The organism is Lentzea sp. NPDC051838 (assembly GCF_040681245.1).
In the GTDB taxonomy this organism is placed as follows: domain Bacteria; phylum Actinomycetota; class Actinomycetes; order Mycobacteriales; family Pseudonocardiaceae; genus Lentzea.
In genome coordinates this window covers 460,805-517,674 of record NZ_JBFAYI010000001.1, presented here as the reverse complement: position 1 = coordinate 517,674, position 56,870 = coordinate 460,805, and the positions used below count along the sequence as shown (strand labels likewise).

The following is a 56,870-nucleotide window of genomic DNA, read 5'->3' as shown; positions in this document are numbered from 1 at the left end:
CGGGAGGTTCGGTCACGACGCTCCGTTAGAGGTTGGACAACCACTTTCGTAAGCCGCGTACCGTAACCGAAGCGGCTGTTGGACGGTACCCAACGAGTACCACAACCAACCGCCGCATTCGTCAACTCGGCCATGCCGATCGGCTATGGCCGCGCAGGTGGGATCATCCCCACCCGCAACCGGGGTGAGTCCGAGGGGGACCAACGATGAACGTCAAAGGTGTCGTCACGTTCACGACAGCGTTGCTGATGGCCGCCGGGGTGGGAACCGGGGTCCCCTCGGCAGCCGAGACGGTCTTCCGCGTCAGGCACGCGGTCACGGGCCTTTGCCTGCACGGCACCGACAGCGGCACCGTCTACACCCGCAACTGCGTCACCGGCAACTCGAACCAGCGGTGGGAGATCGTCAGCGGAAGGTTCAAGAACCTGGCGGTCCGTCGCTACCTGGGCAGCGACGGCACGTCGGTGCGGACGTACTCGACCACGTCCGCCCTCACCAGCTGGACGAGCAGCTCCACCGTCAACAAGTACGTCCGGCACACCCAGAGCGGCCTCTGCCTGGACTCCTCCGGGGCGGACAACGAACACGTCAGCCTGGCGGCGTGCCGGGCAGGGCAGGCTGCTCTCTGGAAGTTCGAGGCAGTGGTCTGACTCCGGTCCGCCACAGCGAGATGCCGAGCCCCAGCAGCAGCCCGCCTGCCAGGTAGAGCACGAACGACGCCGGTGCGACGAGAGCCACCGGCCCGACGTCCACAACGGGTTCGCCGCCGCCGGGCAGCACCAGCAGGCTCGTCACGAACTCGGGTGCCTTCTCGGCCAGCGCGGGCAGGACGAACGTCTCGACGAACGTGTAGCAAAGGGTCACACCGAAGAAGAATTCGAGAAGAATGCAACCGATCAGGCCCAGCAGCCCGGTTTCCCCGATCTGACGAAGGTAGAGACCGGCCACCCCGATCGCACCCAGGACGGCCATCAGCATCGTCAGGTGGTGCGTGACAGTCCACAGAGGACCGGTCACCTCGGAGACCACCTCTTCTGGGTGGATGAGCTGGACGAGGATGAACAGCGCACCGGACGCGACGGCCGACACGGCCGCGCCTCTGGTCAGCCTGTCCGGGGTGACCATGGTTCGCTTCCTAGGTGATCACGTGGTAGTCGTCGAGCGCGAGCACCAGGTCCACTTCGGACAGAGCGACACCGTTCACCAGCGCGGCCATCACCTGCTCTGCTGGAAGGTCCAGCGTCGGATCCGCCAGGCGAAGCGATGCGGCGACGTGCGCGAGGAACCGTTCCGGATCGTTGTCGCGCTCGTCCAGCGACACCCACGCGACTCCGGTTTTGTCGGCCAGCCAGGCAGCGAGCAACGTCGTCTTGCCGAAGCCGGCTGGCGCGGACACGAGAGTCAGCGCGCGACCGGCGTCCAGCACCTCGGTCAGCCGAGGCCTTACGACGAGGCCCGGCCGTGGCACCGGAGGACGCAGTTTGGTGACCAGCACCGGGCTCGACGACACAGTCCACCTATAGTTCCTTGAGGTCAGCCAGGACGGTCGCGGCGTCAGCCGTCACCTGCCCGTTGCCAGACGCCACCACGGCTTCCAATGCCTTGATCGCCTCCAACTTTGCCGACACGAGCGCCACCGTATGGATTCGCGGGTCGGATGCCATTTCCCGCTTGACCCACTCCCCTAGCCGGACAGCCGCTACAGCGGATAGCTGCTCGTGTTCGGAACCGACCAGCATGCTGTAGACCGCTATGACGGCAAGCACCTGAGGGATCCGCAGACTGTTGGCCTGGTCCGTCATCCTCTCCGCAGCGGGCTGCACCCTGCTCTCCAGCACCTCGGCGATCTTCAGCGCGGCGGGCGCCCACACGTCGGCGGGCAAGACGGAACCGGTGTACGACAACAGACGCGTGATGGAACCGGCCTCCTGCTGCGCCTCCGCATAAGCACGTTCCAGAAGGACGTGGGGCCGCAAGTCGACCGCCCGCAGCCCGCCATGGACATAACCTCCCCTGACACCAGGCGGTTCCAGTTCGGCGAAGTGCTCGAGCAACAGCCGGTGGGTGAACATGTAGCCGCCACCGACCTTGAGCATGAGCGTGCGGTCCACAGCAAAGTCGAGGAACCGCACCAGGCGGGCGGGCATCACACCTGCACGGGCCAGCAACAGCCTGCTCAACCAGTAGGCGACGACGCCGCGCCCGGAGTGCCCGTATCCGACGCCGAATCCGATGACCACACCGGTGACAAGTCCGATCGGCCCGTAGAAGAAGCCGAGCACCCCCGCCACCGGCACCCCGGCCAGCAGCGCGTACACGGCGCACATCGACACCGCGTCCCTGATTCCCCACCCGGACGGCCGATCGCGCAGGCTGTTGCTGTCCCCGGAGAAGGTACCCTCACTCACCATCGCCACAGCCACCATGAAGCCTGACAACGCACCACCGACCAGGCCGATGAGACCGCCGTAGAACACAGCGCCGAGGAACCTTTGGTCGGCCATCACCAACCGCACCACGCCGAGGACGACCCCACCCACCAGGCCCAACACGCCGCAGGCCACGCCGAGCAGTCCGATCATCAGCGGGCCCAAGACCTGCACGTCCTCCAGCTCATTGGCCAGCTGGCCGCGGCGGGTCCTGAACCGGGAGTACTTCAACTCGACCTCGTCCACGGTCAGCAGCCCATAACCCACGACGCCCCAGCCAAGCACGCCGAACCCGAGCCCGATCGGCCAGCCGAAGAACAGTCCCATCGGCAGCCCGATCGAGCCACCAGCGAGGAGAGCTGCAGGCAGGGCCGTCACCGCCACCACCAACCGGCGCGACCACTTGGCGAGCCAGTTCGTGCTGACGGACTCGATGAAGTAGTACGTCTCCAGTTGGTGCCCCAACGCTCGGGCCACGTAGGCGAGCATCCGCACGGCGTCCGGCGTCTCGATCTTCGGACCGGTCTTGCGCCGGGTGACGGCTCGGTCGACGAAGGCCGTGATCAGCTCGGCCTGACGTTGCTCCAGCGTGCCTTCCGTCGCCACGTCGCCCGCCGGCAACCCGTGGTACGCCCGCACCGCCACGCTGAGCAGGAACGGCGTTCGCAACAGCTCCCACAAAGACGGCTCACCGCGCAACGCCTCCCGCAGCCCGGCGAGCGGTTCGCCGAACCGGTCGAGGTAGTCCTCGGTCTGCGGACGCGTCAGCGGCTGGATGAGCAGTGCGGTGTCGAGGGACAGCCGCAGGCCGAGCGCGTCGTAGTCGGCGATCCGGCTGGACACGATCAGCGGCAGGATCTGGTGCCCGCGGTGGAAGTCGTCGACGGCTCGCGCGCACGCAAGCCGGTGGCTGAGCGCCACTTCGTCGAGGCCGTCGAGCAACGGCAGCACGCGGTCGTTGCGAATCCAGTCCTCGGCCAAGTCTTCTGGCACCCCGTAAAGGGGTCCGGTGAGCTCCTGCACGAACCACTCCGCGAGGGGTTTGCCGCTCGCGGGCCAGGACGACAGCTGGAAGACCACGGGGATGGGCGCGACGTCGTCCCGGCTCGCCTCGTCGAGCAGGTCTTCGAGGAACGTGAGCAGCATCGTCGTCTTGCCCGCGCCGGGAGCACCGAGCACGAGCAGTCCGCGGTGGCGGTCGACGACGTCCACCAGCGCGGTGTCCCTGTCGAGCTGCCGGGCGGCCTCGGTGCCGTGCTCGACGAGGACGTCCCACGACCGCTTGAGCAGGTCCGGGCGCTCGGCCAGGTCGAGGTCGATCAGCGTGCGCCGGTAGAGCGACCTGTCGAGCACGCCTTCGATCCACACGGTTCGCAGGCGGGCGAGCATGGCCCGCCTGCTGAACGCGGCCCGCTCCCCTGTCACCGGCTGCTGGGGGCCGTTGCCACCGTAGAGCTTGATCGCCAACGGAATGCCGCCCACCACCAGCACGCCGAGAACCGGCCACGCGATCCACAGGTGGGGACGCCACGACTCGGGCACGACCTCGGTGGCGAGGTTCGTCATGACGGCGACGACCGCCGTGAGCACGTTGGCGATGATCACCACCCACAGCACCCGGTTGTTGCCGCGCATGCACCACCCCCTGCCGGCCAACACTCTAAGGGAGCAGATCAACGGCTCCCTCGGAAAGAGCTGCCCGCGTGGGCAGTCTTGCGGGCAGGACTGGGCCAAAAGGATGGCGGGGCGACCCGCGGGCTTCCTAGCGTCGGTCAGGTGCACGATCATCAGGCGGCGCGGGACACGTCGCGGCGCAAGCCGTCCACAAAGGAACAGCCGGAACCGTCGCTGTTGAAGATGCAACGCGCGGCGGGCAACCAGGCCGTGCAGCGCGCGATCACGATCCAGCGCCTGTGGACCGCGGACCAGCGGCGACAGGCGTTGCGGACGGCGGGCTCGGCGATTCGGGTGCTGACGCCACCGTTGACCATGCTCGGGTGGTCGATCACCGGTGTCGCTGTCGGCCTGCGCGGGTCGTTCGACGCCGGGGCGGGAGTGGGCGCCGGCGCCGGGGTCGACCAGATGGTCTTCGTGAACCTGGTCAGCGGTGAGCTGACCGGCGACGTGATCTCGTTCGCCGAGGTGGGTGTCGGCGTCACCGCGGGCGGTAGCGCCGGGATCGTCGTCGGCATCCGGCTCGGGCCGTCGGGGCGGGCAGGCAACATGTCGGGCGCGTACGCGGGCGGGAGTGTCGGGGCGAGCGCGAAACTGCTCGCCGGCGTCGGGTTCTCCATCGGCACCGGCATCTTGTCCGGCGAGGAGAGCTGGGCCACGGCGGCGTTCAGTCTCGGCGCCGAGGCCGGAATGCGCGGTTCGTACAGCTATGGCGTCAGCACCGAGCAGACGGTCGCGCCTGCCGTGGCCGCGTGGGTTCAGGGCGTGGCGCAGGGGCTCGCCGGTGGTCTGCAGACGGCGTCGGCGGTCGGTCGCGGCATCAGCGACCTGGTGGCGCGGACGTTCGGCAGCGTGGTGAGCATCTACGACCCGGACACGTGGAACCTCGCCGGGTACCTGCCCGCCGAGCAGCAGGCGTGGCGCGAGCTCGGCGGGTACATGAAGCGCGTGATCACCACCTCCACGCTGGACGTGTTCCTCGCGGGAGAGTCGCGGGGCGTGCCGGTGTCGCGGCGGATCGCGGGGCTCGGGGACGTCGGGGTGTTCATCCGGGTGTCGGAGGCGATCAACGCCCGCTACCGCCGCGAGAACGGCCTGACCTCGCGCGACGAGCTCTGGCCCGCGAACGCCTTCACCAACCGGACGTACCTGCAGTTCCTGGCTTTTCTGCGCGATCAGCGTCTGCTGTGAGCAAACTCAATTGACGGAGTGAGCGCTCACTCCGCACCATGGACGCATGACACCAGAAGTTCGGCGACGAGCGCCGAGCATGAGCGCCGAGGACCGGCGCGCGATGATCGTGCACGCGGTGCTGCCGCTGCTGATGGAGCACGGCGCGAACGTGACCAGCAGCCAGATCGCCCGCGCGGCCGGCATCGGTGAGGGCACGATCTTCCGCGCGTTCAAGGACAAGGACGAGTTGTTCGACGCCTGCACCGCCGAGGCGCTCAGGCCCGATCACGTGCTGGACGCGATCGCCGAGATTCCCGTGGACCAGCCGTTGGAGGACCGGCTCGTCGAGGCCGCCGAAGCGCTCGGGGCGCACCTCGAGCGGATGGGCGCGTTGATGGGGGCGTTGCACGCGTCCGGCCGGGTCAAGCACCGCGACCCCGAACAGCGCGGCAAGGGCAAGAGCCGGCGCCGCGAGTCGACGGCCGCCATCCGAGCGGCGATGGTCGAGCTGTTCACGCCGGAGAAGGATCGGCTGCGGCTGCCACCCGAGCAGCTGGCCACGATCTTCCTGACCCTGTTGTTCGGCGGGCGCCGGATGGCCCAGGACGACGCGCCCAGCACGCGCCAGGTCGTCGACTTCTTCCTGCACGGCGCTGTGGAGGCCGAATGATCCCGGGCGGCGGCGTGGAGTTCATGCTGGGGCGGCGCAACCGCCGGCGGCGCGCCTCGACGGTGGCGGAGAGCGGGCTCACCGGCCCGGTCGACATCCCCGAGGCGAAGCCGGAAGACGGACCCAAGGACCTGCGTTCACGGCTGAAGCGCGCGAAGACGTCGGTGGCGGGCACTGTCCGCGGTCTGCCGAAGGTCGCGAGGCTGACGTGGCAGGCCAGTCCGACCCTGACCATCCTGCTGGCGTTGATCACGCTGTTGTCGGGGCTGCTGCCGACCGCGACCGCGTACATCGCGAAGCTGCTGCTGGACTCCGTCGTCGCGGCGATCCAGCACACCGGCACCACCGGCGACATCGCGAAGATCGCGCTCCTGCAGTTCGGCGTGCTCGCCGGAACCGCGGTCAGCAGCGCGCTGACGTCGATCGCACAGTCGTTGCTGCAGGAACGCATGACGCTGACCATCCGCCACCGGGTGATGGGGCACGCCAGCGACCTGCACCTCGCGTACTTCGAGGGCTCGGCGTCGTACGACATGCTGCGGCAGGCCGCGCAGGAGGCGCCGACCCGGCCGTTGTCGATGATGAACTCCGCGCTCGGGCTGCTGCGGACGCTGATCACGTTCGCCAGCATGATCGCGCTGCTCGTCTCGATCAGCCCGCTGCTGGCGCTCGTCGCGCTGCTGGCGCCGATCCCCGCGTTCATCTCGCAGTCGAAGTACGGCTCGCGCGCGTTCTGGCTGACGTTCATGATGTCGCCGATCAAGCGCCGGATGGACTACCTGTCCTCTTTGGTCACCACGGACACGTACGCCAAGGAGACCAAGCTGTTCGGGCTCGGCCCGTACTTCGTCGACCGGTTCCTGCGGCTCGGCACCGTTTCCTATGAGCGCCAACGGAAGCTGACGGTCAACCGCAACGTCAGCTCCACGTCCTGGGGCCTGCTGAGCACGCTCGCGGGGTCGGCGATCACGTTGTACATCGCACTGGAAGCGGTCGGCGGACGCCTCACGCTCGGCGACCTGGCGCTGTACACGGCCGCGGCGGCCTCCGTGCAGACGTCGGTGTCCGGGCTGTTCACGGCGTTCTCGGGGATGTACGAGAACAACCTCTACCTCGACACGCTGTACAAGTTCCTGGACACGAAGCCGGAGATCACGGCGCCGGCGTCACCGCGCCCGATGCCGTCCACAGTGGAGGGTCACATCGAGTTCGACCGGGTGACCTTCAGCTACCCCGGCGCCGAGGAACCCGCGCTGGACGACGTCAGCTTCGAGATCCTGCCCGGCGAGACGGTGGCGGTGGTGGGCCGCAACGGCGCGGGCAAGTCGACGTTGTTCAAGCTGCTCTGCCGCCTCTACGACCCGACCGGCGGCCGCATCCTGCTCGACGGCGTCGACATCCGCGAGTACGACCCCGTCGACCTGCGCACCAAGATCAGCGCGATGTTCCAGGACTACGTGACGTACCAGGGCACGGCCGCGGAGAACATCGGTCTGGGTGACCTGACACGGCTGGAGGACCGGCCGCACATCGAGGACTCGGCCCGCCGCGCCGGTGCGGACGAACGGATCGAACGACTGCCGCAGGGCTACGACAGCCCGCTCGGACGCTGGTTCGACCAGGGTGTGAGTCTCTCAGGCGGCGAGTGGCAGAAGATCGCGCTGGCCAGGGCGTTCCAGCGGGAGGCGCCGATCCTCGTGCTCGACGAGCCGACGTCGGCACTGGACGCGCAGGCCGAGCACGACCTGTTCGCGCGGCTGCGGGAGCTGTCGGAAGGCCGGACGACGCTGTACATCTCGCACCGGTTCTCGACCGTGCGGCAGGCGGAGCGGATTCTCCTGCTGGAGCACGGGAAGGTGGCCGAGTACGGGACGCACGAGGAACTGATGGCGGCCAAGGCCGGGTACGCCGAGCTGTTCACGTTGCAGGCGCAGGCATACCTGGACGAGGTGCCGGGCTGAGTCGCCCGGTCGGCGCTTGTTCGGCGATCACGGGATCAGTCACGATCACCCCCGGAGTGCTCGACTCGAGGGGGACCGTTGACGAACCGCTGGAAACGCCTGTGGGACGAACTCGGCTGCTTCCTGATCCCTTTGGTGCTCATCGCCGTGATCGCGTTCGCGGTGTGGGCGTGGTTCCAGCCGGGCGGGGACTCGCCCAGCTACTGGCACTAGTGCCGCGCCCGGCAGCCTCCGCCACGCCTTCGTCGCTCAGCAGGGCGCCTCGCGGCACCGGCCCCAGGCCCGCAGCCAACCAGGATGAGGACCTGGGGCCGGCACCACGATGCACCCGTCTGAACGACGAAAACGGGGCAAAGGCTGCCGGGCGCGGCACTAGACGATCGTGTCGTCCACGAAGCACCAGCGCCAGGTCTCCCCCGGCTCGAACGACCGGATCACCGGGTGACCTTCGTCCGCGAAGTGCTTGGAGGCGTGCTTGGCGGGCGAGGAGTCGCAGCAGCCGACCTTGCCGCAGCCGAGGCACAGGCGCAGGTGCACCCACCTGCCGCCGACCGCCAGGCAGTCCTCGCAGCCCTCGAGCGTGCTGGGAGCGGGGTCGGGGCCCAGCTCGGCGACGTGTTCGCAAGTAGTTGCCACGGCGCGACAGTACCTCGATTGGTGTCATCGACAAGTTCTGGTGTTTGACTGGTCGCATGACGACTGCCGACCGCGTCGCGCGGCCCTCGATTCTCACGGTGGACGACGACCCGGCCGTGTCCCGGTCCGTGGCGCGCGACCTGCGGCGGATGTACGGCGAGCACTACCGGGTCGTGCGGGCGGAGTCCGGAGCGCAGGCGCTCGAGGCCCTGCACGAGATCAAGCTGCGCGGTGAGGAGGTCGCGGCGCTGCTCGCGGACTACCGGATGCCGCAGATGAGCGGGATCCAGTTCCTCGAACAGGCGATGGACGTGTTCCCGCAGGCGCGCCGGATTCTGCTCACGGCGTACGCGGACACCGACGCCGCGATCCAGGCGATCAACGTCGTGGACCTCGACCACTACCTGCTCAAGCCGTGGGACCCGCCGGAGGAGAACCTCTACCCGGTGCTCGACGAGCAGCTGCGGGCGTGGGCGGTGAGCGACCGGCAGCCCTCACAGCAGGTGCGGGTGGTCGGGCACCGCTGGTCGCCGCGCTCGTACGAGGTGCGGGACTTCCTGGCGCGCAACAGCGTTCCGTTCCGCTGGCACGCGCTCGACGAACCGGAGGCGCGCTGTCTGCTCACCGCGGCGCACCAGGACGGGACGACGCTGCCGGTCGTGGTGACGGCGCAGGGCAAGGCGCTGGTCGACCCGACCGACGCGGAGCTCGCCGCCGAGGTGGGTCTGAGCACGACGCCGTCGGCCGACTTCTACGACCTGATCGTCGTGGGTGGCGGGCCGGCGGGGCTCGGCGCCGCGGTGTACGGCGGGTCGGAAGGACTGCGGACCGTCCTCGTCGAACGGATCGCGACCGGTGGCCAGGCCGGTACGAGCAGCCGGATCGAGAACTACCTGGGCTTCCCCGACGGGGTGTCCGGCGGGCAGCTCACCGAACGGGCCCGCAGACAGGCGGTGAAGTTCAACGTCGAGCTGCTCACCACCCGTGACGTCGTCAGCCTCGAACGCCGGGGAGCCGCGCGCGTCGTGCGGTTCGGCGACGGCACCGAGCTCGCCGCCCACACGGTCATCCTCGCGACCGGTGTGTCGTACCGGTTGCTCGACGCGCCCGGACTCGGCCCGTTGACCGGGCGGGGCGTGTACTACGGCGCCTCGACCACCGAAGGCCCGAACTGCGCCGGCCAGGACGTCTACCTGGTCGGTGGCGCGAACTCCGCGGGCCAGGCGGCGGTGTACTTCTCGGGCCACGCGCGCAAGGTCGTGATCCTGGTGCGGGGCGACTCGCTGGAGCAGTCGATGTCGCGGTACCTGATCGACCAGCTCGAGGCGATCGGGAACGTCGAGGTGCGCACGCACACCGAGGTCTGCGGTGGCACGGGTGACGATCACCTGGAAACGTTGACGCTGCTGCACAACAAGACCGGGGAGACGACGACCGTGCAGGCGAGCTGGTTGTTCGCGTTCATCGGCGCCGCCCCGCGCACCGACTGGCTGGACGGCACGCTGGAACGCGACGCCCACGGGTTCCTGCTCGCCGGGCCGGACCTCGGCGGCACTCCCCCCGGCTGGGACCTGGAGCGGGCGCCGTACCACCTGGAGACGAACGTGCCCGGCGTGTTCGTGGCGGGCGACGTCCGGGCGGACTCGGTGAAGCGGGTCGCGTCCGCGGTCGGCGAGGGCGCCATGGCGGTCACGCTGGTCCACCGTTACCTGGAGAGGTCGTGATGGAGAGGCTCACCCCGGCCGAGCTGCGCGAACTGTTCCTGTTCGAGAAGCTCGACGACGACCAGCTCGACTGGCTGGCCGACCACGGCCACATCGAGACCCGCGAGGCCGGCACACCCGTGCTCACCGAGGGCGAGCCGGCGACGTGCTTCTTCGTGCTGCTCGAAGGCACGGTCGCGCTGTGCCGCAACATCGGCGGCCAACGGGTCGAGGTGAGCCGCAGCAGCCTGCGCGGCTCGTACTTCGGCGCCACCCAGGCCTACCTGGAGCTCGACCAGCCGACCTACCAGATGACCGTCGAGTCGATCACCGCCACGTCGATGCTGCAGTTCGACGCGGACGAGATCGGGCCGACGATCCGCGCGTGGTTCCCGATGGCGATGCACCTGCTGGAGGGCCTGTTCTGGGGCATGCGCAACACCCAGGCGACGGTGGGCCAGCACGAACGGCTCACCGCGCTCGGCGCTCTGGCGGCAGGCCTCACCCACGAGCTCAACAACCCGGCGGCGGCCGCGGTGCGCGCGACGGCGGCGTTGCGGGAGCGGGTCGCGGGCATGCGACACAAGCTGGCCCTGCTCGCCCAGGGAGCGATCGACCCCGCGGACATGCCCGCGCTGGTCAAGCTGCAGGAGAAGGCGGTCGAACGGGTCGCCAAGGCCCCGAAGCTCAGCCCGCTGGAGGCGAGCGACGCCGAGGACGAGGTCGCGGACTGGCTCGACGAGCACGACATCAGCGGCGGCTGGGACGTCGCGCCCGTGCTGGTCGCGGCCGGGCTGGACGTCGAGTGGCTGGAGAGCTCGCTCGCCGCGTGTCCCGTCGGCGTCACCGGATCCGCCGTGTACTGGCTCAGGTACACGGTCGAGACCGAGATGTTGATGAACGAGATCGAGGACGCCACCACGCGAGTGTCCACCTTGGTCGGTGCGGCCAAGCAGTACTCGCAGATGGACCGCGCGCCGTTCCAGGTCGTAGATGTGCACGAGCTGCTCGACTCGACGCTGGTCATGTTCGGCGGCAAGCTCAAGGACGTTTCCCTGGTCAAGGACTACGACCGGACGCTGCCCGCCATCCCCGCGTACGCCGGTGAGCTCAACCAGGTGTGGACGAACATGTTCGACAACGCACTGAGCGCGATGGGCGGCTCGGGCACGCTGACGGTGCGCACTTTCAAACGCGACAACGACCTCGTCGTGGAGATCGGTGACACCGGTCCCGGCATCCCGGCGGAGGTGAAGAGCCGGATCTTCGAGCCCTTCTTCACGACCAAGCCGGTCGGCGAGGGCACCGGGCTCGGGCTGGAGATCTCGTGGCGGATCGTGGTCAACAAGCACCACGGCGACATCCGGGTCGAGTCGGTGCCGGGCGACACGCGGTTCCAGGTCGTGCTGCCGCTGGAGGCTAGGTCAGCAGCTTCCGGATGATCTCGGTGGCGGTGTCGATGTCCGGCGGCGCGCCGGTGATGACGTCGGAGTAGCAGAACGACTCGGCGAGCCGGACCACGGCGTAGGCCAGCTTGGTCGCCGGAATCTCGTCGTCGTCGCGTTCGGCGCGGATGAGGTCGGCCAGTCCGGTCACCAGGCGGTGCTGGACCACGCCCTGCTGGGAGGTCAGGACCCGCAGCGCGGTCTCGGGGTCGCGTTCGAGGAGAGCGCGCAGAGCCGGTGAGGCGACGGTGTCGCGCATGGCCTGGTCCAGCACGGCGATCACTCTGTGGATCCCCCGTGTCGAGCTGGCCTGCCACAGGCGTGCCCACGCCGCGTGCGTGACGGCCCACAGCACCTCGCCCAGGACGCGGTCGCGGTCGCCGTAGCGGCGGTAGAGGGTGGCCCGGCCGATGCCGGCCGCGGTGGCGAGGTCGCCCATGTCGATGCGGCTCTCGCGGAGGAACTGCCTGCGGGCGAGCGCGATGACCGGATCCACCTCGGGCTCGATGGTGAGGTTCACGTTGGTCGCCGCGTGAGACAACATGTATAAAGTGTCTCACGCGAGACATCTGGACGGAATGTCTCACCGCTGCGAGGAGGACTGCATGCAACGGGTGTGGGGCGTGCTGCCCTTCGTTCTGGTCGGGGTGGCGCTGCTGCTCGACCCGGCCACCTCGGGGCCCGCGCTGTGGAACCTCGTGACGCAGGTGGTGCTGTTCACCGTCGTGGCCGCCATCCCGGGGTATCTCACCCGGCATGTGTCTTATGTGGACGTGGCGTGGCCGTGGGGTCTGGTCGGCATCGGCGTGGTCACCCTGCTCACCGGCAGCGGACTCACCGCGGTGCTGGTCGCGGCCGCCTACCTCGCCATGGGGCTGCGGATGGGCCTCTGGGGACTGCTGATGGCGCTGAAGCACCGCTGGTGGACGCCCGGCGCGCCCAAGGTCGAACTGCCTCGCTACCGGTACCAGCGGCGGCGTTGGGAGCGGCAGGGGTTCCGCAACGAGACCTTGTCCGTCCAGTACGAGATCTGGTTGCAGGGCCTGGCTAACGCCTCGGTGCTGGCCGTTCCCGCGTTCGTCGTCGCCGCTGATCCGTCGCGGCCGATGTCCGTCTGGTTCGTTGCCGCCCTGGTGTTGTGGGCTGGTTCGTTCATGCTGGAGTCGGTGGCCGACCGGCAGAAACAGCGGTTCGCGGCAAGCGGCTCGCGGGGTACCTGCGACACGGGGTTGTGGCGGTACAGCAGGCACCCCAACTACTTCTTCCAGTGGATGCAGTGGAACGCCTTGGTGCTGCTGGCTTTGCCGTCACTGCTCAAGCGGTTCGAGTCCTCGGTGGTGGTGGCAGTGGTGCTGACGCTGGGCCTGTTGCTGGTGTCGTGGACGCTCTACGTCACGCTGACCAAGCACACCGGTGCGCGTCCGGCCGAGTTCTACAGCGTGCAGAAACGTCCCGACTACGCGGACTACCAGGCCAGGACCAACATGTTCTTCCCAGGTCCGGTCAAGACCGTTCCCGCCGGAACCTCGCCGGAGTAGTGCCGACGGCGGCCCGGAACGCCCGGGAGAACGCCGACTCGGACTGGTAGCCGACCTGGGCGGCGACCGTCGCGACCTTCGCGTCGGTCGACCCGAGCAGGTCCGCCGCCGCCATCAGCCGGGCCTGGGTGAGGAACGCGCCGACCGTCGTCCCGGTGTGCTGGGTGAAGCGGCGCAGGAACGTCGCGCGGGACATGCTCGCCGTCCCGCTCAGGCGCTCGATCGTCCAGGCCTCGCCCGGCTCGCGCAGCATCGCTTCCACCGCAGCGGCGATGCGTTCGTCGGCCGCCGCGGTCCAGAGGGTGGCTTTCGTCGCGTCGCCGCGCGAGGTGCGCAGGACCATCGCCAGGAGCACAGTGGACAGTGCGGCCAGGATCGCCGCCGTGCCTTCACCCTCTCGTTCGGCCTCGCCACGCATGAGAGCGCTCACCATGCGCAGCACCTCGTCGCTTTCGGCCGACTGCCCGAACGAGACGTGGACCGGATCCGGCAGGCTGCGGAACAACAACCGGCCCGCACCCGTGTCGAACGTGAAGTGCCCGCAGAACAGGTCGATCACCGGCGGGCCGGAGTACCCCTGGCTCCGGGTGCCGATGAGCACAGGTCCCGGCGTCGACTCGACAAGGCGCTCACGGCCCAGTCCTGGTGTCGTCACCCGGTGCGGTGCTCCGCTGGGGACGATCACGACGTCTCCCGCGCGCAGGTCCAGCGACGTGCTGCCCACCTGGAACCCGCACTCGCCTTCGAGCAGCACGTGGAACGGCGCTTCGCGCTGCATCGGCGCGACGTCCATGCGCGTGGATCCGCCCAGCAGGCATCGGCGGTCGAGCACCGCACCCACTCTCGCCATGTGCAGCAGACGGCTGATCGCGTCCATGGTGCAACTCTAGGGCAGGAAATCGAGTCTTACAGGCCTGGTTGCCTCACCGGCGCGACGGCAGCATCGTCTTCATGGAAACCACGAACCTCACCGCGGACGTTCTCGTCATCGGTTTCGGCAAAGGCGGCAAGACGGCCGCCCACGTGCTCGCGGACGCCGGCCAACGGGTCGTGATGATCGAGCAGTCCGAGAACATGTACGGCGGCACCTGCCCCAACATCGGCTGCGTGCCGACGAAGATGCTCGTCCACTACTCGAACGCGAAACGGCTCGGCGACCACGCCCAGGAGTACTTCGCACAGTCGATCGAGGGCGTCAGGGCGCTCACGACCGCGTTCCGCGCCGGCAACCTCGAATCGTTGCAGCGCAAGGGAACCGCGACCGTGATCACCGGCACAGCGAGCTTCGTCGACGCGCACACGGTCGCCGTCGGCGAGGGCGACGACCGGATCACCGTCACCGCGCCGACGATCCTCGTCAACACCGGGTCCGAGCCGATCCTCCCGGCGATCCCCGGCCTCGCGGAGAGCTCGCACCTGGTCACCAGCACCGAGCTCACCAAGACCTCGAACCTGCCCGAGCGTCTCGTCGTCCTCGGCGGTGGCTACCAGGGCCTGGAGTTCGCGTCGATCTACCGGCACTTCGGCACGGACGTCACGATCCTCGAAGCGGCCGACCGCCTCCTCCCCCGTGAAGACGAGGACATCGCCGAGACCGTGGCGGAGATCCTGCGCGGTGACGGCGTCACGATCATCACGGGCGCGCACGTCACCGGCGTACGCGACAACGGGGCGACTTCGACGATCACGTACGAGAAGAACGGCCAGACACACACCGTCGAAGCCAGCGCGCTGCTGCCCGCGACCGGACGCCGCCCGGTGACCGCAGGACTCAGGCTCGACGCGGCAGACGTCCGGACCACGCCGCGCGGCGCCATCGAGGTCGACGAGCACCTCCGCACCAGCCAGCCCCACATCTACGCGCTCGGTGACGTCAACGGCGGCGAGCAGTTCACCTACATCTCCCTCGACGACGCCCGGATCGTCCTCGACCAGCTGACGGGCCAGGGCAAGCGCTCCACCTCGGACCGCCGGGCGGTGCCGCACACCCTGTTCATCACGCCGCCGCTCGCCACCGTCGGCCTGACCGAGACCCAGGCGAGGGCACAGGGCCTGAACATCAAGGTGGCCAAGGAGAAGGTCGCGGACATCATCGCCATGCCCCGCGCCTACACCGTCGAGGAGACGCGCGGCGTCATGAAGTTCGTCGTCGACGCGGACACCGACCTCATCCTCGGCGCGGCACTGCTTAGCATCGACGCGCAGGAGGTCGTCAACACCGTCGCGCTGGCGATGCGGCACAACATCACGGCGACCGAGCTGCGCGACTCGATCTACACCCACCCGAGCACCACCGAGGCCTTCAACGAAGTTTTCGACAAAGTCGTCTCGTGATGTCGACGTGGCGCGGCCGGCTCCGACGTCTCAGGTGAGGATGTCCACGACGCCGATCAGGGAGCCCGACCGTGAAGTACGTGATCATGATTCACTCCAACCCGCAGCCGTGGGGACACCCGACCCCCGACTACCTGCCCGAGTACGAGGGCATGGCCCCGGAGCAGCGGGAACAGCTCAACGCCGAGTTCGAGAAGATGCTCGGCGAGCTGCACGGGAACGGCGAGCTGCTCACCGGCGAGGCGCTGGGAGCGCCCGAGTCGTCGCGGCTCTACCGCTGGGGCGACGGGAAGCCGCTGGTGACCGACGGGCCGTACTCGGAGGCCAAGGAGCACCTGGCCGGGTTCTTCCTGATCGACGTGGAGAGCCACGCGCGGGCAGAGGAGATCGCGGCGAAGTTCGCCGGTCCCGGCGAGACGGTCGAGCTGCGGCCGACCATGTGGCCGGGCGGGAACGACTGATGGACGCACGGGTGGTGGAGGACGTGTGGCGGCGGGAGTCTCCGCACGTCCTCGCCGCCCTGCTGCGTCGCTACGGCGATCTTGGTGACTGCGAGGACGCCGCGCAGGAGGCGGCCGAGGCGGCGGCGCGGCAGTGGGCGCGGGACGGGGTTCCCGACGACGCGCGCGGCTGGCTCATCCGGGTCGCTTCCCGGCGGCTGATCGACCGGGTCCGGGCCGACAGCGCGCGGAACGGGCGTGAGGAGAAGGTCGGCGTGGCCCAGCCCGCCGACGCCTACCTCGTGCCACCGGCCGATCAGACGCCGCAAGACGACTCCTTGCGGTTGTTCCTGCTGTGCTGTCATCCCTGTTTGAGCCGCTCGTCGCAGGTCGCGCTGACGTTGCACGCCGTCGCCGGGCTGAGCACGGCCCAGATCGCCGCCGCGTACCTGGTGCCGGAGCGCACGATGACGCAGCGCCTGACCAGGGCGCGGTCGGCGTTGCGGGCGGCCGGTGCGACGTTCGACCTGCCGACCGAGGCGGAGGTGCCCGACCGCATCGCCGCGGTGCTCGACGCCTGCCACGTCATGTTCACGGAGGGGCACACGCGATCCGGCGGTGACGCGGTGGTGGACTCGTTGCTCGCCGAGGAAGCCATTCGCCTCACCCGTCAGCTGCACGCGGCGATCCCCGACCACGACGAGGTTTCCGGCGCGCTGGCGCTGATGTTGCTCACACACGCGCGGTCCGCCGCACGAGCCGACGGCGGCAACCTGGTGCCGTTGGCCGAGCAGGACCGTTCGCGTTGGGACCAGGACCGGATCGCGGAAGGCGTGCGGATCCTGGAGCGCGTGCTGCCGCGCGGGCACGTCGGCAGGTTTCAGCTCCAGGCCGCGGTCGCCGCCGTGCACGCGGAGGCCGCGACGTACGAGGACACCGACTGGCGGCAGATCAGCCTGCTCTACGCGATGCTCGCGCGGGTGGCACCCAGCCCGGTCGTCACGCTCAACCAGGCCGTCGCGGTCGGGATGGCGTTCGGTCCGGAGCACGGCCTGGGCCTCGTCGAGCCGTTGCTCGGCGATCCTGCGATGCTGCGGCACCACCGCACCCACGCCGTCCGCGCACACCTGCTGGAGATGTCCAGTGACCTTGCGAGCGCCCTGGACAGCTACCGGCAGGCCGCCCTGCTCACCACGAGCCTGCCGGAGCAGCGCTATCTCAACGCCCGGATCCGGCAGCTCGACTCACCCTGAACGTGCGATGCCGAGATCGCCCTGTCCCGCCAGAATGGTCTCCGTGCCGCTCATCGACCCGTCCGATCCCCGCCGCACCACCGTCGAGTTCAACCCGGTGTTCACCCGCGAACCGGGCCGCATCCCCCGCAACCGGATGCCGGAGCAGGAGCTCGACGCCGACACCGCGTACCAGGTGGTGCACGACGAGCTGATGCTCGACGGCAACGCCCGGCTCAACCTGGCCACCTTCGTGACCACGTGGATGGAGCCGCAGGCCGCGACGCTGATGGCCGAGTGCGTCGACAAGAACATGATCGACAAGGACGAGTACCCGCGCACCGCCGAGCTGGAGCAGCGGTGTGTGCGGATGCTCGCGGCGCTGTGGAACGCCCCGGACACGCCGACGGGCTGTTCCACCACCGGTTCCAGCGAGGCGTGCATGCTCGCGGGCCTCGCGCTGAAACGCCGCTGGCAGCACCGGCGCCGGGCCGCGTCCCTGCCGGTCGACCGGCCGAACCTGGTGATGGGCGTCAACGTCCAGGTGTGCTGGGAGAAGTTCGCCAACTACTGGGACGTCGAGTGCCGGCTGGTGCCGATGGAGGGCGACCGCTTCCACCTCACCGCCGACCAGGTCGCCGAGCACTGCGACGAGAACACGATCGGCGTGGTCGCCGTGCTCGGCTCCACGTTCGACGGCAGCTACGAGCCGGTCGCCGAGATCTGCGCGGTGCTGGACCAGGTGCAGGCCGAGCACGGCTGGGACATCCCCGTGCACGTCGACGGCGCGTCCGGGGCGATGATCGCGCCGTTCTGCGACCCGGACCTGGTCTGGGACTTCCGGTTGCCGCGCGTCGCCTCGATCAACACCTCCGGCCACAAGTACGGCCTGGTCTACCCCGGCGTCGGCTGGGTGCTGTGGCGCGACGCCGCCGCGCTGCCCGAGGACCTGGTGTTCCACGTCAACTACCTGGGCGGCGACATGCCCACGTTCGCGCTCAACTTCTCCCGGCCCGGCGCGCAGGTCGCGGCCCAGTACTACACGTTCCTGCGCCTGGGCGTGGAGGGCTACCGGCGCGTCCAGAACTACAGCCGCGACGTCGCGACCAGCCTCGCCGCGCGCATCGAGGAGCTCGGGTTCAGGCTGCTCACCCGCGGCGACCAGCTGCCTGTGTTCGCCTTCACGGTCACTGACACCCGGTTCTCGGTGTTCGACGTGTCCGCCGCGCTGCGCGAACGGGGCTGGCTGGTGCCCGCCTACACCTTCCCAGCCCACCGCGAGGACCTCGCCGTACTGCGCATCGTGGTGCGCAACGGGTTCACGCACGATCTCGCCGATCTGCTCGTCGACGACCTCACCCGGTGCCTGGAGACCTTGAAGACCCAGGAACAGCCACGGCACTCCGCGGAGTCGGCGGCCTTCTCACACGGCGCCTGACCACGCCCTAAACCGACTGTGCGAACCGGAACGCACCTGTCGGGTCGTAGGCCCGCTTGACCTCGCGCAACCGGCTGAGATTGGTGCCGTAGTAAGCATGCCGCCAGCGGGTGAGGTCCGGGTCGGGGTAGTTCGGGTAGACGTGGCCGGTGCCGTGCGGGTGCGCCAGAGCCCAGCTCGACGTGGCCCAGCGGGTTGCGGCACGGCGTTGCTCGTCGGTGGCGCGGCGGCCGGTCAGCACCCCGTGCCTGATCATGAACCGGGCGTCGCGGTGCACGAACGCGCTGGCGTGCTTGGGGATTCGGCCGATCGCGCCGCGCCACGGCACGAACTCCAGCTCCCGGTGCTGGCCTTCGACGCGGGCGTGCACGAGGCCTGCCACGAGTGCGGCGATGGTGTCGCCGGGCAGCGGGCGGTCGAAGAACTCGGACTTGGTCACGCGCAGGCCAGGCCGTTCCCCGAGTGGTGGTGGGGCGAACGGTTCCTCGGTGGCGGGTTCACCGGCGTAGGTGTGGTGGCAGGCGGCGGCTCGGCCCGTCAGCCAGGTCAGGGAGGTTTCCGAACCGGCGAGCCGATCGGTGAAACCCGCCAGCTCTGCCAGGGCTTCGTCTCCTGCCGCGACGCCGAAGAGCGTCACCGTGGGCGCTTCGTCGAGCGAGTCCGGGACTGTCAAAACGATCTCCGCGTTGATCTCGTCCGCGGCGTCGGGTGCCCAGTGCTGCCACGCCTCGATCACCTCTGCCGCCCGGTGGTACGGCCAGCGGGCCCAGAACGACACCAGCGCGGGAGCCGGCCGGGTGCGCAGGACGAGCGAGGTGACCGCTCCGAAGTTGCCGCCGCCCGCGCCGCGCAACGCCCAGAACAGGTTCGGTTCGTGGTCGGCGTCCACTCGCACGGTTCTGCCGTCGGCCAGCACGACGTCGGCGGCCAGCAGGTGGTCGGCGCCGAGGCCGAAGAGCCTGCTGAGCGGGCCGTAGCCGCCGCCGAGCACCGCGCCGGTCACGCCGACCGTGGGGCACCAGCCCGTCGGCACGACCCTGTCGTGGTCGGCCAGGCGGCGGGCCAGGCCGCCGACCAGGACGCCGGGTCCGATCGTCACGGTGTCGGCACCCACTTCGATCTCGGTGAGATCCCCCAGATCGATCAGCAGGCCACGCGTCGACGAGTGGCCGGCGAAGCTGTGGCCGCCGCCGCGCAACGCGAAAGGCAGCGCGCGGGACCGTGCGAACGCGATCGCCTCGGCCACGTCGGCTGGTTCGGCGCAGCGGACGACGGCCGCGGGCAGCACCTCGTCGAGGCCGCGGACGAACGTCGTGCGAGCCGCCGAGTATGCCGGATCTCCTGGCAGCACAAGGCTCTTCAACGCCGTCACGTCGTCGCACCCGTGTACATCTCGACCTGCAGCCCGTACAGCTGGGTGTAGCGGCCGCCCGCGGCGAGCAGTTCGGCGTGCGTGCCCTGTTCGACCAGACTGCCTTCGTGCAGCAGGTAGATCTGGTCGGCGTTGCGCACGCTGGCCAGGCGGTGGGTGATCAGCACGACCGTGCGGCTGCCCGCCAGCTGCCGCAACGACTCGTACACCGCGTATTCGGCTTTGGCGTCCAGTGGCGCGGTCGGCTCGTCCCAGATGACCAGCGGCGCGTCCCGGAACAGTCCACGGGCGACGGCCAGCCGCTGCCACTGGCCGCCGGACAGTTCGTGGCCGTCTCGGAAGTACTTGGACAGCAACGTTTCCCAGCCGTGCGGCAGGCCCTCGACCACCTCGGTGGCACGCGCCGCGCCGGCCGCTTCGAGCAACGCGACGTCGCCGGGATCCGCGCGGTCGTGGCGGCCCACCCGGACGTTGGTCCTGGCGTCGTGCGGCCACCTGATCGGGTCCTGCAGCACCATGACCACCTGGTCGGCGACGTCGAACTCGGCGATGTCCCGTCCGTCCCAGCACACCTGCCCGCCGCTCGGCCGGTACAGCCCGGCGATGATCTTCGCCAGCGTGGTCTTGCCGGAGCCGTTCTCGCCCACCAACGCGATCGTCTGTCCCTTGTGGAGCGTCAAGTTGATTCCTCGGACGGCCTCAGAAGCAGCACCCGGATAACGGAACCCGACGTCGTGCAACGTGATCCGGTCAGGAGGCGACGCGACGGTGGACGCCGAGCGTCGACGTTCCTGTGCCGTGCTGAGGAACGACTGGTAGTCGCTGACGTAGAGGCTCTGCTCGAACAGCTCGTTGGTCGCGCGCACCAACTGGGCTAGCGCCGCCGAGGACGTCCGGATCGCGATCACCGCCGTGCCCGCGACGGCCAGCGGAATCCACCCGGCGTACAACAAGAATCCGAGCGCCACGAACGTCCCGGCGGTGGCCACCCCGGCGCACGCCCTGCCGGCGATTCCGGTCCTGGCCTGAGCGAGCCCGACCGCGACCTCGTGATCCCGCAGCACGTTCGCGACCTGGCGGTACTCGTCGAGCACGAACGGTTCGGCCTGACAGGCCCTGATCTCGGCCGCAGGTTCGCGGTCGGTGGCCAGGTCCGAGATCATCCGCAGCCTGCGGTTCAACGTCACCAGGCGGGTCATGCCCTCGTAGCCGAGCCGCGCGGAGCGGAAGACCGCCCAGCCCTCCGGCAGCAGGCTGATCAGCAGCACGGGCAGCAGCACCGGGTGCAGCACACCGATGATGCCGGCGGCTCCCGCCACGGCGAAGATCGCGCCGAGCAACGCGATCACGTTGGTGGTGGCCTGTTCGAGGTAGAAGAGGCCGCGATCCCGTGCCCGGTGCATCCGGTCGTAGAACTGGTCGTCGTCGAACGCCAGGAGCTCGGCGTGCAGGCCGGCGTCGAACAACCGCTCCTCGGCGACCCTGCGCACCCCGGGCACCACCCGCGCCGTGGCCAGCGAGACGCCCGCGTCCATCGCACCGCGAGCCACGTAGGCCGCGATCACGAGCACCAGCGCCGGAATCGCCGCGGTCACCCGTTGCCCGGTGGGGCCCGCGGTCAGCAGTTCCTCGAGCACACCGGTCGTCGCCAGCAAGCCGAACGCCCCGGTCACGCCGGACGCCACCTGAAGCACGGCGATCATCACGGCGGACCTTGGTGCCGCCTGCCAGATCACGTCGACAACCGGCCTGCCCGCCGCGGGGAACCGCCGGATCAGCTGCCAGAACGAGAGCGGACGGCCGGTGTCGTCGAGTCGCCAGTACGGGGACGCCAGGTCGGTCATCGCCGGATCGGTCCGGGGTCGGGCAGCAGGACACTCGGCAGCGTGCAGTCCGGATGCATCCTCAGCAGCTGGTACGCCACCCCGCCGAGGCCGGGCAGCAGACCGGGCGAGAACGCCTCCCTGGCCATGCCGCTCACCGGGCCGTACTCCTCCAGGCTGCTCAGCACGTGGCCGTCCAGCGTCGTTCTGTCCACAGGACCGATGCCCGCGGTGATCGCGGCGTCGATGACCTCCCACGCGCCGAGATCGCCGTGGCAGAGCGTGTGGTTCCAGCCCATGCCGTCTTCCCAGCAGGCCACCGCGGCACGCCGCAACACCTCGTGCTGCCCGAGGCTGACAGCGGCGAGGCCGATTCCTGCCGCGCCGTGACACCAGGCCGACGCGGCCACACCCGGCGAACGCAGGTCCCGCCACCCTCGCAGGCTCGGGTCGAAGAGGGATTCCTCGTAGGCGAACGCGGACTCCGCGCCGCGACGGTGTTCCTCGTTGCCGGTGACAGCGGCGAGGCGGGCGAGCGCCCAGCCGATTCCCGTTGCCCCGTGGGCGAATCCGCCGATGCCTTCGGGGAACGAGGCGGTCGGCCAGCACCCGTCGGCGGTGGCCGCGTCGAGCAGCCGGTCGCCGATCTGGGCCGCGAGCTCCGTCCAGTCGTCGCCGGTCGCCTCGGCGAGCCGCAGCAGGGGCACCACCGCGCCCGCCATCCCGTGCAGCAGGTCCAGCGACTCGTCGACCCGCACTCCGTCAGCGACCTGCCTTGCCAACGCGCTGGCCCGTTCGAGTCCATCGGTCACCCCGAACCGGTACAGCAGCAGCCATCCCCAGATCTGCGAGCCGAGCCCGACATAGCCGCCGGGCGGCTCCGGGCGCATCGCCGTCGTCGTGGCGCGCTCGCGTGCCAGCTGGTCCTCGCCCAACCGCATGGTGTGCACCACTGCCTGGAGCAGGGAGTCGAGGCCGTCGACCTCGTCGGCCCGGCCGTCGTTCATCTCGATCCGGTACCCGGCGAGGAGAACCGCGATGCCCGCGAGACCGCCGTACAGGTCGGGGCCGAGCGGGGTGACCGCCCATCCCGTCGGGTTGAGCACCGGCGCGATCCAGGTGGCGGTCCCGTCGTCAGCCCTCAACGCGTGGTCCCGCACCGCTTTCACGATGCTCGCGGCTTGGGCGCGTCGCCGCCGGTCGAGATCGATTTTGTCCACTGTGGACGCTCGAAGTCTGCGGTCGTCCGGCAGCCAGCCCTCGTTCAGATAGGCGCTCACCAGCGCGGCCTCGGCGACCTGCCGGTCGAGCGTGAAGTCGTTGCCACGCCACCGGTGCAGCGCGTCGGCGACGAGACCCAGCGGCGTGCCCCAGGTGGTGCCGCCGGGGCCGGTCAGCACGCCGTCTCGCGGTGTCGTGGTGAAGAACGGCACGTCGCCGTCGAGCAGGTCCGTGATCTCCGCGTCGATCACCTGTGGGTCACCGGGTGCGCCCGGTGCCGTTTCCGCCTGCTTGGCCAGCACAGTGGCCGCCCGCAGCCGTGCGGCCTGCTCGTCGTGCAACGAGGTGGGGTGCCAGAGCATCCGGCCCAGCTCGGCGTACGCCTCGGTCGCACGGGTCACGACCCTCACCGGACAGTCCGCGAACCCCGCCAGCAACGGTTCCAGCTCGCCGTCGCGGTCGATCTTCAGCAACCGCTCGGTGAGGTCGGTGAAGCCGTCGTAGATCCGTTGCCAGTGCTTGCCGAGCATCGGGTCCGCGCTGGGATGGTTGGCCGCCAAGGCGATCGGTGCCTGCACCAGCTCGACCCTGGCGAGGTCGGTGCCGCCGTCGACGACCATCGGGACGGGTGCCGACGGTTGCTGGCCGGGCAGCGAGCCGATCGCGGACGAGTCCACGCCACGCCAGCCGAGCGCCAGACCCCGGCCGGGGAGCAGACCGGTCCGCAGCACCGTGCCGCCGACGAGACTGACAGCGCGGTCGACCGCGAGCCCGTAACCGGACGGCTTCCCGAGCTCATATGCCGGTGTGAACAGGGTTTCGCAGTCCACGACGACCGGAACCGGGCCCACCGCGATCAGGTTCTCGGCGTGCAGGTCGCTGCCACCGAGCAGGCGCATGATCGCGAGCCAGTGGCCCATTCCACGGTAGAACGCACGCAGTTCGTCGTCGTCTTCGCAGTAGCGGTGTTCGACGTGCGCGGCCCACCCGTAACCGTCTCGCTCCAGCACTTCAGGAACGCGGATCCTGGTGTCCTCGTCAGGCAGCAGTGCGTCGAGGAGCCTGCCGAGCACCGCGTCCACCGCGACCGAGCGCGGCTTGTAGACGACGCTTTTGTTCGTACAGCGCAGGATGGCGACCGTCTGCCCGCCGCGGTGGCTGTCGCCGGCGCCGAACTCGACTCCGGTGAGCACACCGGCGTCGAGCGCGGCCCTGTCCGCGCCGAACCGGTGTGCCAGCCGGACGGCCGCGGTGCAGCGGTTGCCGATCACCGTCGACAACCGCTGCCGCAACCGCGGGTAGTGCTCGTCCAACGCTTCCCAGTACCGGCTGTCGGTGGTGTCAGCCAGCCACTCGGCGAAGCGCGCCGCCGGATCCGCCGATGTGAGGGCACCGGTGATCCTGGCGGCGTTCAGCTCGAGCACGAGCACGCGGCAAACCTTGCGGTACACCGTCTCCCGCAAAGTCGTCGCGGTCGCCCGGTGCACGGCCTCCCGCTCCTGATCGTCCAGACCTCGCACCATCTCGAGCTCGGCGGCCAGTCCGGCCAGCGCGGGCTCGACGAGAGGTGTGAGCGCGGGGCCGAACTCGCCGGCCAGATCGTTGTGCAGCATGGAAGCCGTGCTCCTTTGTGGACTACCGGATCAGCAACACTGCCGGCCCTGCGAGTACGTGCAGACCGTGCCGCACTTGCCCGAGTGGCCGGTCATGGTGAGCTCGTGCTCGGCGTACTCGCCGCTGGGGAACAGCGGTCCGGCCGGGCCGTCCTCCCCCGCACGCCAGCCGGCGACGATGTCCTGGGCACGTTCCTTCATGAGCGTGGTCATCCCTGCACTCCTTCGTTGTTCGGTTGACGCCGAATGCCGGTCAGCATCCGTACGGCCGTTGCAGTTCGGTTGCAGAACTTCCGCGGAGGATCGCGAGGTGCAGTGCGCGGGTCGACTCGGCCGGATCGATCCCCAGCTCGTCGGTCAGCTCGGCGCGCAACCGCTGGTAGGCGAGCACCGCCCGGGCAGGCTCACCCGCCGCCACGTACGCCTCCATGAGCGCCCGGTAAGCCGCCTCGTCCAACGGATCCGCCGCGATCGCGATCTCCGCCACCGCCCGCGCTCGCTCGGGATCACCAGTGCCGAGCGCCCCCTCCGCCGCCACGTGCCACGCACGCCGCAGCAGCTCGGCATGCCACCGCCGAGCCCGCTCAACCCACTCCCCCGCGGGTTGATCCGTCAGCACTCCGGCCCCGCTGATGAGTTCGAGGGCCTCTTCCGCTTTCCGGCGCCCGTTGCTCGCCTCGCTCGATCGCAATGCCCGCTCGGCCTCGGCGATCAACGCCTCCGCGTGGTGAACGTCGACCTCGACCGCCTCACCCAGCCGGTAGCCCGACCCGGCGCCGACGATCACCTCCTGCCCGAACCCCGCCCGCAGCCTGCTGACCAGCGTCGCGACCCCCGCGACCGGCCGACGTGGCGGCCGATCACCCCACAACGCGTCGGCGACGACGTTCACCGTCACCCACTGCCCGCACCGCAGCCCGAGCACCGCCAGCAACGTGCGCGCTTTCTTGCTGCCGATCGCGGCCGCGACCCGCGTCTCGCCCGCCCGGCACATGCCCGTCTCCCCGATCAGGCGCAGACACCAGCCAGGCGATCTCCGCCGGGTCAGGTGGCCCGCTGTACCAGATGCATGCACGACCCCCGCCTTCCACGACCTTTCGGGTCAGGGTGGCGGGCGGCGGTTCGGAGATTGTTCGGGATCCATTGCATCCGCAGGTCAGCCCGCGGACAGGATCCGTTCGTTCCACCAGAGGTCGAGGCTGTCGAGGGTGTTGATGTCGCCCGGCCGTTTGAGCGCGCCGATGGTGAGGGTGCGGGTGTCGACCCACCAGACCTGGGCGTTGCCGTCGGCCAGGAAGCACGTCGTGAACTCGCCGGGCAGCGGGCCGGACGTGTCGCGGTAGTAGAGCGCGTAGTGGATGGGGTCGTCCTTGGGACGGCAGCCGCCCCGCTCGTCCATGCGCGGGATGCCGCGGCTGGTCACGAGGGCTTGGAAGTAGGCGTCCTGGGTGGCGCGGTCGGCGAACAGGCGGAACTCGGCCTCGTCCGGGGGCGGCCAGCGGGGGTCGAAGGAGTTCGTCTTGGTGCAGCGGACCGCGGCTACGGCGCCGTTGTCGGCGGTGGCGGGTGTGCACGAGTCGGCGGCGGTTCGGTAGACGGCAGGGAGGGCTGCGAGCAGGGCGGCTACCTGCGGTGGTGTTGTCGTGGTGGGCACGGTGGTGGTGGTTGTGGTGGTGGGCGTGCTCGACGGGGTGCTGGTCGTGCCCGAGCCTCGGGTCTTGTCGCCGCTGGTGAAGATCACCGAGATCACGACCAGGCCGATTACTACCGCTAGTGCGCCGCCGACGAGGGCCACCTGCTTGAAACGCGACTCGGGTTCAGGTTGGGGACGCGTGGGTGGCAGAGGTTGTGGGTGCAGGCGGTCGGTGGGATGGAAGGCGGTCGTGTTGCCGTACTGGGGTGCCGTGGGAGTGGCGTGTGGGGGCAAGGGCTGGGCGGAGGCCGGCAGGGTCGGGGCGGAGCCGGGCGGGAGCTGGGCGCCTACGGGCGGGGTCGGCGCGGGGGCGGGCGGCATCTGGGCGGGCGCAACCGGTGCCAGCGCCTGCAAAGCGGCCTGCGCGAACGCCCCAGCGGTCGCATGGCGGTCAGCAGGGTTCTTGGCCATGCCCCGCGCGATCACGTCATCCAACGCCACGGGAACCACCGGGTTCAGCAGCGATGCCCGAGGCGGCACGTCGTTCAGGTGCGCCCAGATCTGGGCGGCAGTGCTGTCCGCGGTGAACGGCCGCCGACCCGTCACACAGGCGAACAAAACACAGGCCAAGGCGTAGATGTCCGCGCGACCGTCCACCGAGTCGCCGGAGAAGCGCTCGGGCGCCATGTAGTCGAGGGTGCCGACGACCGCCCCAGACGCGGTCAGACCTGTGGCGGTCGGTGAGGCGCTGCGGGCGATGCCGAAGTCCACGAGGTACACGAAGTCGCCGGAGGTCACGAGCACGTTGGATGGCTTCACGTCGCGGTGCACGAGGCCGTCGGCGTGCGCGGCGTCCAGGGCGCTCGCCACCTGGGAGACGATTCCCACGGCGCGGGCCGGGTCGAGAAAAGTCGACCGGATCAGGTCGGAGAGGTCGGCGCCTTCCACCAGGCGCATGTCCAGGTAGAGGCGGTCGTCGATCTCCCCGTAGGCGTGGATCGGGATGACGTGCGGCTCGCGCAGCCGGGCCACGATCTGGGCTTCGCGGCGGAAGCGGGCGCGGTACTCCTGGTCGTCGTGGTAGGCGGGCGAGAGCCTCTTCAAAGCCACGTAGCGGTCGTGCGCCGTGTCGTAGGCGCGGTGGACCTCGCCCATCCCGCCTCGGCCGAGCAGCTGCTCGATCCGGTACGGCCCGAACGTCTCTTCCGTCATCGTCCCCAAGTCCAAGATTGCGGCGGCCGAAGCAGCCTACGTCGCCGGCGACTGCGCGGAGTTACCCTTCGCGGGTGGAGCTTGGTGATCGCGACGCCGGGATCGACCTGGCCGAGTTGCTGGCGGCGTTCTCGCTGGCGACCGATCTCGGGCTGGGTCAGCCGATGGAGCACGTGCTGCGGTCGTGGCGGATCGCGGACCGGCTGGCCGAACGGATGAGCTTGCCCGAGGACCAGCGGCAGCAGCTGTTCTACGTCTCGATGCTCGCCTGGGTCGGTTGTGTCGCCGACGCGCCGGAGGTGGCCGCGTCCTTCGGGGACGACATCGCCTTCCGCGCGGACAGCTACGAGACCGATCTCGCCGGACTGGCCGGGGTCGGCTTCTTCCTGCGCCGCGCCGGTCGGGGCGGGCCCGCGTGGCACCGGCTGCGGGTGGCGACGACGATCCTGGCGAGCGGCGGGCAGCAGGTCGTGCAGGGCATGCAGTCGCACTGCGTCACGACCTCGACACTCGCGGAACGGCTCGGGCTCGGCCAGGACGTGGTGACGGCGCTCAGGCAGTTCTTCACCCGCTGGGACGGCAAAGGGGTGCCGCAGGGTGTGGGCGGCACCGACATCGCGCCGACCGTCCTGCTCGTGCACCTGGCCGACGTCGTCGAGGTCCGGCATCGAACCGGCGGCATCGACGGTGCGATCGAGGTCGCCAACGCACGGCGTGGCACGCAGTTCGCCCCGCACGTGGTCGACGCGTTCGTCGCGCACGCACCAGAAGTGTTGTCGGACCTCGCGGCTCAGCCACCGATGCGCCGCCCGCTGACGGAATGCCAGCTCGACACCGCGCTGGAAGCGTTGGCCGACTTCACCGACCTGCGCAGCGTCTCCAGGGCCGGACATTCGCGTGGCGTCGCGGACCTGGCCGGTGCGGCGGCACGCTCGATGGGACTGCCCATCACAGACGTGACAGCTACGAGGCGCGCGGGACTGCTGCACGACATCGGGCTGCACGGGGTGCCGGTGACGATCCTGGACCAGCCGGGACCGCTGTCGACCACCGAGTGGGAACGGGTGCGGCTCAGCTCGTACTACACCGAACGGGTCCTCGCCAGGCCGGCCGCGCTGGCCAAACCGGGCGCGATCGCGGCGACGGCCCACGAGCGCATGGACGGCAGCGGCTACCACCGCAGCCTGTCCGGCGCGGCGGTGCCGATGACGGGACGGCTGCTGGCCGCGGCATGCGCGTACCGGGCGATGCTCGAGCCGCGCGCACACCGGGATGCGTTGACGGACAAGCAAGCCGTCGGCGCGGTGCGGGACGCGATCCGGGCGGGCGCGCTCGACGGCGACGCGGCCGAGGCCGTCCTCGCCGCCGCGGGCAACGGCGCGCGGCGGCGGGTGTCGGGCCCGGCTGGGCTCACGCCGCGCGAGGTCGAGGTGCTGGTGCTGATCTCGCGCGGCGCGCAGACCGGCGAGGTCGCCGACCAGCTGGGCATCTCGCGCAAGACGGCGGGCACGCACATCGAGCGGATCTACACCAAGACCGGGGCGTCGTCCCGCGCGACGGCGACGTTGTTCGCGTTGCGCAACGGCCTGCTCGACCCGCTCGATCTGTAGGGAGAACGCCCGACGACACGGGTCGTTCCCGCTCCTAACGTCGTGCACACAGACGACGAAGGAGCAGATCATGTCGAACAAAGCCGTTGTCAGCCTCGCGACCGGACTCGAGGACTCCGAGAAGGTCACCGTCGCGTTCCTCATGGCGATCGGCGCCGCCGAGACCGGTCGCGAGACGATGATGTTCCTGTCCAAGGAGGCCGTCCGCCTCGCACTGAGAGGCACCGCCGCGGGTGTGGCGTGCGACGGCTGCCCCTCGCTGGCTGATCTGTTCCAGCGCTACGAGGCAGCCGGCGGCCGCTACTACGTGTGCCCGCTTTGCTTCAACGCCAAGCAGCTCGACGCGGACAACCTCATCCCCGGCGCCGAGGTGAACGGCACCATCCCGCTGTGGAAGTGGATCGGCGACGAACCCGCGACCACGTTCAGCTTCTGATCAGAGATACCCGAACACGGGCGGGAAGAGCAGCACCACGACCCACGCCCACACGGCGACCACCGGGAGATAGGCGGTCTGCCACCTTTCCAGCGCCGCGAAGGCTGTTCGGCCGCGCGCGAGGCCGAACAGCAGCCACGCCGACCAGGCGAGGTTCGCCAGCAGCAGGACGTTCTCGCCCAGTGCCGCCGCCTTGTTCGGCGTGGTGCCGAACTCGCTGATGCGACCGGTGATCTCCAGCAGCACCAGCACGTCGATCGCGAGCGCGCTGACGACGAGCCCGAGTTGCAGCTTGTCGAAGAGACCGGCCGGCGCCAACGGGTCGCGGGCCGAGATCGTGTAGAGCAGCAACGCGAGCACCACGACCAGCAGGAGGTCGAACAGGATCAACGCCTCCCGCTCGACGTCGATGCCGGCCCCCATCACGCCGTACGCGATGAGGAAAGCCAGCAGCACCACGGTGAACAGCGGCGTGAACAGCCGGGTGAGCACCGGGGCGATGTTCTCGACCACGCTCTGCTTGGCCTCGACGAGCCAGCCCGCCACGACCACCGCCGCCATCGCGCCGCACGGGATCAGCCAGTGCGCCACGAAGTTCTGCGGGGAGATCCCGATGGCCTCGAACGTGCCGAACGTGAACGCCGTCAGCACACCTCCGCCGAGCGCGATGAGCACGTAGTAGACGAACCACTCGCCGGTGAAGCGCACGAAGTCCATGCGGCGCCGGGAAGATCGCACGTCGTCCGACACGTACGCCACACCGACGACGAACCACAGCGCGATGACGAGGTGGATCGTCGTGAGCACGATCGACTGGGACTGCTCGCCGAGCGGATAGACGTTGGCTCCCAAGGCGCCCAGGGTGAACAACGCCACCAGCGCGCCGATCACCTTGGCCGACGCCTGCCTGCGCCACGCCAGGAATCCGGCCAGCCACGGCAGTGCGAACAGCGCGATGTTGGGCGCGTAGAAGGCGCCGTCCTCCTCGAACCGCTGACCGAACAGCTCCGGCACCTTGATCGACACGGCCGCACCGGCGGCGCACCCGATCATGATCAGCAGGTCGCGGCGGGACTTCGGGGTCGCCGGGCTGTCGTCGGTCAGCACCAGCTGCTTCCACAGCCGTTCCGAGTGCTCCCTGGCGAACTCGCGGGACAGGTCGTCCAGGCTGCCCATGCGTTTGACCGCCACGAGGAACGCCTCGTCGCTGTGCAGCCCGGCGGCGATCAGCTCGTCGACGGAGCCGCGCAGGTGGTCCTCGAGCTCGTCGGCGTCGGCCTGACGCAGCTCCGGGCGGCTGCGCACATACCGCCGCCACTCGGCGAACTGGGCTTCCAGATCCTCGGTCACCGGGCCTCCAACGGGATCACGACGAACGGGTTGGAGTCACGCCAAAGGCCTTTGAGCGTGTCGACGACGGTCTCCCACTGGCGGCGTTGCTCCGCGAGCTCGGCCATCCCACCGGACGTGACGCGGTAGTACTTGCGCCGCCGCTCCCCCGCGACCGCCTGCCAGTAGGACTCGACGTGCCCGAGCCGCTCCAGCCTGTGCAGCAACGGGTACAGCAGCCCCTCTGTCCAGTCCAGCTCGCCCCCGGACAGCTCGTTGATCCGTTTCAGGATGGCGTAGCCGTAGCTGTCCTCCTCCGCCAGGATCCCCAGCACCATCGGGGTGGCGGAGGCGGCGACGAGGTCTTTCGCGACCTTCATGCGACCACCTAACTGCTCAATGCATAGCGCTGTTAGGTATCGTACCCCGGAGACGGTCACGGCGGCACGTCACCCGCGTTCCGCCGAACAGCCCACTATGATCAGTCCCACCATGGCTGACGACCCCACGGGCGACGACATGACCATCAACGACGACCCGATGCTCACTCCCCAGGCCGACAACGGTCCCGGCAACCTCGCCTGGCACTCGTTGCGGACGTGCGGGCGCGAGTCGCCGTCAGCGACCTTCCGCCTGATGGTCATCGAGTCCGACGAGTGAGAGACCGGTCGTGAGCAAGAAGTCCGAGGAGGCCTTGCGCTACACCGTGCTGTCACCGAGGGCCATCTGGTCGGCAGCCGCGCTGATCGTGGTGCTGGGCATCGCCATGGCGATCTGGTTGCTGGTGGCGTACGGCAAGGGTGACACCCAGCAGCGCAACCAGCTGGAGGCCATCAAGACCGCCGGCACCATCGTCGTCGGCACGGGTGGTGCGGCGGCGCTGCTGCTCGCGGCCCGGCGGCAGCGCAGCGCGGAGATCGCGTTGAAGCAGAAGGATCTCGACCAGGAAGCCGTCGCCAGGACGCACGCCCTGCAGGAGCGGGTGGCTCTGGAGAACCAGCAGGACGCGACCGAACGCCGGGTCGCGGAGCTGTACAGCAAGGCGGTCGAGCAGCTCGGCTCCGACAAGCCGCCGGTGCAGATGGGCGGCCTGTACGCGTTGGAACGGCTGGGGCAGGCCAACGCCGACCAGCGCCAGACCATCGTGAACGTGCTGTGCGCATACCTGCGGATGTTCACCGACGCCACGCGCGACCTGGCCGCCGACCGGGTCAAGACGCAGGAACACCGGGTCCGGCAGACCGCGCAGACGATCCTCACGGCCCACCTGCGGCCGCACGGGCTCGGCGAGGCGTTTTGGCAGGACTGCGACATCGACCTGTCCGGTGCCGTGCTGCTGGAACTCGACCTGCGCGACTGCGAGGTCCGCTCGGCGGCGTTCACGTCGGCCACGTTCATCGGTGGCGCGGAGTTCGGCGGTACGACCTTCGTCGGCGACGCGCTGTTCGGGTCCGCGGCCTTCACCGCCGCGGCCGACTTCTCGGGCGTCACCTTCACCAGGGCCGCGGTGTTCGAGTCCGTCGTGTTCACCGGCGACGCGGTGTTCACCTCGGCCACGTTCGCCGAACGCGTTCAGTTCGAGTCCGCCATGTTCTCGGCGCAGGCGCGCTTCGACTCCGCGACGTTCGGCGGAGTGCCGTTCGCCGACCTGCCGCCGGACGTCGCCGACCAGTTCCGGTCACTGCCCCTGATGGTGCCGTACGAGGACATCACCGAGTCCGAAAAGGACAGTGGCAGGCGGCTCGTGCCGGTGGGCATCGGTGCGACCACGTTCGAGCCGGTGCACCTCGACTTCGCCGCGGACTCCCATTTCACGGCCTTCCTGGGGCCGGAGTCGGGCAAGACGAACCTGCTGCGGACCGTCGTGCGCGGGATCGAGCAGCGCTACCCGCCGGAAGAAGCGCTGATCATCCTCGTCGACTACCGGCGCACCATGCTCGAGTTCGTCAAAGCGGATCACCTGCTCGCCTACGCCGTGTCCGCGCCTCAGCTGAAGCAGATGATGATCGACGTGGAGGCCTCGCTGCGCAAACGGCTGCCCGGCACCGAGGTGACGCAGGAACAGCTCCGCAACCGCAGCTGGTGGACAGGCCCAGAGCTGTTCGTCGTGGTCGACGACTACGACCTCGTGCACACACCCGGTGCCAACCCGCTGGAACCGTTGCGGGAGTTCCTCGGCCAGGCCAAGGACGTCGGACTCCACCTGGTCGTCGCCGGGCGGACGAGGGGCGCCGGTCCGGAAGCCGGCGACCCGGTGGTCGACCGGTTGCGGGCCATCAGCGCGCCGGGCCTCGTCGGGAACGGCGACCCCGCCGACGGGCCGCTGGTGGGCACGGTCGCGCCCGCGTTGCTGTCCCCTGGCCGGGCGACCATGGTGACGCGTCGGCACGGCCGGCGTCCGATCCAGATCGCGTGGCTCGACGAGGACTGATCACACCAGGCCGTTGGACTGCGCGTAGACGGCGGCCTGGGTGCGGTCGCGCAGCCCGAGCCGCGCGAGGATGCGGGAGATGTGGTTCTTCACCGTGCCCTCCGACAGGTAGAGGCGTTCGGCGATCTCCCGGTTGGTGGCACCGGACGCGACCAGCCGCAGCACCTCGACTTCGCGCACTGTCAACGGATCGCGGTGATCGGAGGACCGGGACAACGCCTCGGCCAGGCGCGCAGCGGCGGCGGGATCGAACTGCGCCACGCCCGCCGCGGCGAGTTTCACCGCTGCGGCGAGCTCCTCGGACGGCAGATCCTTGAGCAGGTAGCCGGTCGCGCCCGCACGCAACGAGCGCACGACGTAGTCCTCGTCGTCGAACGTCGTCAGCATGACCACCCGGCACGTGGGGGCGTGCCTGCGCAGCAACGCCACGGCTTCGACGCCGTCGGTTCCCGGCATCCGCACGTCCATCAGCACCACGTCCGGTGTCAGCGCGACCGCCTGCTCGACGGCTTCCCGTCCGTCGGCGGCGGTGCCGACCACCTCGATGCCGGGCTGCAGGCCCAGCAACGACGCGATGCCCTCGCGGATCAGCCGCTGGTCGTCGACGACCAGCACGCGCGTCACGAGGTCCCCACGGGAATGGTCACGGTCAGCATCGTGCCAGCCGACGTGCTGGCGAGGTCGACGCGGCCACCGGCCAGCGCTATCCGCTCCCGCATGCCCAGCAAGCCGAACCCCTCCGGTGCGGAACCCGTTCCGCGGCCGTCGTCGGCCACGGTCAGCCGGGCTCGTTCCGCGTCCAGGGAAACGGCGACGGTGATGCGCGTGGCGGCGGCGTGCCGGCGTGAGTTCGTGATGCCTTCCTGCGCGGCCCGGTACAGCGCGTGCAGGGCTCCTGTGGAGTGGCCGGCCGGAGTTCCGCTGACCTCGAGGGTGACGTCCGTCTGGCCCGCCACGAGTTCGTCGAGCGCCGAGAGCAGGTGGAACGACCGCAGCGACCGCACCGACTCCCGCACGTCGCCGAGTGCCCGCCGCGCGGAGCGTTCGGCGTCGAGGACGGCGGCCTTCGCGGTGCCGGGCTCGTGGTCGTGGAACGCGGACGCCTTCTGCAGCTGCACCACGATCGCGGTCAGGTGGTGGCCGAGGTCGTCGTGCAGGTCTCGGGCCACTCTCGCCCGTTCCGCCGCCGCCGACAGCTCGGCCACCGTGCGATGCGACTCCTGCAACCGGATCCGCCCGTCGCGCTCGCGCACCGCCACAGCGGCCATCGCGACGGCGATCACCAGGCCGACCGTGAACATCACCAGGTCCGACACCTGTTCCACGTGGGCGTACCAGTCCGGAACGCTCACCAGGGCAACTGCCAGACACGCCACGGCCAGCGCGATCGCGGTGGCCTGCCCGAACGCGAAGTACGCGGTGAACGGCACGAGCAGCAGCAGGAGCCGCGCCAGCCCAGATCCGTCCACGTAGGACAGTCCGACGTACAAGGCTGAACGCAGCACCAGAAGCGCTGCCGCCACCGGTTTCGGTGTGCGCACCGGATAGCGGCGGAACTCGGCGAGGTCCACCGCCACCAGTGCCACCAGTCCACCGATGAGCAACGGCAGCTTGGTGGTGCCGAGCCCGGACAGCGCCGCGTACACCCCGGCGACCAGCACCGCGGCGCACAGCACGGGCGAGACCCAGGGCGCCGGTCGCGAGGTGTGCATGCCGCTCAGGCTAATGCCGATCGTGCCCGCCACACCGCCGAGGACAGCCAGATCAGCACGGCTGCGCAGGCGACGTGCACGAGCGCGGACCACGGTGTGTCCGGCAGAGCCGCGAACACCGCCAGCACCACGAAGCCGATCCCGTAGCCCCACGCCGGCACCGCGGGGAACACCTTGGCCCGCACCATCGAGGCGCTGAACAGCACGGTGCCGACCACGAAGATCAGCGATGCCACCTTCAGCACCGCCGCCGTCAGCGGCGGCACCTGGGGCTGGAAGAACAGCACCAGGTTCAACGCGAACGCCACGCCCGTGAACAGGCCGAGTCCGAGCATGTTCGCGGCGTAGGCGAACGCGCCGAACCGGCCCGACGCGTGCGCCTGATGCCCGTGCAACGCCACCACAGCGGGCGCCCCGAACGCGGTCCCGAGCCCGATCACCAGGCTGGTCGCCGCCGTCTCCCCGGTGAAGGCCTCGATCGCGCCCGGCACCCCGATCGACAGGGCGAGGACGACCCCGCACACCGCACCGAACCTCGGCAGGAAGATCTTGTCGTTGGTCACGGCGTCGACGTTAGGAACGCGACCGCCGTGCCCAGAAGTCCTGACCGGCCAGAGGTGGGTGCCGACCGGCACGTGCCGGTCGGCACCCGCACTCACCTCAGCAGGAACGCGTCGATGATCGTCTCCGTGACGGAGTTGCCCGCGCTGTCCCGAGCCGATGCCTTGAGCGACACCGAGGTCGCGCCCTTGGGGTGGCTCAGCACGGCGAACCACTTGCCGTCACGGCACACCAGCGGAACCGTCCGCCAGGTCGTGCCCTTGTCGTGCGACACCTGGACGTTCGTCGGCCGGGAGTCGACGCCGGTGTTGTGGTTGACCGACACCGGCACGATCGACGACGTCCTGCTCGCCCGGTTGTGCCCGTCCACGTCGGGCGCGAACTTCACGGCCATCAACGGCAACGGCTTGGCAGGGCCCTCCGCGACTGTGCCGGACGCGAAGGTCCAGTCCGCGACGATCTTGCTGGACAGCGGGCGGTCCCTGGTCGCCTCCGTGTGCAGGCGGTAGGTGGCCGCGCCGGAGCCGGCCTCGAACAGCCCGCTGGTGCTGTTGATCTTCCCGATCTCCACGCCGTCCCGGTACAGCGTGGAACTTCCGGTGTGCGCGGAGAAGCCTTCCCGGTCGTCGCGGGAGTCGGCGAACAGCGGGATCTGGAAGACCATCGTGTCGGCGGACCGGCCCGCGTACCGCGACGGCCTGTCCGGGTTCTTCGGCAGGTCTGGGCCGAAGACCGCCAGGTTGAACGAGTCCGCGGCCGTGCGGGTCCGCGGGAAGCTCTTCGGACCGCTGGAGAACAGCCGCGACTTGTACTCGCCTGCGCTCGTCACCTCCGAGAAGTCGCTGTACCACGGCGTTTCCGGCGAGTAGAGCTCGTCGAGGGTGAACGGCAGCGGTTTGGTCATCATGCCTTCGCGGGTGCCGACGGTACCGGGAACCGTGGCGCCGTGCGTGGTGCGAACCTTCACCAGGTCCTTGTCCCGCACGCGAAGCACGGGATCGGCCGGCATGCGTCCGTTGACGTCACCCCGCACGTTGTAGAGGTACGGGCTGGCGTCGAAGCTCCCGGCGCTGTCCTGCTGAGCGAACCTGCCGCCGACCGAGTACCGGAACTGGCCGGAGGTCTTCGACGGGCTGACGAGGACGTCGCCGAACTCGGACGGGCTGATCCTGGTGCGCAGGAAGTCCTTGCCGCCGTAGGAGGTCGTCCTGGCGAATTCCACGAACTTCTGGCCCGCCCTGGCACCGGCCCGATCCAGGACCAGCCCGGCCGGCTTGCTCTGGCGCGCGTCCGCCGTGATCGTGGTGTTCGCGCCGAGGTTCACGGACGGCTCGATCGCGACCGACACCCGACCGTCCGATGTGTACACCTGAGACTCGAAGTAGTACTGCCCCTTCGGCACCCGGACGGTCAACGAGCCGGAGGCGTCGTACGGAACCCGCTGTTCCGGCTTGCTCAGGTCGACCAGCCGGAACGCGTAGTCGGGCGTGGGCTTGCCGTCCGCACCCAGCACGTTGACCCTGAGGTCGTAGCTCTCGACCTCACGGGTGACGGTGATGGGCGTGCGAATGTCCCCGGCGGTGACCACGCCGCTGTAGATCCCGTCGGCGCCGTTGACCTTCGTGTTCGTGGTGACGGTGGCCTGGGCGTCCGCGCCGGGTGCGATCGTCAGGCTCGACGGAGAGACCGTGAACATCCCGGCTGGAGCAGCCTTTCCGTTGGGGTCCTTGACTTCTGCGGCCAAGTTCACCGTCACTGGCGACGTACCGGAGTTGTGGTAGGTCACCGCGGTGGGGATCGGTGCGTCATCGGTGTGCGGCCACTGCACGATGCCGTGGTTGATGCTTCCGACGGAGGCCTGCACCGTCGTCGTCACCGCCTTGCCGACGTCGACCCGCCCTGCGCCCTGCTCGAACACGGACAGCGCCGGGTTCGGCTTCGCGCTGCCCATCAGCGCCGCCTTGAGCTGCGGCGCCTTCCAGTCCGGGTGCTGACCGGCCAGAATCGCGGCCGCGCCGGCCACGTGCGGGGTGGCCATGGACGTCCCGGAGAGCGCGACGTGGTCCTCCCCCACCGGCGGGAGCCGGCGGCTGATCATGCTGTCCTTCGCCAGCGCGGCGACGATCTCCACCCCCGGCGCGGTGATCTCCGGTTTGACGGCGTTGTCGCGCAGACGGGGGCCACGGCTGGAGAAATCGGCCAGCGCGTCGGCCTGGTCGACCGCGCCCACGGTGAGCGCGGCATCCGCGGCCGCCGGTGACCCCGGCGTCTTCCCGCTGTTGCCCGCGGCGATCACGAACAGGGCACCGGTCCGGGCCGTGAGCGCGTTCACCGCCTGCGACAACGGGTCAGTGCCGTCGCTGGGAGCGTCGCTGCCCAGCGACATGTTGATCACCTGGGCGCCGTTCGACGCCGCCCACTCCATGCCGGCGATGATCCCGGACTCCGTGCCGCTGCCCGCGTCGCTGAGCACCTTGCCGACGAGCAGCTTCGTGTCCGGTGCCACGCCTTGGTAGGTGGTGTGGTCGCCCGTCACGATGGACGCCACGTGGGTGCCGTGACCGTGTTTGTCGACGGTTCCGCTGGCGCTGCCGGTGAAGTCCTTGGCCTCGATCACCGCGTCGGTCAGGTCCGGGTGGCTGGGCTCGATCCCGGTGTCCAGCACCGCGACCTTCGTGTTCTTCCCGGTGAGGCCCGCCTGCCAGGCCGCCGGAGCACCGATCTGCGGCACGCTCTTGTCCAGCACCGCGTGCACCGGGCCGTCGAGCCAGATCCTGGTGGCGTTGCGGGAGTTCCAGAACGCCGTGTCCTTGGCCGCGACCACGGCCGCGCCACCGATGCTCGGCAGTGCGCGCACAGACCGTGCGTGGAGACCGCCGGCCTGCGTGACGATCAGCGGGATGTCACCGCGTTCCGCGTCGCCGTAGCCACCGGCGAGCAACTGCGTGACGTTGAACAGCCTCGGGTCGAGCTGCCCGGATCGGAGCATGCCGAGCGCGTCGAACGGGGTGACGCTGACATCGCCGTTCACGTCGGTCTGCGTCAGGAAGCCGACCTTCTCCCGGCCCTTCGCGGCACGCACCTCGGCGTGCCCGGAGTCGGCGAGCACGACCTGATCACCCGTGATCAGGGTGATGGTGCGGTTCTGACCGGCCGGCGTCGGGGGTGCGGCGCTCGCTCGTGTCCCCGGCCCGGCGAGGCCTGTCGGCGCGGCGTTCGCTCCCGCTCCTGCCCCCGCGACACCGGCTGCCGCGATCACGGCGACCGCGACCGACCGTCTCCACCTGTCGTGCATACGACCCCTCCAGAGATCTCCGGCGCCCACCTAGAGATCTACCGACTCCGAAGGGGTTTTCCACCACTTGCCAGTTGCCAGTCAGGCTCTGGCCAGCTCGGCTGCTTTCCGGTGCGCGAGCGCACACATCTGCGCCTCGGTTCCGCGGGTGTGCTCGACGAGCTCGTCGTCGCCCAGCCACACCAGGAGGGCGACGACCGCCGCGCCGACCGGGGTGAGCCCGAGCCTCCACTTGCGACCATCACGCTCGATCACGCGTTCGGCGGTGAGCCAGCGGCCGTACTCGGTGCCGTGCTGCACGGTCCACTCGGTCGAGGTGGCCACCAACTCGGCCACCGTCCGCGGCTCGGTCCAGATCATTCCGCCAAGGTAGCGCCGACTTGACCTCCAGCGAACTGGAGGTTGTCCCCTGGGCTCATGGAGATCACCGGGTTGGGGTGGCTGGGCACGAAGACCCCGCACGCGAAGGAACTGGCGGACTTCTACCAGCAGGTGCTCGGGCTGCCGCTGACACACCACGAGCAGGGCTTCTGGATCTTCGAGCTGCCCGACGGGCGCAACGTCGAGGTGTTCGCGGACGACTACCGGGGCAAGGAGCACTTCGACACCGGGCCGGTCACGGGGTTCGCCGTCGACGACCTTCCGGCGGCCGTCGCCGAACTGGAGGCGGCGGGCGTGGAGATGCTCGGCGAGCCGGGGCCGACCTGGCAGCACTTCCGCGGCCCCGACGGCAACGTGTACGAGCTCGTCACGCGCCCCTGAAGAGAAGCTCGCCCCGCGGGAGTGTCCCCGCGGGGCGAGCGGCCAGTCACTCCTGCTCGGCGTCCACCGTCGCAGGCTGGCTGGTGGGCTGACGACGGTCCTCCAGCTTGATCTCGCACTTGCCCACAAGTGCGACTCCGGCGCCGATCGTCGTGGCCACCGGCGCCGCGAAGGCCGCGACCAGGCCGAGAGCCACCGGCACCTCCAGGACCACGTCGTCCTTGCTGTCCCGCACCACCACGTGGCGGTTGATGCCCTCGCTGACCAGCCCGCGCACGGCGTTGACCACCGAGTCCACGGCGGTGCGGGCGGATTCGGGCTTGGACTCGCTCATGACTCTCCTCGAACTGTGGATCTCTCCCCTGACGACTCCAGAGTGCCCGTGATCGGGAACCCTGGCATCAGGGTTTCCCCCTGACCTCCGCCTGATCCGACCCCGAACGGGAGCTACCTCCCACGCGTGGAGGTGATCAGGGTCGAGGAGATGTGCGCGAGCGAGGGGTCGGCCGGGATGAAGAGCGTGTCGATGCCGCTGAGGTGCCGGTTCATGTGCGCCATCGGCAGCTCGTGGCCCAGGTCGCGGGTGGTGCGCGCGCCGCGCACGATCACGCCGACGCCCGCGTCGCGGCAGTAGTCGACGAGGAGCCGGCCGGTGCTGGAGTCGACCGTGACGTTCGGCAGGTCGCTGGTCATCTCGGACAGCAGAGCCAGCCGTTCGGACAGCGGGAGTCTGCCGGCCTTCTTCGGGTTCGTCAGGACGCACATGACGACCTCGTCGAACAGGCCCGCCGCTCTGCGCACCACGTCGAGGTGTCCCTGCGTGGCCGGGTCGAAGGAGCCGGGAAAGACCGCGCGCACGGTTCTCGATGCTAACGATCACCAGCCGAAACGCGGGCGGCCAGTGACCGGAGTCTCCTCCGGACCACTGGCCGCCCTGAAAAACGCGTCAGCGAGCCGCGCGCACGCCGTTCTCGAAGAACGCGAGCCGCACCTCGCGGTTCACCGCCCGTTCCGGGTGGTCCATCAGGCCGAACGACAGACCGTCGAGGCTCGTGATGCCCGCGATGTTGTCGAACGACCCGTCCGGGTTGGACTCCTTCTCGTACCGCAGCGCCACGCGGTACGCGGCGCCGTCGGTGTCAGGGTGGAAGCGACCCTCACCGTGCGCGCACGGGAACTCGAGGGTCTGACCGGCCAGACCCGTGAGCCACGGGCTGTCGTTGTCCTCCTCGACGACGTGGCGCACGTGCTCGTCGTTGCGGAAGGTGCCGGAGCTGTTGACCTTCAGCCCCACCTTGCCGAAGCAGCCTCCGCGCACGGCGATCTGGAAGCCGTTGCAGATGCCGATCAGCGGGCGCGTGCGGCACGCCTCGAACTGGTCCGCGAGGTGGCTGCGCAACAACGCACCCGCCACCGCGCCCGCGCCGAGGTGGTCGCCGAACGAGAAGCCGCCGGGGATGCAGAGGATGTCCGCGTCGTCCAGCCGCTCGTCGCCGGACAGCAGGTCGGCCGCGAACCTCAGCCGCGGCGTGGCACCCGCCGCGGCGAACGCCTTGACGGTCTCCTCCTGGCAGTTCGTGCCGGGCAGGTACAGGACGTTGACGGTCGGCTTCATGCGATCCTCGCCGTGAACGAGTTGAGCCAGCCTTCACGGGCGGCGGGGGTGAACAGGTCAGTGCCGTCGAGCTGAATACCGGCGCCGGGCACGAGGGTGCCGAGCACGACCGGGTTGAGCTCGGCGGGCAGAGCGGCGACGTCGGACTGGGCGACCTCGACGACCGCGCCGATCCGGTGCTCGGCGAAGAGCTCCGACGCGGTCGCGGACTCCAGCCGGACACCGATGCCGCTCGCCAGCACGCCCTGGGCGAGCGTGGCCGCGACGCCACCGGCACCGATCCGGGCACCGCTGCGGAACAGGTTCCTGCTCGCGGCCAGCGCGGTCAGGTAGCTGTCCACATCGGACAGCTCCAGCTCGTCCAACGCGCCGATGGGCAGGCCGAGCTTGCGCGCGGCGACCGTGCCGACGGGAGACGACGTCGACAGGCCGATCCGGACGAGGACGTTGTCCGCGGCCGTCCACTGCTCGCGCAGCAACGAGTCGTGGTGCGGCACCTTGCCGAGCGCGGTCAGGAACACCGCGGGCGGCACGCTGACCAGGCCCTCGTCGGTGTGCACCGAGCCGGCCGAGGAGTCCTTGCCGGAGATCAGCGGCACGCCGAAGTGGCGCACCAGCACCGCGAGCTCGTCGACCATGCCGACCAGCCACTCGCGCCAGTTCTCGGACAGGTGCGGGGTGTAGAAGTTGTCGCACATGCAGATGTCGTGCACGGCGACGCCCGCGAGCACCTGGCCCGCGATCGCCGAGCAGAACATCTGCCGCGTCGCCAGCACCGGGTCGGCGTCGAACATCCACGGGTTGAACGCGGTGTTCAGCACGGCGGCGGCGGGCGAACCGGCGACCGGCGTGCCCGCCCAGTACGAGGTGCGAACCGGCTGCGCGGTGCCGTAGTGCGGGCCGTAGAACGTGTTTCCCTGAACCGTCGAGTCGTACTGCGAGTCGGCGTGGTGCTGCGACGCCACCTCCGCGTCGGCGACGACCTGCTCCAGCAGCCCGGCGAGCTCCTCGGGAGCCAGCGACGGCCACTCGGGCACACCGGTCGGACGCGGCGGCGCGCCGACCTCGACCCGTTCGACCTCGATGTCCAGCAGCTCGTACGACACGTCGAAGCCGGTCTCGCCCTGGTGCGCCGGCGCGGCGTCCGGCGCGGAGGCGATCAGCGCTTCCTCGGTCAGGTCCGGCGCGTGGAACACGTGGTAGCGACCCGTGTCCGCGAACCGGCCGATGACCGTCGACCGGACCATGTGCCGGTCGAGGATCTTCTTCGCGCGCTCCTGGTGCTCCGGCGGCACGGCGAGCAGCATGCGTTCCTGCGACTCCGACAGCAGGATCCGCCACATCGGCAGGGCAGCGGTCTTCAACGGCACCAGCGCGGTGTTGATCCACACGCCGCAGGCCTCGCCGATCTCGCCGACCGCGCTGTTCAGGCCCGCGCCACCGACGTCGGTGAGCGCGCTCATGCAGCCCTCTTCGCGCAGCTCGATCAGCGCCTTGCGGAACTTGACCTGCTCCAGCGGCGCGCCGATCTGCACGGCGGTGGTGTCCATCGTGGCGCCGGCCGAGCTCGCGGACGCGCCGTGGATGCCCTCGTTGCCGGTGAGCCCTCCGATCAGCACGACGAAGTCGCCGGGACGCGGGGTGCCGCGCTCGGCCGCCGACACCGGCAGCAGGCCGATGCTGCCGCCCAGCGCGAACGGCTTGGCGCGGTACGCCGGGTGGAACGTCATGCGCGACGACATCATCGGCACGCCGAACGTGTTGCCGTACTCCTTGATCGCCCGGATCGTCTCGCCCGCGAGCCGGCGCGCGTCCGGCCTGCCCTTGATCGGCGCCGGTGCCTCGGGCTCGCCGATCGCGGTGTACTCGAAGCTGCCGATCGGGTCGGCCGAGAGGCCCGTGCCGAGGATGTCGCGCAGCACGCCGCCGAGCTTCGTGAGCTGACCGAAGTAGCCGGAGATCGCCGACGGGCCGTTGTGCGTCTCGGCCTTGATCGCGATCGCGTGGCCGTCGTAGAAGTCCCAGACGCCCGCGTTGTCGTGGAACATGCTGAGCACGTTCTTGTTGTCGACGTCCTTCGCGGCCTGGATGAGCCGGCCGAGCAGGCTGCCCAGCGACTTCCACGTGGTGTGCGCGCAGTGGTCGCTCCAGCGCGCGTCCAGCGCCTCCAGCAGGACGTCGGTGACGAACTCGTCCCCGAGCGTCACCTGCACGTGCTGGACGTGCTTCATCTGCGCGAGCGAGAGGTTGCGGCCGTCCGCCTTGCCCAGCTCGGCCAGCGCGGCGTCGTCGAGCCCGCGCAGGTCGTACTGCTGCGCCGACTGGTAGCCGCCCTGGGGCACGAGGGTGTCGTACTGCGGTTCCGCGTCGTGCAGCTCTTCGATCGTCGCGTTGAACCGCGTCGTCACGATCAGGTCGCGCAGCCGCGGCGACTCCGAGCTGTACGTGGTCGCGACCTTGCCCGCGCGCACCTTCACGCCGAGCAGACCGCACACGGTGATGATCGAGTCGCTTTCGTTGTCGACCACGCCGCGCTTGTAGGCGACCTGGACGGCGCCCTGCGGAAGCGGCTGGTCCACGGTGACCTCGACGTCCAGCTGGTCGCCGAGCACGGCGGCGACGTCGTTCAGCGCGGACGGCTCTGGGTCACCCTCGAACTCGACGTAGTAGTCGCGCCAGACCTCGAGATCGTCGAGCTCCCACGACCGTCCGAGTTCACGGATGTCGGGCTCCGCGACCCCCGCGGAGCGAACCGAGAACTTGTGGATCAACAATCCTCCTGGAGCTGGACCGGGCCGTCGGGGACATTTTCCCTGATGGCGATCCGGCTCGTGGAACGACCCCGGCAACACCTGCGCCGAGGGGAGGCGCACGTTCACCCGGTCGGCTGCTACTTCTTGCGCGCCCCGTGGATCGTCAGGGCCAGTCCGGCGCCGGCGCACAGCAGTCCGATCGTGGTCGACAGCTGTTCGCCGGTCATGAAGCTGCCCTTGAGGTAGCCGAGGCCCTGTGCGGTCCACACCGCGCCGACGAGCATCAGCAGGACACCGAGGCCGATCGACCATCCCTTGCGCATGACCCCGACACTACTGCCGTGGAGAACCTGTGGATCACCAACGGCGACGAGCTGGTCGAGTGGGTCGCCGACCTCGGCGCGGCTGATCCGCACCGCTTGATGGAATGGCTGCACCGGGTGCTCACGGCGGGTGAGCGGCACGAGGTGTACTCCGTGCGGGAGGCTCCGCTCGCCGGTCTGCACTCCGGTTCTCTCCTGCCGTTGCTGCGGCAGCGGTTCGAGCAGGAAGGGGTGCTCGACCTGGGTCACTTCGCGTCGTCGGGGATGCGCCTGATCGACGGCCGCACCCTGCGCGTGGCGGCGAGGATGGCCTACGTCGACGCGCGCGGCGAGGTCGTCGAGGACGAGGTGGAAAACCTCGGCTCGCTGCTCCGCGCGCTGCGGCCGGCCGACGTCCCGATCTCGGCCGGGCTGATGGTCGACTGCCCGCCGCTCGACGTCTCTGGGCCGTTGATCGACTTCAGGCACCCGGAGCGGTCGATCTGGCGCGGCACGGCCGGGCGCGTGCGGGTGCGCTTCTCGCTGCGCACCGACATCTGGTTCCCGCTGGTGATCGGCTTCCTGGCGGACACGACCGACGTGACGCCCGTGCACGACAACCGCCCGCAGGCCTCCCGGCACACACCGCGGCTCAACGCGTTCCTCGCCGAGGTCCGTGCCGCCACCCTCGACCTGGGTGGCTCGTGGGACCTCGACGAGGAGATCCGCTACACCCGGCGCGACCTGGTCAGCGCGGCGGGTGTCGTGCTGTTGGAGTAGTCGCTTACGCGGCGGGGGTCGTTGTCCGCTCCACCCCGAGGCCAGATACTGGAATCGGTTCGTGTGGGGACATGACACCGATCGGCATCTGGGGATTCCATGACACGCCGCATTCTTGGAAAACACCGCGCATTGTCCGCAATTGTTCTCGTAACCGCGTTCTCCGTGACGTCACCGGCCGAAGCCGCGGCCCGGCCCAATCCCGTGATCACCTGGAACGTCCACGCGCAGACGGCGATCTTCGAGGTTGCCAAGCAGTCGCCCAGCGCCGCCACCCGCAGCTTCGCGATCACGCAGGGCGCGGTGTACGACGCGGTCAACGCGATCGCGGGGAGCCCGTACAAGCCGTACCTGGTCGCGCCGCCCGCCCGTCGCGGCGACTCGACGCCGGCAGCCGTCGCGACCGCTGCCTACCGCACGCTCGTGTGGCTCTTCCCGGCCCAGGCCTCGTCCCTGCGCGCGCAGTACGACGAGGCGCTCGCCGCGATCCCGGACGGCCCCTCCGAACAGGGCGGCATCGCGGTCGGCGAGGCCACCGCGGCGGCCATGATCAACGCCCGCCGCGACGACGGTGCGTTCTCCGACGCGAAGTGGCCGGTCGGCACCGAGCCCGGCCAGTACCGGCTGACCCCGCCGGGCTTCCTCCAGGTCGGCGCCTGGTTCGCGACGCTCAAGCCGTTCGTGATCACCCCCAGCGCGTACCGGACTCCCGGCCCTCCGCCTCTGACCAGCGCCGCCTACGCCCGTGACTTCAACGAGGTCAAGACGCTCGGCTCGGCGACCAGCACGGTCCGCACCGCCGAGCAGACCGAGGCGGCGACCTGGTGGGACGACCCGCGTCTGGTGGAGTGGTCGATCAAACGGCAGCTCGCCACGACCCACCGGCTCGGCGCGCTCCAGACGGCGCGCATGTTCGCGATGGTCGACCTGGCCGCCGCCGACTCGTTGATCGCCTGCTACCAGGAGAAGAAGCGCTGGGCGTTCTGGCGTCCCGTCACGGCGGTCCCGCTCGCGGACACCGACGGCAACCCGGCGACCGGTGCCGATCCGGCCTGGACCCCGCTGCGCACCACGGCGCCGTCCGCGGAGTACCCGTCAGGCCACGCCTGCTTCACCACGGCGACCACGGTGGCTCTGCGCACGTACTTCGGGCGCGACGACGTGTCGTTCAGCGCCTACAGCGCCGATTCGGGCACGACCCGCCACTACCGCAGCCTGTCCCGGGCCGCGGCGGAACTGGACCAGGCCCGGATCTGGGCCGGGGTGCACTACCGCTTCGCCACGACGGACGGGCATCGGCTCGGTAACAGCGTCGCCCGCGACGTCCTCCACCGCGCTTTCGGCTAGAGACCCACCGACGCTTTCGCTTGTGCGGCAACGACAGTTCGCTGATCCGCGCCGCACACGCGCAAGCACGCCTCGGCGACGGAACGGCAGTCGGCGAGGCTGGGCACGCGGGCCCGCCGTTGGTGGATCACGACCTCGACGAGCTGGATCAGCATCTCGCCCAGCCGCACCCCTTCCGGTGAGGCCGGGTCGTCGCCCGCGATCCGCGAGCCGAGCAGGGCGTAGACGTCCTGCAGCTCCTGGCGTTCCTCGCGGAACACGTCGTAGCGCGCGAGCTGCACCTCGGGCAGGAGGTACAGCACGCCGATGTTGTGCGGTGCCGTCGCGAGGGTGTGCGTGTCGGCCAGGACGAGGGCGTAGAGGGCCGCCGCGGGCGTGGTGTCCGCTGTGGACAGTGCCCGCGCCTTCTCCAGGCTGGGGCGCACCGACGTGCGCAACAGCTCCAGCAGGATGTCGTCCTTGCCCGCGAAGTGGTAGTAGAGCGACGCCTGCCTGATGCCCACCCGGTCGGCGATCGCGCGGGTGGACGTGGCGGCGAACCCCTGCTCGACGAACAGCGCGGCGGCCGCTTCGAGGATCTGCTCGCGCGGCGACCGGTCGCCACCGTCGTCGGGCGCGTGGCGCGGGCGGCCGGGGCGGGGTCGGGTCACCGGATCATTGTGGCCCGTCACGGGCGTGCCGCCAGGTAGGCCCGCCAGCCCCCGAACTCCGTGATGTCCTCGGCGCCGTCGAGCGCCCACGGTTCGACGAGGAAACCAGAGACCACCTCGCCGCCCTCGATCTCGACCTTGCCGATGACCATGGGCGCCGGAACGCCGGCGATGAACGTGCCGAACCCAGCCGCCGGGAGACGCCACAGCTCGCCCTCCACACCAGCGCCACCGTCGGAAACCCTCACCAGGCCTGGTTTGGGTGGTGTGGTGTCCAGTGCCCGCAGCCGGTATGCCGGTGCCGTGCGCGCCGGACGCACCAGGCTGCCACCCGCTCTGACCAGCTCCTTGTTCAACGGCTGACCGCTGAGGTGGGCCCCGGCGACGAACAGGTCGAGCGACGGAGCGAGCAGCTTCTCCGCGAGTTGGGCCAAAGCGCGGTCGCTGAACGCGGGGCCGGTGAACATCACCCCGAACGGCAGGCCGCCCGCGAACCCCGCCGGAACCGCGAGCGAGGCCATGTCGAGCAGGTTGGCGAAGTTGGTGAAACGGCCCAGCCGGCTGTTGACACCGATCGGGTCGGCGGCCACCTCCTCCAGCGTGGGGTGGCAGGTGGTGGTCGGGGTCAGCAGCGCGTCACAGCCGTCGAGCAGGGCCCGGCCCGCGGCTCCCAGCCGGGCGAGCGCCGCGGTGTCGGAGGCCCATTGAGCGGCCGTCGGCGCCGCTCCGGCCAGGATGATCGCGGCGACGGTCGGGTCGAGATCGGAGCCGATCAGGTCGCGGTGGGACTCGATGTGCGCACCGACGGCGGAGTAGCGCTCGGCGACGAAAGCACCGCCGTAGAGCATGCGCGCGGCTTCGAGCAGCGGTGCGATGTCGACCTCGACGATCTCCACTCCCGCGGCGCGCAACGTCGCGACGGCGGCCGCGAACGCCTCGACCCAGCCGGGCGCCATCTCCGTCAGGTGCTCAGCCGTGGGCACGGCAACGCGCGGCCGCTGCGAGAGCGCCACGTCGGCGCCGGACCGCGACAGCGGATCGGTGGCGTCGGGTCCGGACATGATCTCCGCGGCCAGCCGGGCGAGGCCGAGGTCGCGCGCGAAGACCGTGACGCAGTCCAGCGAGTAGCACGCGGGTACGACACCGGTGACGGGGACGAGTCCCTTCGTCGGCTTCACCCCCACGACGCCGTTCAGAGCGGCGGGCACCCGTCCCGAACCTGCGGTGTCGGTGCCCAACGCAAGATCGACGACGCCCAGCGCGACGGCCACACCGGAGCCCGCCGACGACCCGCCGGAGATCCTGGCCGGGTCCCAGGCGTTGCGAACCGCGCCGTACGGGCTGCGGGTGCCCACCAGGCCGGTCGCGAACTGGTCGAGGTTGGTCTTCCCGATCACCACCGCGCCGGCGGCCCGCAGCCGTGCGACGGCGGTGGCGTCCGAATCCGGCCGGTAGAGGTACGACGGTGCTCCGGCCGTGGTCGGCAGTCCGGCCACGTCGATGTTGTCCTTGACCGCGACCACCCGGCCCGCCAGCGGGAGGTACTCCCCCGCGTCCAGCCGCGCGGCGACGTCCTTCGCCTCGGCCAGCGCCTGCTCGCGGAAGCGCCGGGTCACCCAGATCTCCGGGCGGCCGATCGCGTCGATCCGGTCGTAGGCCGTTTCCACCGCGGCGATCGGATCCGGCGTCATGGCAGCACCGCCGCGAGCACCTGTCCGGGGTCGACCTGGTCGCCCGGCTTCACGTACAGCTCGACCACTCTGCCGGTGACGGGTGTGGTCACGTCGGCCTCCATCTTCATCGCCTCGACCGAGAGGACGGCGTCGCCCTCGGTGACCTCGGAACCGGGTTGTGCCGTGAGCCGCCAGACCGTCGCGGTGAACGACGCCGTCACCGCGACCGCGCCGGCGGGCAGCACCACTTCGGGCGCGGGAACGGGTTCGGGTTCGTCGTGCCGGTCGAACTCGCCTGCCAGCCGCCAGCGCGTCTTCTCCTCCTCGAACGCCGCCGCCTGACGGGTCCGGAAGGATGCGATCTCGTCCGCGTTGTCGTTCAGGAAACGGGTGTGCTCGGCGATCGAGAACGTGCCGTCGACGGTCTCGAAGTCGCCGCGCCCGGCATCGGTCTCGGCCCGCAGCTCCAGCAGCTCGTCCGCGGAGACCGGGTACCACTCGATCCGGTCGAAGAAGCGCAACGCCCAGGGCTGCTCGGCGAACAGCCCGCCCCGGCGGTAGCGGCTCCACACCTGGACCGTGCGGCCGACGAACTGGTACCCGCCGGGTCCTTCCATGCCGTAGATGCACAGGTAGGCACCACCGATGCCGACCGAGTTCTCAGCCGTCCACGTTCGTGCGGGGTTGTACTTCGTCGTCACCAGCCGGTGCCGGGGGTCGAGCGGTGTCGCCACCGGAGCACCGAGGTAGACGTCGCCGAGGCCGAGTACGAGGTACGAGGCGTCGAACACCGTGCGGTACACGTCGTCGACCGAGTCCAGGCCGTTGATCCGGCGGATGAACTCGATGTTCCACGGCGTCCACGGCGCGTCCTGCCGCACGCCGGCCATGTACCGCTCGATCGCGAGCCGGGTCGCGGGGTCGTCCCAGCTCAACGGCAGCTTCACCGTGCGGGACGGCACCACCAGCTCGTTCGTCGGCGGTACCTCGTCCTCCAGTTCCCGCAACAGCTTCGCGACGTCGGAGGCCTTCAGACGAGCGGGATCCGTGTGGACCTGCAACGAGCGGATGCCCGGCGTGACCTCAAGAACGCCTTCCGGGGCGTGGCGCGCCAACGTCTCCTGAAGCGCGTGCACCCGCATGCGCAGGGCGAGGTCGAGCGTCATCGGCCCGTACTCGACGAGCACGTTGTCGTCGCCGTCGCGCCGATACGTGACGGACGGACGATCACCGGTCTCCTCCAGCCTGCCCAGCACGCCGTCGTCGTCATCACCGCCCGTCGAGACGACGTACGGGGCCGACGGCCGCGTTGACGCGGCATCGGCCTCACGTACGCGCACGAACCGCACGGTGTCGCCGGGACGCAGCTGCCCGAGCTTCCACAGGTCACCGCTCGCGACCACGGCCGGGCACACGAACCCGCCCAGGGACGGGCCGTCCGGACCGAGGATCACCGGGGTGTCGCCGGTGAAGTCGATGGCGCCGACCGCGTAAGGAGTGTCGTGGATGTTGGACGGGTGCAGGCCGGCCTCGCCACCGTCGGGCCTGGCCCACTCCGGTTTCGGGCCGATCAGCCGGACTCCGGTGCGCGCGGAGTTGTGGTGCACCTTGAAGTCGTTGGCGTAGAAGGTGTCCATGTCGTCGCGGGTGAAGAACTCCGGTGCCCCGTGCGGGCCTTCGGTGACCGCGATCTGCCAGCTCCCGGTGATCGCGGGACGGCGATGCGACGGCGTCGGGCCGCCGATCGTGGTCAACCCCAGGTTCTCCGCCCCGTCCGGGGAGCAGACCCGCAGCACGTCACCGGCCAGCAGCGCCCGACCGGCATGGCCGCCGAACCCGCCGAGCGTGAACGTCGAGGCGCTGCCGAGGTACGCGGGCACGTCGAGCCCGCCCCGCACGGCGAGGTAGGTCCGCAGCCCAGGTCCCCCTGCCGTACCGATCCTCAGCGTGCCACCGGCCGGGACGTCGACCGGTTCCCACTGCGCGACCGGCTCGCCGTCCACAAAGGACTCGACCGGTGCGCCGGTGAGGCAGATGACCGACGGTACCGAGAACTTCAACGTCGGCCCGGTCGCCGTGATCTCCAGTCCCGGCGCGGTCGCGGGGTTGCCGACGGCGAGGTTCGCCTCGGTCAGCGAGACCGGGTCGAACGGGCCGCTGGGTGGCACGCCGACCTGCCAGTACCCGACACGGCCGGGCAGGTCCTGCACGGTCGTCATGGTGCCGGCGACGAGGACGTCGATGCGGGGATCGGGATCGGAGGTGCGGTCGAGGGTCGAGGTCGAGTGCGCCGCGGCCCGCACGTCGTCGGAATGGGTGAGTGCCCGCAGCAGCCCCAGGTTCGTGACGATGCCGTCGACCCGCGACCCGTCGAGCGCCTCGCCGAGCAGGTCGAGCGCGGCGTCCCGGTTCGGACCCGCGGCGATCACCTTGGCCAGCATGGGGTCGTAGTGCGGCGAGACCTCCAGCCCGGTCTCGATCCAGCCGTCGACCCGGACGCCGTCGAGGTCGTCCGGGAACACCGCCTTCGTCACCAGACCCGACGATGGCAGCGAGTCCTTCGCGGGATCCTCGGCGTACACGCGCGCTTCGACCGCGTGCCCGTCCGGTACCCACGGGGAGTCGAAGACACGAGCGGGCAGGCCGTCGGCGCCGTCGCGAGCCAGCCGCAGCATGAGCTCGACCAGGTCGACGCCGAAGACCATCTCCGTCACCGGGTGCTCGACCTGGAGCCGGGTGTTGACCTCCAGGAACGACGCCTCCTCGCGGATCGGGTCGTAGATGAACTCGACCGTCCCGGCGCTGCGGTACCCCACCGACGCGGCCAGGTCGCGTGCCGAGCTGTGCAGGAGATCGCGGACGTGGCCAGGCAGCGCGGGCGCAGGTGCCTCTTCGACAACCTTCTGGTTGCGGCGCTGCAACGAGCAGTCCCGGTCGCCGATCACCGCGACGCGGCCGAGGCCGTCGCCGAAGAGCTGCACCTCGACGTGGCGGGCAGGACGCACCAGCCGTTCGAGGAACACCCCGGCCGAGCCGAAGTTCTGCCGTGCCAGCAGTTCCACCCGCTCGAACGCCGCGCGCACCTCGTCGGCCGTGGCACAGGCCTGCATGCCGATGCCACCGCCTCCCCCGGTCGCCTTGACCATCACGGGCAGCCCGATCCGTTCCGCCTCGGCCACCGCATCGTCCGGCGACGACAGCAGCCCGGTTCCGGCGAGCATCGGCACGCCCGCGCGTTGCGCGAGATCCCGAGCCGTGTGCTTCTCCCCGAACGCCGCGATGTGCTGCGCCGACGGGCCGACGAACCGCAGGCCCGCTGCTTCGACGGCGGTGGCGAACCCAATGTTCTCGGACAGGAAGCCGTAGCCGGGGTGGATCAGCCCGGCGCCGGTGCTCAACGCGGCCTCGATGATGGTGTCCGCGCGCAGGTAGGACTCACGGGCGGGCGCGGGTCCGAGCCGGACCGCCGTGTCGGCCTCCCGGACGTGCGGGGCGGCGCGGTCGGCGTCGGAGTAGACCGCGACCGCCTTCATGCCGAGCGCGTGCGCGCTGCGGATGATCCGGCGCGCGATCTCGCCCCGGTTCGCGACCAGGACGACGTCGAAGGACGTCATGGCGCCACCACGATCATGCGCAGCGGCGTGGGGTTGAAGTCGTTGCAGGGGTTGTTCATCTGCGGGCAGTTCGACACCAGGACGAGCACGTCGGTGTCGGCGCGCACCGCGACTCGCTTGCCCGGTGCGGACATCCCGTCGACGATGCCCAGAGCGCCGTCCGCCTCGACCGGGACGTTCATGAACCAGTTGAGGTTCGACACCAGGTCCCGCAGGCCGAGCCCGTGCTTCTGGCCTTCTGAAAGGAAGTTCTCGCGGCAACCGTGGTGGAACATGACGTGGTGGCCGTACCGCAGCGTGTTCGACTCCTTGGAGCACGCGCCGCCGATCGTGTCCTGCCGGTCGATCTCGTTGCCGACGACCGTCATCAGCGGGTTGCCGAGGTTGCTGCGCAGCACCGTGCCCGTGCGGACGTAGGCGTTTCCCTGCCACGCCAGCGTGTCCGGCACGCTGTAGCGCTCCTCGGTGTCCGCCGCGTTGTAGATCAGGCAGTCGCCCGACTGGTTGCCGCCGACGTCCACAATGGTCAGAACCTGGCCAGCCCGCACGACCGCCGACCAGGACGCGTTGGGGGCGACCCTGTCGTCGAGCACCACCTCGCCGTCGACGAGCGGCTTGGACCAGTCGAGGGGCGAGTCGGGGGCGAACGTCGCCCCGACGGGAACCGAGCTGGTCACAGTCCTCGCGCCTCCGCGTAGTCGATGGTGTTGAGGTAGGCCCGGTGCGCTTCCGGCGTGGCCTGGAAGCGGTCGTCGGCGGGGCCCGTGGGTGCGCTGCGCCAGGCGTGCACGCGCAACGGTCCGACCTCGTAGTCCGGCCGCGGGTCGAGCGGGTGCGGCACGTTCGCGACCAGAATCAGCAACGGCAGTTCGGCCAGCAGTTCGGCCGAGGCGCCCTCGCCCGCCGATCCCTTCCACACGAACGTTCCGTCGGCGTCGACCGCGATTCCCTGGAAGAACGACACGCTCGGTGGGAGGTCGCGGGGTGCGAGCCCGTGTTTGGCCGCGGCCTTGACGAAGAGCGATCGCCCTGCCGGATAAGGACCTTCCGGGGTGGCGTCGCCGTACTTCTCCTCGTTCCACAGCTCCGTGCTGGTGCCGCAGAACGCGTCGTGGTGGCCGGACGTGTCACCGACGATCGTCGCGAGCACGCGGCCGTCGCCGGACAGCAGCGGGTGCCCGGTACCGAGGTAGGCCTGCCAGGGGATCTTCACGGTGTCGGCGACGTTGAGCCGCTCGACGGGCTCCAGCGCGTTGTAGAGCACCACGTGCGCGCAGGCGTCACCGGTCGGGTCGTCGAACCGGATCCGGGTTCCCCTGGCGAGCACCTTGTGCGTGTATCCGCCCGGTGCAACGGTTTCCGCCCACGTCAGCGATTCCACCCCGGCGGGCTTGTACGGGCTGGACGACGCCGGCAGGTACGGCATCCACTCGCTGCTCTGACCTCCCCGCGCGCGAGCGTCGTCCCTGGCGTTGAACACGGTGTCGGTCACTACGCCTCCACGACGTGGGTGTGCGGGACGTGCCGCAGTTCGATCCGGCCGTGCACCCGGTGTTTGAACACCAGGTACGCGGCACCGGCCGCCAGGCTCAGCGCGACGACGAGCAACGCGCTCCACCGCAACCACCAGGTCTCGCCGGTGAGGTCGTAGATCTCCGGGCGCGGCCACAGCAGGTTGACGGCCATGGCGATCTGGTAGACCACGGCGAGCGCGTTCAGCGGGATTCCCCAGGCGCCCAGGCTGAACTGCGGCTTGCCGTGCTCGTCGAGACCGGCCGGCCAGCCGTCGGTGTTGCGGTGCCGGATCCTGATCACCAGCTGCGGCAACGTCACGCCGAGGTAGGCGAGGTAGAGCATCGCGATGCACAGGCTCGACAACGCGGTGAAGATCGCCGACTGGCCGATGTTGACCACCAGTGCGATCGCGGCACCGACACCGACGACGACAGAGGCGCCGACCGGAGTACCGGTGCGCGGCGACACCTTGCTGAGCCAGCGGTGCGCCGGGAAAGCCTTCTCCCGAGCCATCGAGTAGATCATCCGCGCTCCGGCGGTCTGGATCGCCAGCGTGCACGCGAACACAGCCACCGCCACACAACAGAGCAGCAGGCGGCCCAGCACGTCACCCAGCCGCTCGGTCAGCACCCACGACAGCCCGAGCGTGGCCAGGTTGCCGTCGGTGAGGCTCGGCGCGGCCATCAACGCACCGATGATGAGCAACGCGCCACCGATCGCGGACGCGATGAGTGCGCGCAGGATCGTGCGCGGAGTCGTCCGGCGCGGAGAATGCGTTTCCTCGGCCAGCTCACCCGCGGAGTCGAAGCCCACCATCACGTACGCGGCCATCAACGCCGACGCGAGGAACGCCGGGAGGTAGCTGCCGGTGCCCGTCCACCCCTCGTGGCTGAACACGACCTGCGGTCCGCGTTCCGGCAGCACGAACAACGCGAACACCAGCGCGATCACCGCGACGATCTCGATCGTGACGCCGACGCTCGTCGCCGCGGCCATGTGCCGGACACCGGCGATGTTCACGACCGTCGTGATCACGAGCAGGATCACGCCGAGCAGCACGGCGTTCTGCGCGCCGGTCGGGGACGCCACCGACGGGTCCGCACCCGAGCCGCCGACGATCTGGAACCCGGACCAGATGCTCGGCAGCACCACCTGGATCGCGATCGCCGCGGCGGCGACGGTGAGGATCTGCCCGATCACCATGATCCAGCCGGTGAACCAGCCCGCCGTCGTACCCGCCAACCGGCTGGACCACTGGAAGATCGCACCCGACACCGGCCACCGCGCCGCCAGTTCGGCGAAGCACAGGGCCACCAGCAGCTGCCCCGCGAAAACCAGCGGCCAGGCCCAGAAGAAGGACGCCCCACCGAGCCCGAACCCCAGGCCGAACAGCTGGAAGACGGTGGTGAGGATGGAGACGAACGAGAAACCCGCGGCGAAGGACGCGAACGTTCCGACGCCTCTGCGCAACTCCTGGGCGTAGCCGGTTCCCTTGGGGCCCAAGGGATCGGTGTCGCGGAGTGAGGTGCTCATGACTCCTCCGGATGGACTGGAGCGAAATATCTGTCGAGCGACAGGTATGACTGTCGGGCGGCGTCGTTTCGCCTGCCGATGACGCCGTGTAAATTTGCCGTAAATCCGGGAGGCCCCTGCGCTGATCCGCCGAACATGGCGGAAGTTGCCGATTCCTACGCCGATCAGCCGTCGCCGCGAGGCAGTCAGTTGATTTAGGTTGCTGGTGTGGCTGGGCAGGGGGAGTCTCACTTACCGCGTTTGTTCACACCTGGCGTCGCCGTGCTCGTCGGCTACGTCCTGCTCGTCGGCAACCCGTGGCTGAGCCGCGACATCAGCCTCGCGTTGTACGACACCGACACCGCGCTGCGGCTGGTCGACGTGCTGGTCTCCTACCCGCGCTGGCACGTGGACGTGGAGCTCTACGGGCCGTTCATGTTCTGGTGGGGAAACCTGCGGACCGTGCTGTTCGTGGCGCTCGCCGTCGCGGGGCTGCCGAGGGTGACGCGGTGGGTCAGCGCGGGCGGCCTGGGGCTGTTCGTCGTCACGGTCGGAATGACGGCACTCAGCGCGCTGGCCGCCGGGCTGGGGTCCGCGCTGGTGGCGGTGACCCTGCTGGACACCGACGGCAGCCTTCCGTTCATCGACGCGGAGCGGCCGGAGGAGTTCTTCTTCGGCCAGCTCAGCGCTTCCGCGTCGTTCGGCGTGCTGTTCGGGCTGGTGCTGGGCGCTGTCGTGGTGACGCAGCGCCGGGTGCCCGCGAGCAGGGAACGCCGTACCGACGCACCCAAGTCGTTCTGGTGATGGGGGAATCATGAGTCAGCCCACCGCTTTCTCCCCTGACGACACGACGCGCTACCTGTGCGTGGCGGCCAGGACCGACGAGCGCTTCGCCGAGAAGATGATCAGGGCGCTGCTCACCGAGGACCTGCACGCGGCGGCGCCGTCGGTCGGGTTCTCGCTGCGGCCGGTGCTGTTGCACGCGCTCGCCGGGGTTCGGCAACGTCGTGTGCGGGACTGGTGCCTGCTGGTGGCGACGGCGCTCGCGCTCGTTCTCTCTCCACTGTGGACGCTCATCGCGTTGCTGGTGATCCTGCCGGTCGGCGGAGTTCTCGCGCGGCGCGCCGGGGAGTCGCGCAGGCTGCGGGACATCGTGTTCGCGCTGGTCGCGTTGGTGTTCTTGCTGGTGATCTCCGTGACGATGGTGTCCGCGCTCGGCACTCCCCCGCCTGCCACCCGGAGGACTCCCAACCCCGAACCACCGATCGCCGAGTGGCTGGTCGGGCTGCCGTGGGTCGCGCTGCTCGTGGGCCTGGTCATGTACGGGCTGGTGGTGTGGAGCGAGTGGCAGACGCGGCAGACGTTGCTGAGCCAGCTCACGCGCCCGGTGTTCAGTCCTGCGGACGCGCCGGCCGTGCCCCCTCGC

At 69.9% G+C, this 56,870-nt stretch carries 52 protein-coding genes (2 of these 52 running past the window's edge); 21 read left to right on the top strand and 31 right to left on the bottom strand.

The window, feature by feature from the left end; all coding sequences use genetic code 11:
* Positions 1-16: the beginning of a diguanylate cyclase gene (locus AB0M24_RS02095; RefSeq protein ID WP_363759631.1), read on the bottom strand. The gene continues 3,329 nt to the left of window position 1, outside the view; only the first 16 of its 3,345 coding nucleotides appear in the window; its start codon is at positions 14-16; its stop codon lies beyond the left edge, outside the window.
* Positions 17-206: 190 nt separating this feature from the next.
* On the opposite strand from AB0M24_RS02095, the gene AB0M24_RS02090 reads away from it, so the two are divergent.
* On the top strand, positions 207-650 hold the full coding sequence (locus AB0M24_RS02090; RefSeq protein ID WP_363759628.1) for a hypothetical protein: 444 nt from the start codon (positions 207-209) through the stop codon (positions 648-650).
* Here AB0M24_RS02090 and AB0M24_RS02085 read toward each other — a convergent pair.
* Genes AB0M24_RS02085 through AB0M24_RS02075 form a run of 3 tightly spaced genes read right to left on the bottom strand, consistent with a single transcriptional unit; the run spans position 589 to position 4,064 of the window.
* Positions 589-1,125 (bottom strand): hypothetical protein, encoded by a 537-nt coding sequence (locus tag AB0M24_RS02085; protein ID WP_363759625.1) that lies wholly within the window; start codon positions 1,123-1,125, stop codon positions 589-591. The genes AB0M24_RS02090 and AB0M24_RS02085 overlap by 62 nt on opposite strands.
* 10 nt (positions 1,126-1,135) lie before the next feature.
* A complete protein-coding gene (locus AB0M24_RS02080) occupies positions 1,136-1,510 on the bottom strand; it encodes a hypothetical protein (RefSeq protein ID WP_363759622.1) in 375 nt (124 codons plus the stop codon).
* Between the two features lie 7 nt (positions 1,511-1,517).
* Positions 1,518-4,064 (bottom strand): hypothetical protein, encoded by a 2,547-nt coding sequence (locus AB0M24_RS02075; protein ID WP_363759619.1) that lies wholly within the window; start codon positions 4,062-4,064, stop codon positions 1,518-1,520.
* Positions 4,065-4,205: 141 nt separating this feature from the next.
* Between AB0M24_RS02075 and AB0M24_RS02070 the strand changes: the two genes are divergently transcribed.
* From AB0M24_RS02070 to AB0M24_RS02055, 4 genes are all read left to right on the top strand, one after another.
* A complete protein-coding gene (locus tag AB0M24_RS02070; RefSeq protein ID WP_363759616.1) occupies positions 4,206-5,294 on the top strand; it encodes a hypothetical protein in 1,089 nt (362 codons plus the stop codon).
* Between the two features lie 79 nt (positions 5,295-5,373).
* A complete protein-coding gene (locus AB0M24_RS02065; protein WP_363761544.1) occupies positions 5,374-5,946 on the top strand; it encodes a TetR/AcrR family transcriptional regulator in 573 nt (190 codons plus the stop codon).
* A gap of 14 nt (positions 5,947-5,960) precedes the next feature.
* Positions 5,961-7,907 carry an ABC transporter ATP-binding protein gene (locus AB0M24_RS02060; protein ID WP_363761542.1) on the top strand — a complete coding sequence of 649 codons (1,947 nt, stop codon included), beginning with the start codon at positions 5,961-5,963 and terminating at the stop codon, positions 7,905-7,907.
* Between the two features lie 78 nt (positions 7,908-7,985).
* Positions 7,986-8,120, top strand: a complete 135-nt coding sequence (locus tag AB0M24_RS02055; protein WP_363759614.1) for a hypothetical protein — start codon at positions 7,986-7,988, stop codon at positions 8,118-8,120.
* 159 nt (positions 8,121-8,279) lie between these two features.
* Here AB0M24_RS02055 and AB0M24_RS02050 read toward each other — a convergent pair whose 3' ends face one another.
* Positions 8,280-8,543 carry a UBP-type zinc finger domain-containing protein gene (locus AB0M24_RS02050; RefSeq protein ID WP_363759612.1) on the bottom strand — a complete coding sequence of 88 codons (264 nt, stop codon included), beginning with the start codon at positions 8,541-8,543 and terminating at the stop codon, positions 8,280-8,282.
* A gap of 56 nt (positions 8,544-8,599) precedes the next feature.
* On the opposite strand from AB0M24_RS02050, the gene AB0M24_RS02045 reads away from it, so the two are divergent.
* Positions 8,600-10,267 carry an FAD-dependent oxidoreductase gene (locus tag AB0M24_RS02045; RefSeq protein ID WP_363759609.1) on the top strand — a complete coding sequence of 556 codons (1,668 nt, stop codon included), beginning with the start codon at positions 8,600-8,602 and terminating at the stop codon, positions 10,265-10,267.
* The gene (locus tag AB0M24_RS02040) at positions 10,267-11,688 is read left to right on the top strand and encodes an ATP-binding protein (protein WP_363759606.1); all 1,422 of its coding nucleotides are present in this window, start codon (positions 10,267-10,269) and stop codon (positions 11,686-11,688) included. Before AB0M24_RS02045 ends, AB0M24_RS02040 begins: the two co-directional genes overlap by 1 nt.
* On the opposite strand, the gene AB0M24_RS02035 is transcribed toward AB0M24_RS02040, so the two are convergent.
* Complete coding sequence (locus AB0M24_RS02035; protein ID WP_363759603.1) at positions 11,666-12,235, bottom strand: QsdR family transcriptional regulator; 570 nt, start codon at positions 12,233-12,235, stop codon at positions 11,666-11,668. The genes AB0M24_RS02040 and AB0M24_RS02035 overlap by 23 nt on opposite strands.
* Before the next feature lie 61 nt (positions 12,236-12,296).
* Between AB0M24_RS02035 and AB0M24_RS02030 the strand changes: the two genes are divergently transcribed.
* Complete coding sequence (locus AB0M24_RS02030) at positions 12,297-13,229, top strand: DUF1295 domain-containing protein (protein WP_363759600.1); 933 nt, start codon at positions 12,297-12,299, stop codon at positions 13,227-13,229.
* Here AB0M24_RS02030 and AB0M24_RS02025 read toward each other — a convergent pair.
* A complete protein-coding gene (locus AB0M24_RS02025; RefSeq protein WP_363759597.1) occupies positions 13,195-14,106 on the bottom strand; it encodes an AraC family transcriptional regulator in 912 nt (303 codons plus the stop codon). The genes AB0M24_RS02030 and AB0M24_RS02025 overlap by 35 nt on opposite strands.
* 74 nt (positions 14,107-14,180) lie before the next feature.
* Here AB0M24_RS02025 and AB0M24_RS02020 point away from each other — a divergent pair, with 74 nt between their 5' ends.
* The 4 genes from AB0M24_RS02020 (at position 14,181) to AB0M24_RS02005 (ending at position 18,673) form a co-directional block, all read left to right on the top strand.
* A complete protein-coding gene (locus tag AB0M24_RS02020; protein ID WP_363759594.1) occupies positions 14,181-15,563 on the top strand; it encodes an FAD-dependent oxidoreductase in 1,383 nt (460 codons plus the stop codon).
* A gap of 71 nt (positions 15,564-15,634) precedes the next feature.
* Positions 15,635-16,024, top strand: coding sequence for a YciI family protein (locus AB0M24_RS02015; RefSeq protein ID WP_363759591.1), 390 nt, complete (start codon positions 15,635-15,637; stop codon positions 16,022-16,024).
* On the top strand, positions 16,024-17,256 hold the full coding sequence (locus AB0M24_RS02010; RefSeq protein ID WP_363759588.1) for a DUF6596 domain-containing protein: 1,233 nt from the start codon (positions 16,024-16,026) through the stop codon (positions 17,254-17,256). Before AB0M24_RS02015 ends, AB0M24_RS02010 begins: the two co-directional genes overlap by 1 nt.
* Positions 17,257-17,353: 97 nt before the next feature.
* A complete protein-coding gene (locus AB0M24_RS02005) occupies positions 17,354-18,673 on the top strand; it encodes a glutamate decarboxylase (RefSeq protein ID WP_363761540.1) in 1,320 nt (439 codons plus the stop codon).
* Positions 18,674-18,680: 7 nt separating this feature from the next.
* Here AB0M24_RS02005 and AB0M24_RS02000 read toward each other — a convergent pair whose 3' ends face one another.
* The 6 genes from AB0M24_RS02000 to AB0M24_RS01975 all read right to left on the bottom strand — a co-directional run bounded on the left by AB0M24_RS02000 (position 18,681) and on the right by AB0M24_RS01975 (position 27,547).
* The gene (locus tag AB0M24_RS02000) at positions 18,681-20,045 is read right to left on the bottom strand and encodes an FAD-binding oxidoreductase (protein ID WP_363759585.1); all 1,365 of its coding nucleotides are present in this window, start codon (positions 20,043-20,045) and stop codon (positions 18,681-18,683) included.
* On the bottom strand, positions 20,042-21,889 hold the full coding sequence (locus AB0M24_RS01995) for an ABC transporter ATP-binding protein (RefSeq protein WP_363759582.1): 1,848 nt from the start codon (positions 21,887-21,889) through the stop codon (positions 20,042-20,044). The genes AB0M24_RS02000 and AB0M24_RS01995 overlap by 4 nt, the downstream gene beginning before the upstream one ends.
* Positions 21,886-24,702, bottom strand: coding sequence for a type 2 lanthipeptide synthetase LanM family protein (locus AB0M24_RS01990; protein ID WP_363759579.1), 2,817 nt, complete (start codon positions 24,700-24,702; stop codon positions 21,886-21,888). The genes AB0M24_RS01995 and AB0M24_RS01990 overlap by 4 nt, the downstream gene beginning before the upstream one ends.
* Positions 24,703-24,732: 30 nt before the next feature.
* Positions 24,733-24,915 carry a DUF6229 family protein gene (locus AB0M24_RS01985; RefSeq protein WP_363759576.1) on the bottom strand — a complete coding sequence of 61 codons (183 nt, stop codon included), beginning with the start codon at positions 24,913-24,915 and terminating at the stop codon, positions 24,733-24,735.
* 40 nt (positions 24,916-24,955) lie between these two features.
* Positions 24,956-25,696, bottom strand: coding sequence for a BTAD domain-containing putative transcriptional regulator (locus AB0M24_RS01980; protein ID WP_363759573.1), 741 nt, complete (start codon positions 25,694-25,696; stop codon positions 24,956-24,958).
* A gap of 162 nt (positions 25,697-25,858) precedes the next feature.
* Entirely contained in the window at positions 25,859-27,547 is a 1,689-nt protein-coding gene (locus tag AB0M24_RS01975; RefSeq protein ID WP_363759570.1) for a serine/threonine-protein kinase, read from the bottom strand.
* Between the two features lie 74 nt (positions 27,548-27,621).
* Here AB0M24_RS01975 and AB0M24_RS01970 point away from each other — a divergent pair, with 74 nt between their 5' ends.
* The gene (locus AB0M24_RS01970; RefSeq protein ID WP_363759567.1) at positions 27,622-29,157 is read left to right on the top strand and encodes an HD domain-containing phosphohydrolase; all 1,536 of its coding nucleotides are present in this window, start codon (positions 27,622-27,624) and stop codon (positions 29,155-29,157) included.
* A gap of 70 nt (positions 29,158-29,227) precedes the next feature.
* Complete coding sequence (locus tag AB0M24_RS01965; protein WP_363759564.1) at positions 29,228-29,593, top strand: DsrE family protein; 366 nt, start codon at positions 29,228-29,230, stop codon at positions 29,591-29,593.
* On the opposite strand, the gene AB0M24_RS01960 is transcribed toward AB0M24_RS01965, so the two are convergent.
* Together AB0M24_RS01960 and AB0M24_RS01955 are read right to left on the bottom strand one after the other, a co-directional pair.
* Positions 29,594-30,943 (bottom strand): permease prefix domain 1-containing protein, encoded by a 1,350-nt coding sequence (locus AB0M24_RS01960; RefSeq protein WP_363759561.1) that lies wholly within the window; start codon positions 30,941-30,943, stop codon positions 29,594-29,596. It lies immediately after the preceding gene.
* Positions 30,940-31,302 carry a PadR family transcriptional regulator gene (locus tag AB0M24_RS01955; RefSeq protein WP_363759558.1) on the bottom strand — a complete coding sequence of 121 codons (363 nt, stop codon included), beginning with the start codon at positions 31,300-31,302 and terminating at the stop codon, positions 30,940-30,942. The genes AB0M24_RS01960 and AB0M24_RS01955 overlap by 4 nt, the downstream gene beginning before the upstream one ends.
* Before the next feature lie 112 nt (positions 31,303-31,414).
* On the opposite strand from AB0M24_RS01955, the gene AB0M24_RS01950 reads away from it, so the two are divergent.
* Complete coding sequence (locus AB0M24_RS01950; protein ID WP_363759555.1) at positions 31,415-31,582, top strand: hypothetical protein; 168 nt, start codon at positions 31,415-31,417, stop codon at positions 31,580-31,582.
* A 10-nt stretch (positions 31,583-31,592) separates the two neighbouring features.
* Positions 31,593-33,353 (top strand): pentapeptide repeat-containing protein, encoded by a 1,761-nt coding sequence (locus AB0M24_RS01945; protein ID WP_363759552.1) that lies wholly within the window; start codon positions 31,593-31,595, stop codon positions 33,351-33,353.
* Here AB0M24_RS01945 and AB0M24_RS01940 read toward each other — a convergent pair whose 3' ends face one another.
* From AB0M24_RS01940 to AB0M24_RS01920, 5 genes are all read right to left on the bottom strand, one after another.
* The gene (locus AB0M24_RS01940; RefSeq protein ID WP_363759549.1) at positions 33,354-33,977 is read right to left on the bottom strand and encodes a response regulator transcription factor; all 624 of its coding nucleotides are present in this window, start codon (positions 33,975-33,977) and stop codon (positions 33,354-33,356) included.
* On the bottom strand, positions 33,974-35,065 hold the full coding sequence (locus AB0M24_RS01935) for a histidine kinase (protein WP_363759546.1): 1,092 nt from the start codon (positions 35,063-35,065) through the stop codon (positions 33,974-33,976). Before AB0M24_RS01935 ends, AB0M24_RS01940 begins: the two co-directional genes overlap by 4 nt.
* 5 nt (positions 35,066-35,070) lie before the next feature.
* Positions 35,071-35,628: a hypothetical protein gene (locus AB0M24_RS01930; protein ID WP_363759543.1), complete on the bottom strand. Its 558-nt coding sequence runs from the start codon at positions 35,626-35,628 to the stop codon at positions 35,071-35,073.
* Between the two features lie 92 nt (positions 35,629-35,720).
* On the bottom strand, positions 35,721-38,921 hold the full coding sequence (locus AB0M24_RS01925) for a S8 family serine peptidase (protein WP_363759540.1): 3,201 nt from the start codon (positions 38,919-38,921) through the stop codon (positions 35,721-35,723).
* Positions 38,922-39,002: 81 nt separating this feature from the next.
* Complete coding sequence (locus tag AB0M24_RS01920; protein WP_363759537.1) at positions 39,003-39,281, bottom strand: hypothetical protein; 279 nt, start codon at positions 39,279-39,281, stop codon at positions 39,003-39,005.
* Between the two features lie 57 nt (positions 39,282-39,338).
* Here AB0M24_RS01920 and AB0M24_RS01915 point away from each other — a divergent pair, with 57 nt between their 5' ends.
* A complete protein-coding gene (locus AB0M24_RS01915) occupies positions 39,339-39,683 on the top strand; it encodes a VOC family protein (RefSeq protein WP_363759534.1) in 345 nt (114 codons plus the stop codon).
* A 46-nt stretch (positions 39,684-39,729) separates the two neighbouring features.
* On the opposite strand, the gene AB0M24_RS01910 is transcribed toward AB0M24_RS01915, so the two are convergent.
* The 5 genes from AB0M24_RS01910 to AB0M24_RS01890 form a co-directional block, all read right to left on the bottom strand.
* Entirely contained in the window at positions 39,730-40,017 is a 288-nt protein-coding gene (locus AB0M24_RS01910; protein WP_363759531.1) for a DUF4342 domain-containing protein, read from the bottom strand.
* A 113-nt stretch (positions 40,018-40,130) separates the two neighbouring features.
* Positions 40,131-40,541: a pantetheine-phosphate adenylyltransferase gene (gene coaD, locus AB0M24_RS01905; RefSeq protein WP_363759528.1), complete on the bottom strand. Its 411-nt coding sequence runs from the start codon at positions 40,539-40,541 to the stop codon at positions 40,131-40,133.
* Positions 40,542-40,629: 88 nt separating this feature from the next.
* On the bottom strand, positions 40,630-41,298 hold the full coding sequence (locus tag AB0M24_RS01900) for a phosphoribosylformylglycinamidine synthase subunit PurQ (RefSeq protein WP_363759525.1): 669 nt from the start codon (positions 41,296-41,298) through the stop codon (positions 40,630-40,632).
* Positions 41,295-44,069 carry an AIR synthase-related protein gene (locus AB0M24_RS01895; RefSeq protein WP_363759522.1) on the bottom strand — a complete coding sequence of 925 codons (2,775 nt, stop codon included), beginning with the start codon at positions 44,067-44,069 and terminating at the stop codon, positions 41,295-41,297. Before AB0M24_RS01895 ends, AB0M24_RS01900 begins: the two co-directional genes overlap by 4 nt.
* A 119-nt stretch (positions 44,070-44,188) precedes the next feature.
* Entirely contained in the window at positions 44,189-44,374 is a 186-nt protein-coding gene (locus AB0M24_RS01890) for a hypothetical protein (RefSeq protein ID WP_363759519.1), read from the bottom strand.
* 18 nt (positions 44,375-44,392) lie between these two features.
* Here AB0M24_RS01890 and AB0M24_RS01885 point away from each other — a divergent pair, with 18 nt between their 5' ends.
* Positions 44,393-45,133, top strand: coding sequence for a hypothetical protein (locus AB0M24_RS01885; RefSeq protein ID WP_363759516.1), 741 nt, complete (start codon positions 44,393-44,395; stop codon positions 45,131-45,133).
* A gap of 165 nt (positions 45,134-45,298) precedes the next feature.
* Complete coding sequence (locus AB0M24_RS01880) at positions 45,299-46,480, top strand: vanadium-dependent haloperoxidase (protein ID WP_363759513.1); 1,182 nt, start codon at positions 45,299-45,301, stop codon at positions 46,478-46,480.
* Here the strand turns inward: AB0M24_RS01880 and AB0M24_RS01875 are convergent.
* The 6 genes from AB0M24_RS01875 to AB0M24_RS01850 are packed head-to-tail and all read right to left on the bottom strand — an operon-like array spanning position 46,477 to position 55,465.
* Positions 46,477-47,130, bottom strand: coding sequence for a helix-turn-helix domain-containing protein (locus AB0M24_RS01875; protein WP_363759510.1), 654 nt, complete (start codon positions 47,128-47,130; stop codon positions 46,477-46,479). The two genes, AB0M24_RS01880 and AB0M24_RS01875, sit on opposite strands and share 4 nt — an antisense overlap.
* A gap of 17 nt (positions 47,131-47,147) precedes the next feature.
* Entirely contained in the window at positions 47,148-48,821 is a 1,674-nt protein-coding gene (gene atzF, locus AB0M24_RS01870; RefSeq protein WP_363759507.1) for an allophanate hydrolase, read from the bottom strand.
* Positions 48,818-52,417 carry an urea carboxylase gene (uca, locus tag AB0M24_RS01865; protein WP_363759504.1) on the bottom strand — a complete coding sequence of 1,200 codons (3,600 nt, stop codon included), beginning with the start codon at positions 52,415-52,417 and terminating at the stop codon, positions 48,818-48,820. Before uca ends, atzF begins: the two co-directional genes overlap by 4 nt.
* Positions 52,414-53,094 carry an urea amidolyase associated protein UAAP2 gene (locus AB0M24_RS01860; protein WP_363759501.1) on the bottom strand — a complete coding sequence of 227 codons (681 nt, stop codon included), beginning with the start codon at positions 53,092-53,094 and terminating at the stop codon, positions 52,414-52,416. Before AB0M24_RS01860 ends, uca begins: the two co-directional genes overlap by 4 nt.
* Positions 53,091-53,909: an urea amidolyase associated protein UAAP1 gene (locus AB0M24_RS01855; RefSeq protein WP_363759498.1), complete on the bottom strand. Its 819-nt coding sequence runs from the start codon at positions 53,907-53,909 to the stop codon at positions 53,091-53,093. Before AB0M24_RS01855 ends, AB0M24_RS01860 begins: the two co-directional genes overlap by 4 nt.
* Positions 53,909-55,465 (bottom strand): amino acid permease, encoded by a 1,557-nt coding sequence (locus tag AB0M24_RS01850; RefSeq protein WP_363759495.1) that lies wholly within the window; start codon positions 55,463-55,465, stop codon positions 53,909-53,911. The genes AB0M24_RS01855 and AB0M24_RS01850 overlap by 1 nt, the downstream gene beginning before the upstream one ends.
* Positions 55,466-55,705: 240 nt before the next feature.
* On the opposite strand from AB0M24_RS01850, the gene AB0M24_RS01845 reads away from it, so the two are divergent.
* Both AB0M24_RS01845 and AB0M24_RS01840 read left to right on the top strand, forming a co-directional pair.
* A complete protein-coding gene (locus AB0M24_RS01845; protein ID WP_363759493.1) occupies positions 55,706-56,248 on the top strand; it encodes a hypothetical protein in 543 nt (180 codons plus the stop codon).
* A 10-nt stretch (positions 56,249-56,258) separates the two neighbouring features.
* Positions 56,259-56,870 carry the 5' portion of a hypothetical protein gene (locus tag AB0M24_RS01840; protein ID WP_363759490.1) on the top strand. The gene runs 1,023 nt beyond the window's last position, so the window shows 612 of its 1,635 coding nt (coding positions 1-612); it begins with the start codon at positions 56,259-56,261; the stop codon falls past the right edge of the window.

Excerpts from the sequence above, each read along its gene's own strand:
- AB0M24_RS02090 (WP_363759628.1), top strand. The coding sequence starts at position 207 with ATGAACGTCAAAGGTGTCGTCACGTTCACGACAGCGTTGCTGATGGCC.
- AB0M24_RS02085 (WP_363759625.1), bottom strand. The coding sequence starts at position 1,125 with ATGGTCACCCCGGACAGGCTGACCAGAGGCGCGGCCGTGTCGGCCGTC.
- AB0M24_RS02075 (WP_363759619.1), bottom strand. The coding sequence starts at position 4,064 with ATGCGCGGCAACAACCGGGTGCTGTGGGTGGTGATCATCGCCAACGTG.
- AB0M24_RS02065 (WP_363761544.1), top strand. The coding sequence starts at position 5,374 with ATGAGCGCCGAGGACCGGCGCGCGATGATCGTGCACGCGGTGCTGCCG.
- AB0M24_RS02045 (WP_363759609.1), top strand. The coding sequence starts at position 8,600 with ATGACGACTGCCGACCGCGTCGCGCGGCCCTCGATTCTCACGGTGGAC.
- AB0M24_RS02040 (WP_363759606.1), top strand. The coding sequence starts at position 10,267 with ATGGAGAGGCTCACCCCGGCCGAGCTGCGCGAACTGTTCCTGTTCGAG.
- AB0M24_RS02035 (WP_363759603.1), bottom strand. The coding sequence starts at position 12,235 with ATGTTGTCTCACGCGGCGACCAACGTGAACCTCACCATCGAGCCCGAG.
- AB0M24_RS02030 (WP_363759600.1), top strand. The coding sequence starts at position 12,297 with ATGCAACGGGTGTGGGGCGTGCTGCCCTTCGTTCTGGTCGGGGTGGCG.
- AB0M24_RS02025 (WP_363759597.1), bottom strand. The coding sequence starts at position 14,106 with ATGGACGCGATCAGCCGTCTGCTGCACATGGCGAGAGTGGGTGCGGTG.
- AB0M24_RS02020 (WP_363759594.1), top strand. The coding sequence starts at position 14,181 with ATGGAAACCACGAACCTCACCGCGGACGTTCTCGTCATCGGTTTCGGC.
- AB0M24_RS02010 (WP_363759588.1), top strand. The coding sequence starts at position 16,024 with ATGGACGCACGGGTGGTGGAGGACGTGTGGCGGCGGGAGTCTCCGCAC.
- AB0M24_RS01995 (WP_363759582.1), bottom strand. The coding sequence starts at position 21,889 with ATGACCGACCTGGCGTCCCCGTACTGGCGACTCGACGACACCGGCCGT.
- AB0M24_RS01990 (WP_363759579.1), bottom strand. The coding sequence starts at position 24,702 with ATGCTGCACAACGATCTGGCCGGCGAGTTCGGCCCCGCGCTCACACCT.
- AB0M24_RS01985 (WP_363759576.1), bottom strand. The coding sequence starts at position 24,915 with ATGACCACGCTCATGAAGGAACGTGCCCAGGACATCGTCGCCGGCTGG.
- AB0M24_RS01980 (WP_363759573.1), bottom strand. The coding sequence starts at position 25,696 with ATGTGCCGGGCGGGCGAGACGCGGGTCGCGGCCGCGATCGGCAGCAAG.
- AB0M24_RS01975 (WP_363759570.1), bottom strand. The coding sequence starts at position 27,547 with ATGACGGAAGAGACGTTCGGGCCGTACCGGATCGAGCAGCTGCTCGGC.
- AB0M24_RS01965 (WP_363759564.1), top strand. The coding sequence starts at position 29,228 with ATGTCGAACAAAGCCGTTGTCAGCCTCGCGACCGGACTCGAGGACTCC.
- AB0M24_RS01955 (WP_363759558.1), bottom strand. The coding sequence starts at position 31,302 with ATGAAGGTCGCGAAAGACCTCGTCGCCGCCTCCGCCACCCCGATGGTG.
- AB0M24_RS01950 (WP_363759555.1), top strand. The coding sequence starts at position 31,415 with ATGGCTGACGACCCCACGGGCGACGACATGACCATCAACGACGACCCG.
- AB0M24_RS01935 (WP_363759546.1), bottom strand. The coding sequence starts at position 35,065 with ATGCACACCTCGCGACCGGCGCCCTGGGTCTCGCCCGTGCTGTGCGCC.
- AB0M24_RS01925 (WP_363759540.1), bottom strand. The coding sequence starts at position 38,921 with ATGCACGACAGGTGGAGACGGTCGGTCGCGGTCGCCGTGATCGCGGCA.
- AB0M24_RS01920 (WP_363759537.1), bottom strand. The coding sequence starts at position 39,281 with ATGATCTGGACCGAGCCGCGGACGGTGGCCGAGTTGGTGGCCACCTCG.
- AB0M24_RS01915 (WP_363759534.1), top strand. The coding sequence starts at position 39,339 with ATGGAGATCACCGGGTTGGGGTGGCTGGGCACGAAGACCCCGCACGCG.
- AB0M24_RS01910 (WP_363759531.1), bottom strand. The coding sequence starts at position 40,017 with ATGAGCGAGTCCAAGCCCGAATCCGCCCGCACCGCCGTGGACTCGGTG.
- AB0M24_RS01900 (WP_363759525.1), bottom strand. The coding sequence starts at position 41,298 with ATGAAGCCGACCGTCAACGTCCTGTACCTGCCCGGCACGAACTGCCAG.
- AB0M24_RS01890 (WP_363759519.1), bottom strand. The coding sequence starts at position 44,374 with ATGCGCAAGGGATGGTCGATCGGCCTCGGTGTCCTGCTGATGCTCGTC.
- atzF (WP_363759507.1), bottom strand. The coding sequence starts at position 48,821 with ATGACGCCGGATCCGATCGCCGCGGTGGAAACGGCCTACGACCGGATC.
- uca (WP_363759504.1), bottom strand. The coding sequence starts at position 52,417 with ATGACGTCCTTCGACGTCGTCCTGGTCGCGAACCGGGGCGAGATCGCG.
- AB0M24_RS01850 (WP_363759495.1), bottom strand. The coding sequence starts at position 55,465 with ATGAGCACCTCACTCCGCGACACCGATCCCTTGGGCCCCAAGGGAACC.